The following is a 57,671-nucleotide window of genomic DNA, read 5'->3' as shown; positions in this document are numbered from 1 at the left end:
ACCCCGTTCAGGGTGCCGTGCTCATTCAGGACCGCGGCGATCAAGGTGGTCACGGCGCCTTCATCGGCCACATCAACCTGGCGATAGGCGGCGCGGGCACCCTGATTCTGTAATTCCTGGATCAAGGCCTGAATGCAGTTGTCGGGCGCGCGGCGGCCGGTCAGGATCAGCACGGCGTCTTGGGTTTGCGCGGCGATTTCCCGTGCGAACAAGGCGCCCAGACCGCCGGCGCCGCCGGTGATCAGGTAAATCCCACCTTCTTTCCAGGGTTGCGGCGGCGCGGATTGCGGTTCAAGGCGTACCCAATCCAAAACGCGGCGTCGCCCTTGCGCCAAACAGACATGCAGGTCGTCGGCAGCGGCGGCGGCACCCACGGCGGCGGCCACATCGGCACAACCGGAAGGCAGGATCAGCAGGCGGGGACGCAGGGCGGGATTTTCCAAGGCGGCGGTTTTGAGGAGCGCGGCCAAGGCCGATAACGCGGCATCCTGAACGGCGTCGGTCAACACCAATTGCACGCACACCGCTTCGGCGGCGTGGGCCCGCAAGCGCCGGCGCAGGCGTGCCAGAACCAAGTCGGCGGCTTGTGCAAAGGTTGCGGCGAGGTCACCCGGCACCCGCGGTAGCAGCTCGGCTTCCATGCCCGCCGCGCGACAGGCACGGGCCACGGCGTCTGACGGGGTCAACACCAGCAGGGCACCGTCATAGGCAATCGTTTGTGGGTTGGCGGTTTGTTCGCGCCACCTGGGCCGCATCAGCATGGTGGATGGTGATTGGCACACCGAGGGTGTTTCCTCGGTCCTCAACGAGGGTGTTGCCTCGGTCATCAACGAGGGTGTTGCCTCGGTCGGCATGGTCGGCGCGCTTTCCACCGGCACCGTTTGCGCCGGTTGCGACGGGTAACTGGTTTTCAGGAAGGGATAGGTCGGCAAATGGATGCGGTTGGGCGTGCGGTCGTAGCGCCCTTCCCAGGCGATTTGCGCACCGCCAAGCCAGGAAAGCACGGGATCGCCGGCGGGCGTTTCGGTTTGTCCGTCGCTTCCCGTCCAGGTCGCGTCGTCGGCTTCGCCGGCGGCAAAACGGCGCAAGCGGGTGACGGCCTCGGCCGAATCCGCGGCGCGAACGAGCAGGCGGTAGCGCATGGCCTCGCGGCCGGTTTGCAAGGTGTGGCATACATCGGCGAGGGCCGTGTCGGGCGACGCGGTGAGGAAGGCGGCCAACCGTTCAGCCATGAGGGGCAAGCGGTCCTTGCGCCGCGCGGACAGGGGCAACCAATAAGTCGCGGCGGTGGCACGCACCTCGACGCGCTGAAAATCACGGACGACGAGATGGGCGTTGGTACCGCTGTGGCCAAAGGAATTGAGGGCGGCGAAACGCGGTTGATCCGGCGAAGCGGGCCAAGCCACGGCTTGCTTCGGCATGGTAAAGGGTGTGCCCTCGATTTCCACGAGCGGGTTGGTTTGTTTGAGATGGGGCATGCCGGGAAGGGTGTTGGCGCGCATCGAGAGCAGGATTTTAATCAAACCCATCACCCCGGCGGCGGCGCAGGTGTGGCCGACGGCGGCCTTGGCACTCCCCACGGCAATCCGAATGCCAGCATCGGCAGTCCGAATGCCGGCATCGGCATTCCGATTGCCGGTTCCGGTATTGGCAACTTTTTCGTCGGCCTGCCCCATCAGATCGCGATAGGCGCGCACCAAGGCGTTGGCCTCGACGGGATCACCCAAGGTGGTGCCGGTGCCGTGGGTTTCCACGTAACCGATCTTGGTGGCATCGATGTGGAAACGTTCGTAGACATCGCGGATCAGGGCTTCTTGGGCGGCGCCGCTGGGCGCGGTGATGCCGTTGCTGGCCCCGTCTTGGTTGAGCCCGGAGGCGGCGATGACCCCGTGGATCGGGTCGCCGTCGGCCAAGGCGTCGCTCAGGCGTTTGAGGACCACCACGCCGACCGCCTCGGCGAGCACGGTGCCGTCCGCGGCGGCGTCAAAGGCGCGACAAGCACCGGTCGGCGAAAGAATCCCCAGGGCGGAAAGCGCGTTGAGACCGGCCGGATCCATGGCCGCGAAGACCCCGCCGGCCAAGGCCGTTTCGGTTTCTCCGCGGCGCAAACTCTCGCAGGCCAAGTGGATCGCGGTCGCGGAAGAGGCGCAACCGGTGTTGACGACCAGGGCCGGACCGCGCAGGTTGAGCAGGTAGGACAGGCGCGAGGCGATGATGGCCTCGGAAGCGCCGGTAAAGGATTCACCGCGGAAGCCGGTCGGTTCGGCGCCGACAAACACCCCGACGGCTCTGCCGTCCAAAGCCTTCGGATCCATCGCCGCGTCTTCCAAGGCGCGCCAGGCTTCTTGCAGGATCAGACGTTGGTGTGGGTGCATGGCGGCGGCTTCGCGCGGGGTGATGTTAAAGAACAGCGGATCGAAACAATCGCGTTCCTCGAGGACGCCGCCGTAGGCGTAACCCGCGCCGTCGGGATCGCGGTAGCGTTCCGGCAACAGGCCGGTGTGGACCGTACCCGCGGCCAGATTTTCCCAAAACTGGGCCGGGTCCGTTGCGCCGGGACACTGCCCGGCCAGACCGATGACGGCAATCATGGCGTTTGGCTCGGTTTTGTCATTGGCGGCGGGGGCGTCGGGCGTTCCGGGCAACGAAACCGCCGGCGCGGGCGACACCGAGACGGGGTTGACCGGCACCGCTTCGGTGCATTTCAGTTGGTCGCCGAACCGTTCTTCCAAGTAACGCACCAAGCGGTTGATGCTGGTGAAATCAAAAATGACGGCGGTATTGAGGGAAAGACCGAAACGTTCGTTGAGTTGCTGGACGAAGTTCAGACCCAGAATCGAATCCAAACCATAGTCGGCAAAAGGCACATCGGCTTGGATCGCCTCGGGTCTGCTGTTGAGCGCCTTGGCCAAAGCGTGTCGGGCAAAGTCAGCCGCGGTTTCGCGGCCCCGCGCCGTGGTTTCGATCCCCTCGCTTGTTTCGCTTGTTTCGCTTGTTTCGCCCACCGTCTGCTCAGGCACGGACGTCTCCGGCGCCTCGGCTTGACGGGGGAGGCGCATCAGCCCATCGCTTGCCGCCACAAACACCTGTTGGCCCACCTCACCCGCCGCGGCCAAGGGCACGCGCACCGCGGCAAAACCTTCTTCCAGCAGGACGCGGCACCACATGGCGCTGTCAAGGAGCGGCGAACCGGCAATCCGCAAGGCCTCGTCCTCGTAGAGCCACCAGCCGTCGAGAAGACCGAAGGCAATGGTCAGCACCGTCATCTTGCGGGTTGCCTCGTTGAGCAGCAGCAATCCGTTGTGTTTGAGGGCCGCCTGGGTGTGCCGCAAGGTGGCGCGAACGTCGGCGGTGGCGTGGACCACGTTGGTGGCGATGACCACATCGTAGCCGCCGACCCCCTCGCGCGGCGCCTGTTCGATATCCCACAAGCGGTAGCGCATGAAGGGATAATCGGTGTCGTAACGGGCCGCCGCGTGGTCGAGGAACATGCGCGAACGGTCGGTAAAACAGTATTCGGCGATGTTGTGTTTGAACGGCGACAGCTTGGGTAACACGGTGGTGGTGGTGCCGCCGCTGCCCGCCCCCACCTCGATGATACGAACGCGGACCTCGGGATCGGCGGCAATGCGTTGCTTCAGGTACGCCGTCAGCAAATCGCCGACACAGTGATTGGCGTGATCGCTAACGGTGTTGCCGCGGTAGAGGTTCTCTACCTTGGTCAACGAACCTTGCGGGAAAATGATGTCGGTCGCCTGCTTGCGCCCGGTGAGCACCGCATCCAAGGCGCGCAGGCAATCGTCTACCAGCACCACCGAGGCGCGGAAATCGGCATCCGCGAGGAACACCGGTTTCGCCTGTTCCCAATCAGCCCAGTGTTTGCGCGCTTCGGCGGGGGCAGGCGCGCGGATCACGCGGATGCGACCGTCCGATTGTTCCAGGTAACCGACGCCGCGCAGCAGGTTTAGGCTTTCGTCAAACCAGCGGCTGTATTTGGCAATGATGCCGGCGCCCTGCCGCAACGCCGCGATCTCGGCCCAGTCCCCAACGGCCGGCAAAGCGCCGAGCTGTTGCAACTGAACATACAACAATAAATAAAGGTGCCGGTTCAGCGCGGCCCAGTGTTCGCTTTTGGCGTCCCATTGGGGTTCACGTGGTTTTTGATCGGGGGCGACCAAAGCATCCAACAGGTTGAGCGCGGTCGGGGCAAACAGCATCCGCTCACCGACGGCACGGTGGAAGATCCCATCCAAGCGAGGCGCGACCCGCATGGCCGCCATTTGCAGCAGGCCGCGGCGTTGTTGTAATCCGGTGAAGCGTGCAAAAAGTTCAAAACCCTCGGTTTCGCGAAGCGCGCCAAAATGGGGACTCGCCAGTGCTTCGGTCCAATAACCCCAGTTGATGCAACCCACGGGAAAAGGCGCCGCGTCGGCAATCCCGCGAACCCAGGCGTCGGCGGCCACCACGCCGCTCGCGTAACCGGCACTGTCCCGCGCGGACAGGAACGAAAAGGCTTGGATGGAAGAACAGAAACACAGGAAATCCAGCGCCTCGTCTTGCAGCGCTCGGTAGAGATGGAGCCCACCCAGGGTTTTAACCGACACGCTTTGCAGGAAGGCCGCCTCGTCGACCTCGGCCACGCCGTGGTGATCCTCGAAAAAGGCGACCCCGGCAAACACCGCGCCGTGGATTTGGAGATGCTGTTGTTTGATTTCGACCACGGCCGCCGCCACCGCCGCGCCGTCGCTTAGATCGGCCTGGACGTAACCCGGCCGGCGCGGGGCGGGATAGGCGTCTAACTTGGCCGTAAGTGAGGCGTCCGCCGGATCGGTGCGGCCGAGCCAAATCACGGCGGCGTCGTAGTCCGCGATCAGTCGGCGGGTTAGGGCACGGCCGACCATACCGGCACCGCCCGCGATCAGGTACAGCCCACCGCGGCGCAAAGCGGGTTTCACCGGTTCATCGTCCAAGGGGAAAAACCGTTGTCGGCAGCGGCCGAGCGCCGAGAGGCGGATGCATTCGCCGCGATCCGAGGCCGGCTCGGCCAAGACGGCGGGCGCCAAAGCCGACCATTCAGCTTGGTTTTCGCCGGCCAGAAGCAGGTTGCGCACGGAAAAACGATGGTCGCCTTGCGCGAGCGAACAGGCCAAACCGCCCACCCCGGCGGTCAAGCCGGCGGCGCGCGCGGTTCCGTTTTGGGTAACAGACAGGACATAGGCATTCACGGATGCGTCGACAGGACAGCGCTGTTGCAGGTGTTTGAGCAGGCGCAGCAGTTGCACCTCGAAACGCAAGGTGGCCTGTTCCCGCGTCGCGGGGTCCACCAAACAGGCCTGGGAATCGCCCTCGGCAACGAAAATCAGGGTGTCGGGTTGCGGAAGCTGATCCAAAAGCCACGACCACGCCGCCGGATTCTGGACATCCAGGGTAAAGGAATCGGTGTCGCCGCCGTTGCGGTCGCCGGGGTTCACGTGCACGACGCGCGCCGCGCCAAGCTTGTGACACTGATCGCGCAAGGCCGTTTCGAGCGCACCACCCCCCTCACCCGCCACCAAGAGAACGGTGCCGAGGTGTTCAGCACCTTCCTGGCGCTTCCCGCTGGACAAGCGCGAATCGTATGTTGCGGTTGCCTTAAGCGGCACGCGGTCCGTGGTCAAAGGCGCCGCGGTCCAACGCGGGATGTAGGCACATTCGCGCAGGTAGGCGGCCGGCGTTGCCACGGCAACCGAACCCGCGGCCGGCTGGGCCGGCCGCGGTCGCGCGGTGCGTTCGCCCGCAAAAGGATAGGTCGGTAAGGAGATGCGCCGCGGTTGCCGGTCACCTTGCAAGCGGGTCCAATCCACGGCCACGCCTTTCACCCACAAATCGAGGCAACGTTCCAATAATCCTTTGGCAACCCAACGCGCCAAGGTCTGCTGCAGATCTTCGTCCATCGATGTTTGGGCCGGACGGACGACCTGACCGCGCAAAAGGTCGTCACCCGTGGCTGAGCCGTCGCAAAAAGCGGCGAGTTTGGCCAAAAGTTCGTCGTGATCGGCGGCCACCAACCCAAGCCGTTCGGCCATGGCCACGCGTCCGACTTGCAGGGTAAAAGCCAGATCAAGCAAAGGCGGCCGGTGTTGCGAAACACAATCACGCAAACGCGCGGCGGCGACACGCAGGCGGTCTTCATCCACGGCGGACAACACCACCATCACCGGTTGCATCAGCGGCGGCGTGGGTCGCGCGGGCGCCGCGTGTTCTGCCACCAAAAGATGCGCGTTGGCGCCACCGGCGCCGAAGGAGGAAATGCCGGCCAGACGCGGCAACTCGCCCAAACCCTCAACCCGCGGGCGTTCCCAGGGCGCAAGCTTTTGCTGAACGACAAAAGGTGAGGCGGCAAAGTCGATGCCGGGATTGGCAGGCGCGGCGTTGCGCGAGGGAACCAATTGACGGTGTTTGAGTTGGAGCAGGACCTTGGCCAAACCGGCGATGCCGGCCGCGCTTTCACCATGGCCGATGTTGGTTTTCACCGAACCGACCGCGCAAAATCCGGTCGCGTCGGTGTGTTGGCGAAAGGCGCGGCTGAGGGCGTCGATTTCGATGGGATCACCCAAGCTGGTGCCGGTGCCGTGGGCCTCCACGTAGCTGACGGCACGGGCGTCGATACCGGCGCGTTCCAAGGCACGGGTCACCAACGCTTGTTGCGCGTCGGGGCTGGGCACGGTGAAACCGCGGGTTTTGCCGGCGGTATTGATCATCGAACCCTTTAGCACGCCGTAGATGTGGTCGCCGTCCGCTTCAGCCCGCGCCAGCGGTTTCAGCAACACGGCTCCCACGGCCTCACCCGCCACAAAACCATCGGCGCCTTTGCCGAAGGTGCGGTTCTCCGGGCCGGCGGCCAACATGCCGGCCCCGGCGAGGTTGGTGTAGTGCTCGGGCTCCAAAATTAGGTTGACGCCGCCGGCGAGGGCGAGCTCGCAGGTGCCGTTGTTGATGCTTTCCATGGCCAGATGGATCGCGGTCAGGGAAGCGGAGCAGGCGCTGTCCACGGCCAAACTCGGCCCGCGGAAATTCAGGGTGTAGGAGACGCGGTTGGGCAAGGTCCAATAACTCGGCAAGCCGTAATCGCCGTTCATCACCCCGACAAACACGCCGACCTGGCGGCTTCGGCACAGATTGTCCGGCGTGTAACCGGCGTCCTCCAGCGTCGCGTAGGCGGTTTCCAAAAAGAGCCGCGCCTGGGGGTCCAGCGCCTCGGCGTCGCGCGGGGCGATGCGGAAAAAGCCGGCGTCGAAGCGGGTGGGCTCGTCGAGGAACCCGCCCCAACGGGTATAAGCGCGGCCGGGTTTGCCTTTTTGCGGATCGTGGTAGGCGCGCCAGTCCCAGCGTTCGGCGGGCACCTCGCCAATGCCGCTTTTGCCTGCTTTGAGGTTTTCCCAAAAGGCGTTGATGTCGGCGGCACCCGGAAAGCGGCCGGCCAAACCAATGACGGCGATGTCGCCGCCACCCGCCGGCGGTGTCACCGGCAGCGCGGGACGGGCCACGCTGAAGCGGCGCGGCAACGGCACTGCTTGACCCGCGACCTCGGGTTCAGCAAGCCGCGGCCGGTGAGAAGTATCATCCTCACCCAGCCAAGCCGCGAGCGCCGCGCCTTGGGTTTGCTCAAAATGATCGGCCAAGGCCTGGATCGTGTTGATGTCAAACAGCAAGGTGCTCGACACGCCGCCAAATACCTTGTTCAGCGCGTTGGTCACCTGGACCACCATAATCGAGTCCATGCCGTAGTGTTCCAAGGGTTGGTCGGCGGCCAGTTTGTGGGGGGCGATGTCGAGCGCTTTGCCGATCAGTGTTTTAAAAGCGGCAACGGCGGTTTTACCGGAAGGCCGCGAGGAAGCGACCACGGGTTTCGCCAAGACCGTGGGTGTCGGTGCGACCGATTTCACTTTTGGCCGCGCCGTGGGCGCGAGGGGTGCCGCTGTTGGCCGGGCCGCGGCGGAAACGGCCGTTTCCACCAGACCGTCACTTGCGGCGACGATGACTTGGTGCCCGCCACCGTGGTTGGCCTGTGCCGGAAAGGCGACCTGCGCAAAACCCTCGGCGCGCAAAGCCGCCCGCCAACGGGCCGGATCCAAGCCCGGTCCACCTGGCAACCGCGCCGGTGCGTCGTCAAACCGCCACCAACCGTCGAGCAAACCAAAAGTCAGGTGCGCGGCCAAGCCGTGGTCGTTAATTTCGTTGAGCAGCAACAAACCGTTGTGGCGTAAATAAGCTTTGGCGTGGCGCAGGGTGCGGCGAATGTCGCGGGTGGCGTGCAACACGTTGGCGGCGATCACCAGGTCGTAATTTGCCACGGCGGGATCGTCGGTCGCGGGCGCCTGCTCAATATCGAGCAGACGGACCTCAAGGAAGGGCGTCTCGGCGGCGAAATGGGTTTCCCCGTGTTGCAGGAATACCCGCGAAACATCGGTGTAGCTGTAGGTTTCCACCATGTGTTGCAAGGGTTTCAAGGCGGCCAACACGCCGGCGCTGGTGCCGCCGGTACCGGCACCGATCTCCAACAGCCGCAACCGCCGCGTGGGATCGGCCTGGTGGCGGGCTTTGACGGCGGCCACCACCAATTCGGCGACGGCCTCGTTGGTGACGTCGGCAATGGGATTGTTTTTGTAGATGCCGGCCACCCGTTCGGTCGACCCACCGGGGAACAGCACATCGGTGGCTTTGGTTTCGCCGCGCAGGACGGCACCAAGGACGGGCATCACCTGGTCGAGCAAGCTGATTTGCTCGCGGAAAACCGGGTCGTCGCTATAAACCCTTCGTTCCTGTTGCCAGGCTTCCCGCGCGGCCGATACCGGCAACAGCTCGGCGCTTGCGACGGGACGGTCACCGTGCCAATCCACCAAACCGTGAGCGTCGAGCAAGGTGAAGGTCGCATCGCGCCAAGCGGCCAAGGCACCTTGCGGCTGCCACGACGGCGCGTCATCAAACCAGCCCAAAGCGGCGATTTCCGAGGCCAGCCACGAAGCCAGCGCGCGGTCCAGGTCGGCGCGCGCCTCGGCCACCCCGGCCAATCGCGCGTCCGGCTGAAGCGACGGCGGTTGCGCCAAAACCCCGGCTAGGGACGGTGCCGGCGCGACGCGGCGCTCGGCCTCAATCGGGGGCAACATCTGGAGCGCGGCATCGCCCGGCCGGTTATTGACGCACAATAGTTGCGGGACCGGCGCGGCGAGCACCTGTTCCAGCGCGGCCATCCCCTGTTCGGCATCCAAGGAGCCGGCGCCCGCCTTGGCCATGCGTTCGCGGTAGGCTTGACCGGAGACGGCGCCCACCTCGCCCCAGTAACCCCAGTTCACGACGCGCACCAAACCCTCGCGGGCATCACCCAATTGCAGGGCGAAGGCGTCCTTAAAGGTGCAACCGGCCGCGTAATTGCTCTGGCCCGCTGCTTTGCTGAAGGATTGGGTCGAGGAGAAAAACAGCACGAAGTCGAGGGGTTCCCGCGCGAATACCTGACCCAAACGCACGGCCACGTCGACCTTGGCGCGCAAGCAGGCGCGGAAGCGCGTCTCGTCCATGTTGCGCAGCGCGCCGTCGTCCAACACAATGGCCGCGTGGACCAGGCCGTGGATGCGGGGGAACTGTTCTTTGACGGTGCGGTAGGCGGCGCGCAAAGCGTCGTGGTCGCTCGCGTCGGCTTGCAGGTAAAGCGGGCGCTTGCCCAGCGCGGCGCAAGCTTCCAGCGCCTGTTCCACGGCGGCGTCCGCGGCGCGGCGGCCGAGCCACACCAGTTGGGCGTCGTATTTTTCGATCAGGTAACGGGACCAAACCTGCCCAATCCCGCCGGCGCCCCCGATCACCACATAAACACCGCCGATCGCGTAACGGCTTTCTCGCTGAGACGCCGCGTAAGGTAGCAAAACTTGCCGGTGGACCATGCCGGTCCGCACCGCGACCACCTCGCCCTTGGCATCGGCCGCGACGCCCAGCAGCAGTTGCAGCGGCAAGGGTTCGTCGGCGGGCACATCGATCTGGCGCACCAACCAGTTGGGAACCTCTTTGCTCAAAGCCCCCATCAAACCGTGCACCGAGGCGTGGGCGGCGGCACCGACCCCAAAGCCGTCGACGCTCTGGGTTTGGGTCGTGATCGTGGTCCAGCCCAGCGCGCGGTCAGCGTAACCCAAATGCAACAAGGCCTTGATGGTTTTGAAACACAAAAGGACGCCGCGCTCCTGTTCGTCAATTAAGAAATCAAGTCCTGTATGCACCGGCGCGAGCCAAAACAGATGATCGATAGGACCGACCTCGGCCAATTGCGCGGCGAGGGATTCAATCGTTTGACGCGGTTCGGCCTGCAATGTCACCGCGGCGGGGAAACGCGTCATCAGGGCGGTGACCTGGTCCGAGGCACCGCCAAAGATCAGGATCCGCGCCTCGGCTTGCGGCCACGGGGCAAGCGGGGCGGTTTCGTCGCGACGCCACCGGGGTAACAACAGCATTGGTTTTTGGTCGTCGGCATCGGAACGCGAAGGCTGCTGTTCGGCGGCGCGGACGGTGACCCGCTCGGCAATCAGGCAAACGTGGCCGGCTTCGTCACAGAGGGTGATGTCAAAGGTGGTACCGCCGCCCTGGCTTTCCCGTTGTTCCAGCAACGCCCAGACGCCATCGCGGCAGGCGCCGTACAAGGTCAAGGCATCCACGGCAAAAGGCAAGCCCGCCGTTCCGGCGTTGAACCCGACCGCCGCTTGCAAGGCGGCGTCGAGGACACCGGGATGCAGTTGGTAGGCGGCGGCGTCGGGGATTTCCGCGGCCTGAATACGCGCCACGATCCGACCCGAGCCGGGATAATAACGAACCAAACCACGGTGCGCGGGGCCGTAGTCCAAACCGCTGTTTTCGAAGGTTTGGTAACAGGATTCGCCTTCAACCGGAACCGCATCACAGTCGCCGCGCCAGGCGCCCGGATCGACTTGGGGCGATGCCGCGGCGGGAACCAGGGTCACGCGGGCTTGGCTGAAACAGGCCCCGTCTGGATCCTTCACCTCAACGCGCAGGGTGGTTTCGTCTTCCGGCAGGATATGCACGCTCAGGTCCAGGTCTTCGCCTTGCCAAACCACGGGACGCAACCAGGTCAGGTTCTCAAAGCGCTGGTTCATCGGCGTCTCAAACAGATCCGCGACGGCCTCGGCAACCGCGGCGCGTTTCATTTCCAGCAAAGCCGCGCCGGAGAGGACCGGGTTGCCGGCGACGCGGTGGTCGGCAAAAAACCATTCGGCGCCGTTGAAGCGGGCCGAAAAACGTTGTTCGGCGAGGTTGGAACGGTTGTGGTGCAGCAAGGGATGCAGCCGGCCCGCAACCAAACCGCGATGGGGTTCCGGCGTCCAGCAGCGTTCCCGTGCAAAAGGATAACCTGGCAAGCCGATGCGGCGGGAAGCGTCGGTGTTCAGGCTCGCCCAGTCCACCGCGTGACCCTGGAGCCACAAGGCGGCGACTTGGTCGTGGCGTCCCTTGGCCAGCCAGGCCTGCATCGTTTGATGGAGATCGGGGTCGACCGCCGCGGCGTCGCGGAAATCATGGACCGCAACCCGTGCCTGTTGCCAGGGGATAGTCTCGGCATGGTCGCGGTAGGCACGCAAGGCGTCGAGCAAGGCCGGAACAGTGGTCACCACGGTAGCGATGCGTTCTTCCATCGCCTCGCGGCCGACCTGTAAGGTGAAGGCGATGTCGGCCAAACGCGGTGCGTTTTGGTCTGTCTGTTGCGGTGCTTGCAGGAAGGTCAGCAGGTTGTCGACCACCTCGGCCAGACGTTCGCGGTCGCGCGCGGACAGCACGATAATTTGCGGCGACGGGTTTGTGACGCGATCCACCGGCACCCGCGGCGCGCTTTCGACGATCACATGGGCGTTGGCGCCGCCGGCGCCAAAGGAGGAAATACCGGCGCGCAGCGGGGTATCTTCCGCGGCCCGCCATTCCGTCAACCTTTGCTGCACCGCGAAGGGGGTTGACGCGAAGTCGATGTTGGGGTTCAGTTCGGCGGCGTGGAGCGAGGGAACTAAACGGCGGTATTGCATCTGCAACAGCACCTTGGTCAAGGCGGCCACGCCGGCGGCGGCTTCCAAATGGCCGATGTTTGATTTCACCGAACCCAGCGCGCAAGAGCCCGGTGCGACACCGGCCCCAAAGGCTTTGTGCAAACCGGCGATTTCGACGGGGTCACCCAACGCGGTGCCGGTACCGTGGGCTTCCACGTAGGAAATGCTTTGCGGCGCCACACGGGCTTGGTCGAGGGCGTCGCGGATTAAAGCGGCCTGGGCGTTGGGGTTGGGCACGGTGTAGCCGTTGGTTTTGCCGCCGTGGTTGACGACGGCGGCTTTGACCACGCCGTAGATGCGATCACCGTCGGCAAGAGCCCGGGCCAGGGGTTTCAACAGCACGGCACCCACGCCTTCGCCGGGGACAAATCCGTCGCCGCCGGCGCCAAAGCTGTGACAGCGCCCGTCGCGCGAGGCCATGGTGAATTGCGCCTGTTGGATGTACTTTTTGGGATGGAGCGAAAGGTTGACGCCACCGGCGACGGCCAGTTCGGCATCGCCCCGTTTCAAGCTCGCCACGGCCAGGTGCAGCGCCGTTAAGGAAGAGGAACACAGGGTGTCTACCGCCAAACTCGGCCCTTTAAAATCAAAGACATAGGAAACACGGTTGGCGATGGAGCCGTAGGCGGTGCCGGGCGGCATGGGCACGCCGTCGTTGGGATCGACCCCGCCCAGCAAATGGTATTCACCGTACATCACGCCCACAAAAACACCGACGCGGCCGTCGTGTTGCTGTTGCAGCGAAGCACGGGTCAGGCCGGCGTCTTCGAACAGGTGCCACACGGTTTCGAGGAACAGCCGTTCCTGGGGATCGGTCGCGGCGGCCTCACGCGGGGCCATGCGGAAAAAAAGCGGGTCGAAACGGTCGACGTCGTCGAGGAAACCGCCCCACTTGTTGTAGGTTTTGCCCGGCGTTTGCGGTTCCTCGTGGAAATAAGCGCGGACATCCCAACGGGATAGGGGCACCTCGCGGATACTGTCGACACCGTTTTGGAGGTTTTGCCAAAAGGTGGCGAGGTCCGGGGCGTCGGGATAACGCCCGGCCAAACCGATGACGGCGATGTCGTCGTCGTGGTGGCCCGGTCGGCCGGCGCGCGGCATGGGCCGCGGCGACACGGGTCGGTTGTGCGCAACCGGCACCTCGGCATCGGCGCGGTTGGCGGCGAACCAATCGGCCAGCGCCTGCAAGCGATCACATTCGAAAAACAGGGTTTTGGGCAAAACCCCGAAGGTCTGTTCCAAACGCTGGTTGAGCCGTTTGATCATCAGGGAATTGATGCCGTAATCCTCGAAGGGCCGGTTGGCTTTGAGCTGGGCCCGTGGGATGCCGGACACCTCGGCAAAGATTTCGGTAAGCTGATCCAGGCATACATTCGAGCGTTTCGCGCCTTGCGGCGGGGCCTTCGCGGCAACCGGCGTTTGCGCGGGCGCGGTCGGCACCCGCGCGGGCGACGCGACCCAATGGCGTTCACCCGCAAAAGGATAGGTCGGCAACGGCACGCGCACGGCAACGGTTGGTTCGATGGCGCTCCAATCCACGTCGCCACCCTGAACCCAAGCACGGGCCAAGTCGACGAGTTCCGCGCCGGCGGCGACAAACGCGCCCTGTTCCGCAACGCCCTGCCACAGGCCCACGGCAACGGGTTCGCCCGCCAGCCAAAGACGGAGTCGCTCGCGCGCTTCGCCGGTATCGGCGGCGCACCAAGCCAAGCGGTGTTCCATGGCGACGCGGCCGACACGCAAGGTAAAGGCGACATGGCACAAAGGCGCCGGTTCCTCATTCAAATACACCAGCAGGCGTTCAGCCGCCCGACGCAGCTGTGCGGTGCTCGCGGCGGAAAGCACCAGCAGGGTCGAACCGGATTGTTCGGGCAAGGCAACCGGGGCGGCTTCTTCGACCACCACATGGCCGGAGGCGCCGGTGGCACCGAAGGCGTTGATCATGGCGCGGCGCGGTCCCGCCGTTTGCGGCCAGGGTTTCCGTTGCGTCACAATCGCAAGACCCGAGCCGTCGATCAAGGGGTTGCGGGGTTCGCTGTTGCGGGTCGGCGCCAGTTCGCCGTGTTTCAGTTGTAACAACACTTTGACGAGCTGGGACACGGCCGAGGCCGATTCGAGGTGGCCGATGTTGGCCTTGAGGGAACCGACCTGAAGTTCGCCACCCGAACCAAAAACATTTTGCAGCGCGGCCGTCTCGGCGGCGTCGGCCAAACCGGCACCCGGCGCGGCGGCTTCTATATAATGGATGTCCTCGGTTTTCAGATCGGCCTGGTCCAGGCAGTGGCGCATCAAGGCGGCCTGGGCCTCGGCCTTGGGCGCACCGTAGCGCGGCGATTTGCCCAGATGGCCGATGACGGCGGCGGGCAGCAAGGCGTGGATGCTGTCACCATGGGCCGCGGCGTCGTCGCGACGTTTGAGCAAAACGGCCCCGACCCCTTCGCCGGCGACCCAGCCGTCTGCCTCGTCGCCAAAGGGTCGGCACTGTTGGTTGGGCGAGAGCAGGTCCAGCCGGCGCAGCAGCGCCTCGTGGTAGGGATGGCTGAACAGGTTGACCCCGCCGACCAGGGCGGCGTCACAGGAACCGTTGCGCAAACTCGCGCAAGCGGCCTGTAACGCGGTTAACGCCGAGGAACAGGCGGTGTCGAAGGCGACGCTGGGGCCGTTGAAATCGAAAACGTGGGACACACGGTTGGCGATGGAGGCGTGGGAGGAAACGGCGCCGTTGAGCGTGTCGGGCCAGGCCGCGCTGCCCAACGCTTGGTAATCGTGCCACATGGCGCCGACAAAAACCCCGACGCGCGGGCAATGGCGCCGCAGTTGCTCCGGCGTGTAACCCGCATGTTCCAAACAGGTCCAGGCGGTTTCCAGGAACAGCCGTTCCTGTGGGTCCAGGGTGGCCGCTTCCATCGGTGAAACGGCGAACAGCAGGGCGTCGAAGCGGTCGATGTCGGGCAAAAAACCACCGTAGGCCGCGCCCTCCGGCTGAACCGGACGGTCGGCGGGCCAGGCGGTGAAGCTGTCGCGGCCGGCGGCGAGGTTTTGCCAGAAGGCGGCCGGGTCCTCGGCGCCCGGAAAACGCCCGCTGTAACCGACCACGGCGGGCATCGCCAAGGGAAGGCGGGCCGGGTCGGTTTTGCCTGGCCGGGGGGCGACGGCCGGGGTTCGTTCCGGTTCGCGACCCATTTCGAGCGGCCGGTGATCGGCGGGCAAGGCGGCGACAAAACGCCCGCCGGTAAAGCCGTGGACCAGGTCGCAACCCTCCGGCAGTTGGAAGGCATCGCGAATTTTGTCAAAGCGAATGCCGCCGATGGGACACAAACCAATCTCAAACTCGGCCTTGCGCCGCATCATCACCTGACCCAAACCACCGGCATTCAGCAACGCGGTGTAGCGATCTTCGCCCGGCAACCCGGCCTCCAAGCGCGCGAGGTCGGCGACCACAAACACGCAGAAACCGGCGATTTGGAAATGCTTGCGGTTAAACGGGGTGTAACAGGATTTCAAGGCGGGCAACGGGCCGCAACGGCGAACCAGTTGATGCGCGTCGCGGTCATAAAGGTACAAACCTTCTTCCAAACCAAGGACCCCGCCGGCTTTGACGAACACGAACAGCAACAAGCCGTCGCCTTCGCCCAGGGTTTGGAACAGTGCGGCGTCGGGACCGCGTCTGGCCAACTGCAGTAATCCCGCGAGTTGGGCGAGGGTCACCGCGCCGTCGTGGTAAGCGCGTTGGCATGCGCGAATTTGGTAATGCTCCAGGGGAAAAGGCGCGTCAACCAAGGGCAACGCCTGGCCGTCGAAATGGCGCAAGTAGGGTTTTTCACCGGGCTTTTCAAAGGCGGCGACGTCCTCGGGGAAACTGTCGGCAATCAGGTCGCTGCTCAGAAAATCGGCGAAGGATTGCCCAGGCGGAAACGCCTTGGCTTGGACCGGACGTGTGCCGAAGGCCTCGGCGACGCCGCCGAAGAAACAGCGGAGCAAACGATGGCTCGCCTCACCGGCGAAACAACCGGACGCGATGTCGGCGCCGAACACGGGCGTAACACCCAACCCGCAATAAGTTTGGTTGTCCAGCAGGAGTTGGCCGAGGTAACCGCTTTCGGCCACCACCAAGGGATGACTGGAACGTCCGTAGTAAGGTTCAATCGCGTGCATCTCCGCGACCACCAGCAAGGTAAAGGCGGCTTGCGCGAACAGCTTGCGGTCGGCCTCGGCAAAGCAGGCCGCGGCCGGCACGGCCCCGTCGGGTACGGGCATCAAAAGATGTTGTTCCGGTTGGTAGTACCAAAGGCCGGCCGCCACACCCGTGACCCGACCCGGCGCGATGTAAAGGTAGGTTTGCAAGGCGTTTTTGCCGCCGGCCGACGGGTACAGGTAACGGGGGCGACCGTACCATTCCCAGGCCCGCAACAATCCCAGCAAGCGGCTGATCGCTTCAAACGACACCGGCCGGCGCGCAAAGGCGACGGCGGGCAGGCTTTCGGCGGCGGCATCGTCCCGAAAAGAAATCGCCGGCAAAACAAGCGGCTGATTCGGTTCGGTTCGGGTCCGCGCGGCCTTGACCTCCGGTGCAAGTTGCGGGAATACGGCCGCAACGGAAGCAGCGGGTTGCTGGGCCAACACGTAATCGGCCAGCGCGGTGATGGTCGGCTCATCCAAAAAGACCTCGACCGGGATGTTCACGGAAAAGTGATCACGCACCTTGGTGACTACACGCACCATCGTCAAGGAGGTGGCGCCGAGGTCAAACAGATCGTCGTTATCCTGCAGGGTCGGGTTGTGTAACAAACGGCGGAAGTTGTCGCGCAGCAGGGTCAGCACCGCGCCGCGAACATCACCGTTCACGGCAGCGTGCGTCACTTCCCCGACCTCGGGCGGCCACGGCAACGCGGCGCGGTCCAACTTGCCGTGGGCGGTGGTGGGCAAGGCGGCGAGCGGTACGAACACGTTGGGCACCATGTACTCGGGTAACCTGGCTTGCAGGAAGGTTCGCAGCTTTTTGGTGTCGGGCGGATTGGCGCCGGTCAGGTAGGCCGCCAATTTGGGATCGCCCTGTTCTTGGTCCCGCACCAGCACCACCGCCTCGGCCACGTCGGCGTGGTCGCACAAAACGTTTTCGATTTCGCCCAGTTCAATGCGCAAACCACGCAGCTTGACCTGAAAGTCGAGGCGCCCGAGGAATTCCAGATTGCCGTCGGGCAAACGGCGAGCGCGGTCGCCGGTGCGGTAGAGCCGCCCGCCCGGTATTTTCGAGAAGGGATCGGGCACAAATTGTTGGGCGGTTAAGGCCGGACGGCCGGCATAACCACGCGCAAGCCCGACACCGCCGATACACAACTCCCCTTCCCCACCCGGCGCCGCGGCCTCGCCGCGCGCATCCAGCAGGTGGATGTGGATGTTGCTGATCTCGCGGCCGATGGGCACGATGCCGTCGGCGCGGGGCACGGCCTGCCAAGCGGTCACATCCACCGCGGCTTCGGTCGGCCCGTAGAGGTTGTGTAACGCGGTTTCGGGCAGGAGGCGCAAGTGGCGATCCACCGCGTTTTGGGACAAGGCCTCGCCGGAGGTGAACAGGTGCCGCAAGCTCGTGCAGTGCGGTGCGTCGGGTTCGCGCTGGAAAAAGGCCAGCATCGAGGGCACGAAGTGACAGGTGGTGATGCCTTGTTCGCGGATGGTGGCGACCAAAAAAGCGGCGTCCTTGTGACCGTCGGGTTTGGCCACGACCAAGGTTGCCCCCGCCAACAGCGGCCAGAAAAACTCCCACACGGAAACATCGAAGGTAAAAGGGGTTTTTTGCAGGACGCGGTCATCGGGCTGCAACCCGTAGCGCGCCTGCATCCACAGCAAGCGGTTGGCCACGGCGCGGTGCTCGAGCATGCACCCCTTGGGGCGCCCGGTCGAACCCGAGGTATATATAATGTAGGCAAGGCTCCCGGGCGTGGCCGCGGCGACGGGATTCTCGTCGCGCGGGGACCAGGTCGCCGCGTCGAGGGCAAGCACGCGGCCTGGGAAATCGGCAAAGTGGGGTTTGAGTCGGTTTTGGGTTAACACGTGATCGACACCGGCGTCGTCCAACAAGAAGCGGCGGCGTTCGGCGGGATAAGCGGGATCAATCGGTAGGTAGGCGCCGCCCGCTTTGAGCACCGCCAACAGGCCGACCACCAGCTCCACGGAACGTTCGGCGCAAACGGCAACGGCTCGGCCTGGTTGGAAACCGCCCTCGGCCAAAGTGTGGGCGACCTGGTTGGCGCGGCGGTTGAGTTCGGCGTAGCTGAGGCTGGTTTCGCCAAAAACGACCGCGGTTTGGTGCGGCTGTTGGGCGACACGGGTCTCGATCAGGTGGTGAATGCATTGGTTGGGATCGTAGGCGGCGGGTTCGGGCGTGTTTGCGAGCGTCGGTTCGAGCGTCGGTTCGAGCGTCTGTTCCAAAGCCGCCGGCACCGGCCCAATCAACGCGGCGAGGTCGAGGTCGTCCCATGCCTCGGGCGATTTGGCCAGGGCACGCACCAAACGAACATAGGCGCCGAACATCGTCGCCACGGCGCTATCGGCCGAGCAGGGCAAGCTGGTGGACCAGTGGACGTGGAGGCCGTCGTCGCTTTCGCGGCTAATTTGGTCCAACACCACCAGCGGCGTGCAGCCTTCCTGCTCCCCAAACACAAAACCTTGCGGCTTGGGGAAAGCATAGGCCGCCGCATCGAACAGATTGGTGAACACGGCGGGAAAGGACAAAGGTGCGCCGCCGCGCGTTTTCATTTTGCGCAGGGCTTTCAGCCCGCTGACCGGGCGTTGCGCCAAATCGCTTTGGACTTGGGCGTGCAGGTCGCGCACCTTGTCGGTAAAAGGCCGTTGGTCCGCGCGAATCACCACCCAAGCCAGCGATGAACCGTCGCCGGCGATGCGATGGATGTCGGGATGTTGGGGCAGGCGGTCCCAACAAGGCACCACCAGGGAAAAGGTGGTTTGATGGGTCCAGGCCGCCAAGACCTCGCCGTAAGCCGCGAGCAACACCATCGCGGGCGGCACCTGCAAAAGGGCGGCGGCCTGTTTGAGCCGTGGCCACCCTCCCAGCACGGCGCCGAGGCGGCCGGAGTTTTTACCCGAGGCGGCGGGTAACGCGGGGCCGCTTGGTAGGTCGGCGAATTTGGCCTGCCAGTAAGCCTCGGCACCGCGCGCCGTTTCGGCCGCCCGCGCTTTGCGCCACAGGACCCAATCGCGAAACGTCAGTTCACAACGGGCCGGCGTTTCGTTGGGATGTTGGTAGAGGTGCAGCAGTTGGTGCAGGATCAGTTCGTAACTGGGCCAGTCGAGCAGGATCATATCGAGGCACAGGTGCAGGCGGGCGAAGTGGTCGCCATGGCTGACGTGCATCGCCACGTAGGGCGGCTCGCGAAAGGCAGGGTCGGCCAACACCGCCGTTTTCACCTGCTGCAAACGGACGGCGGATTCGGCCTCGCTCAGCCCGCGCAGGTTGGTGCTTTGAATGCGCGGCGGCGGCGGGCTGCGTTGGGTTTGCAGGGTGCCGTCATCCGTCATCCGCGTGGCCAAAATATCGTGGACCGCGGCCAGCTTGCGCCAAGCCGTTTCCAGACGGGTCACATCGAAATGGGCCGCGTCTATTTCTTGATAAACGCGGTACTCGCCGCCGTCGACCTGATCGCGGCCAAAGCGGTAAGCGGCCTGGAGATCGGTCATGGGGTAGGCCTCGAAACGGGCGGCCGGGTTGGCGCGCAGCACGGCGCCTGCCGGGGCGCCCGGCGCGGTCAGCCCACCTGGCCGCGGCTCCCAGGGATCGGGATCCAGTGCAAGTTGGCGCAACACGCGCAGGTAGTCCTCGAACACGGCTTCAACGGCCTCGAAGCGACCCGCGGCCACGTCCCAATTGAGTTCCAACCCGCCGTCGCGTTCCAGCAGGTGGTGGTCTAAATAGACTTGCGGCGTCTGGGTAATCGCAAAATCCATGCGGCGCAAAAAGCTTTCGGTGACGGCCTGCTGCATGGCGCGGTGGCCGAGCAAGGAGGTGAACACCACCGGCAAGGCGGCGTTGGTGGGCAACTTGCCGGCCTGTTTCAATTCGCGCAGGACCCGCACGCCCGAAACACCGCCGTGATCCATGGCGGCGCGGAACTGTTCGCTGTTGTGTCGCACCAGGGTCTCAAAGGTTCGGCCCGCGCGCGGTTCCACCACAAACAGATTGGTCGACACAAAGGGTCCGAGCACGTGCGCCAAATCGGGATGGCGCGGCGCTCGGTTGAGCGCGGTGGAAATCAGGGTAAAGGACTCGGTTTCGGACCAGGCGCGCAGCACCTCGGCAAACACGCTGAGCACCAAGACGGTGGGCGAGACCTGCAGGGCGCGGGCTGTGTTTTGGAAGCCGCGCCATTCGGCGGGGCTCAATTGGTCGCTGAGGCGGGTACGGCGAACATCGGGACGGCCGTGAACCACGCGGCGCGGCAGTGCCGGACCGGGCGGGTAGTGGTCGCGCGACAACCAATAAGCGAGATCCTTGCGGGCGCGGGGCGAGGATTCGAAGGCTTTTTGCGCCAGCACGTAATCGCGGAAGGTGACGGCGCTGCTCGGCAGGGGTCGCGCGGGATCGGTGTAGCCGTCCGACCACTGTTGCAACAGCAACGCCAGACCGCCGGCGTCGAGCACCAATTCATCGATGCTCAAAAAGACGACGGACGGCGACCCACGCAAGATGCGCATCTCGTACAGCGGCAGGTTCTCACCGTCGTAAACCCTGTGGGACAACGCCTCACGCCAGGCGTGCCGGGTCGCTTGTTGCGCGTGGGGGGGCTGACCCGTGAGGTCTTCGACCTGGGGTTGGTAGGGTGGGACCTGTTGGCGAACCTGCTGGCGACCGTCCGGTAACACCACGGTACGCAGCATGTCGTGGTGGTCCACCAAGCGCTGCCAGGCCGCGATCAGGCGAGGCACATCCAAAGCGTCGAAGGTCATTTCGAGGTAGATGTGGCAACCGACGCGGTCCCCGTCGAGTTGGAGTTGGCGCCCGGTGTAAAAGGATTCCTGAATGTCGGTCAGCGGGAAAGGCAACCAACGCCCGGCGGGGTCCGGCACCAGTTGCGGTTGCAGGGGTTCGCCGGCAGTCTCATGGCTGACGGTCGGCAGGACGCGGGCCAAGCCGGCCACGGTGGCGTGGTCCTGCAGGTCGGCGAGCGGGACTTCGACCTTGAGTTCCTGTTCCAAGGCGTGTTTCAGCGACAGGGCGATGACGGAATCAAAACCAACCTCGTTAAAATCCTTGTCGTCCGGCAAATCGGCGGGCGCAAGATCGAGCAGGCCGCACAGTTGCGCGCGGATCACCCGCTTCACGGGTTCCAAATCGGCGACCGGCTTGGGCGGCGGCGGGCTCGGCGGCGGATCCACGGCCAAGGTCCCAACCCCAATCGGCCGTCGCGTCAGCGGAAAGGGTTTGCGCAGGAAGGGGTAACCTGGCAGCGCACAGCGGCGGCAGCCGCGGTGTGCGAAGAAACGCGACCAAGCCACGGCGGCACCCTCGACCCAGGCGGCGGCGAGGGTGTCGGCATCGGCGCCGGCGGGTGCCGGTCGGTGGCTGTTTTTGGCGGCGCGTCCCTGGTACAAGGTGGTCGCGGCGGCCCGACCCGCGGCCAAATCGGCCAGCGCGGCCAAGGCCTGCTGTTGGTCCTGCACCACCAAGGCGGCGCGGTATTCGAGGGCTTGGCGGCCCACGGCGGTGGTGTAGGCAACGTCGGCGAGGTCCACCTGTTGATCGCGCAAATGGTCGTGGTACCGCGCGGCAAGCACCCGCAAACGGTCCTCACTTTTGGCCGACAACAGCAGCGGCCAGGGCCCGCGCGCGGCCGCGGCGTGCGCGCTCGCGGTCGCCGGAAACTGTTCCAGAACCACGTGGGCGTTGGTGCCGCTAAACCCAAACGAACTCACCGCGGCCAACCGCGTGCCGCGCGCATTGGTCGGCCAGGCTTGCAGGCGGTCGTTCACGTAAAACGGGCTGTCGGCAAAATCGATGTGCTGGTTTTCGCGGGTGAAGTTAATCGACGGCGGCAACTGTTGGTGCCGCATGCTCAACAGCACCTTAATCACCCCCAAGACCCCGGCGGCGGCGGTCGTGTGGCCGATGTTGCCCTTGAGGGAACCCATCCCGCAGAAACGACGCCGCTGGGTCTGGGCCCGGAAACTTTCGGTTAAGGCGTGGACCTCGATGGGGTCGCCCAGCTTGGTCGCCGTGCCGTGGGCTTCAATGTATTGCAGATCGTCGACGCGAATGCCCGCCCGGCGATAAACCGCGCTTTCCAAGGCACTTTGCGACTTGTAGCTGGGGACGGTAATGCCCGAGGTCTGACCGTCCTGGTTGGTGCCGCTGCCGCGAATCACACCGTGGATCACGTCGCCGTCGGCGACTGCATCGGCCAAACGCTTGAGGATCAGCACCCCGACGCCGTCGCCAACGACAATCCCGTCGGCTTCGTTGTCAAAGGGCCGGCAGGAGCCGGTGGGCGACAGCATGCCGGCATTGCCCATGGTCACGAAGGTTCCGGGATGGTTGTAGATGGTGGCGCCGCCGCTGATTGCCATGTCGGTCTCGCCGCTCTGCAAGGATTTACAGGCCAAATCCAAGGCGGTGAGCGACGAGGAACACGCGGTGTTAATGGTGAAGGCCGGACCTTTTAGGTCGAGGTAATAGGCGATGCGCGAGGACAAAATGCAGGACTCGGCACCGAGCAAGGAAAACAGGGAGCCGTCGTGGTATGGGTCGTTGCCGCCCATGCTGCCGACGAAGGTGCCGACGGCCCGACCTTTGACGCTGTCGGCGGGATAACCGGCATCTTCCAGGGCTTGGTAACAGGCTTCGAGGAACACACGGTGATGCGGTTCCATGGCCGCGGCTTCCTTGGGTGAGATGTGGAAAAACAGCGAATCGAAACAATCGCGGTCCTGCATGCGGCCGAAACGCGCCTGGGTCGGATCGAAACCCCGTTCCGCGAAGTAGGCCGACCATTCGGGATCGGTGACATCGCTGATACAGTCGCGGCCGTCGCGGATCAGCGCCCACAAGGACTCGGGTCCGTCGGCGCCGGCGCAGCGGCACGCCATGCCGATCACCGCGATGGCGTCGCCGCGCGTGGGTTTGTCGGCGCGGCGGGCATCGGATTCCGGCGCGGGGTGCGATTCGGGTGCCGGCGCGCGGAGCACCTCGGTTTCGGTGCGTTTCGGTGCAGTTTCGACGGGCGGTAGCGGCGCAACAGCATCCAACGACACAGCGGGTTGCGCACCTTCGCCAAGCGCGCGGTGAATCTGTGCCGCCAAGGCGGACAAGGTCCCGCATTCAAACACCACGCTGGTCGGCAGCTTCAAATCGTAGCGGCGGTTGATGTGCTCCAGCAGCTCAACCGAGTTCAGCGAACTGATGTTGAGTTGGTTTAGGGTGGTCACCGCTTCGACTTCAGCGGGGGCATAACCCAACACCTCGCTAAAAATCCCCGTCAGTACGCGCACAACCGGCGCATTATCGGGCGCCGGCCGGCGCGGCCCCGGCACGGTCGTTGCGGCGGGCAGGTTCATCGCCACCATTTCGGCCAAGGCGGCAAGGGTACCGCATTCGAACACCACGCTGGTCGGCAGCTTGAGTTCCCAAGCGCGGTTGATGTGCTCCAAGAGTTCAACCGAGTTCAGCGAGCTGATGTTGAGTTCGTTGAGGGTTGCGGCGGCGCGTATGTCCGCCTCGGCATAACCCAGCACATCCGCAAAAAGTGGCACCAAACGCTTTTGAATGGCCGCGGTTAATTCGCCATCACCCGCCCCGACCACCGCGCAAGCGGTTGCGCCGCCGCCCCGCAAATGCGCGCGCATCTCGGTCAAGGCCGTGCTGTAGGACATGGGTCCGTCAAGCAAGCGGCGGTTGTGTTCGCGACGTGCTTCTAGCGCCATCGACGCCGCCTTGCGCAACTTAAACAAACTGTAGGTAATCCAACCTTTCTCCAGGGAAATCGACTGGTTGGCGTAGTTGCGGAAGGTGGCCGCGACCACGTCCGGCAGGTGGGCGATGTTGTCTTCGAACTCGGGATCGTGCAAGAAGTTGCTGATCTCCGGCGAGACGTCGATGTGCTCGTCGATGATCAGCGCGTGGTCCGACAACAGGTCGACCCAGGTCTCGCGCGTCGGAATGGTAATTTCCACGTTGGGATCGACAATCGGCCCGCGCAAATTGGCGATGTAATCCATCAGCAACACGCGGCCGTTGTCCTGAAGCGAACGGCTGATGTTCTGGAACAAGCCGACCTTGTCACGGATGTGGAAGCTGACCTCCACCCCGATGATCAGGTCGTACACATCGGGGAAGGCGTCCTTGCTGCTGTCGGCGTGGAAAATGCGCGTGCGGTCACCCAAACCGAGCTGTTGGATGCGGGCGTTGCCCTTCTCCGCCTGGGCCTTGGTGATGGTAAAACCATGGGTCTGCAGGTTGGGATAGTCCCGCGCGAACTGGATGACGTCGGTCCCGTGGCCGCAACCAAAATCCAGGAGCTTGCGGATCGCGGCGTAGTTTTCCTTGTAAAACAAAACCTGGCGCAACTCGATCTGGCGTTGTTTCATCATCGCCAGTTCGGCGGCGTACCGCTTGGGGTACAAGAAGACCCGCGTCATCGAGAAACCGGGGATGCGTTCCGGGAAGGGGCAGAAGGTCAGGTACTCTTCCTCAAAATCCGCGTCGCCGATGCCGGCGTAGAAGGTGTAAAACTCGGTCGCGCGGTTTTTGAGACGCGCGGGGTCGGCGTCGGGTACCGGCGCGTCGGGGTCGTGGGTCTGCATGGTTTCGTTCCTCATGGTGGTGCTGGGCAGAGCAGGCGATGAAGCGGCGGGTCGGTCGGTGGCTTTGGCAACCGGTCGATAAGCTTGGAGGTCGAAGGGATAGCTGGGCAAGCCGTGCAAACGGCGCGGTGGTTCGTCGGGCGCGAACCAGCGATCCCAAGGTACGGCGTGACCGGCGCACCAATAGGCGGCAACTTCGCCCAACGACCCAGAATCGATAAATGTCTGTATCCATTCCGTTTGTGGCTCGGGTTTGATGGTACAACGGTCGGTAAAACAAGTCACGGTATCGGCACCGCGACGCCAGGCCCGCAGTTCGCCAACCAAGTGTTGTTGATTCCCACAAACCACGGCAAGCCGCACCGACATCGGCTCGCGGCCGACCTGCAAGGTGTAACTCAGCCGGACCAGATCAAGGTCCTGATGCCGTTCCAAAAAAGCGATCCAGCGATCAACATAGCTTGCAAGCGCCTGCTCACTTTTGGCGGACAACACAAACACCATCGGCAGCACCCGACGGGGCGACGGCGCTTGCCGGTATTCCTCCAGGACGAGGTGGGCGTTGACCCCGCCGGCGCCGATGCCGGTGATCCCGGCGCGACGCGGGACGGTTTTCCCGTCAACCTGGATCGGCCGCCAAGGACCGGCCTCGCGGGTCAAGCGGAAGGGACAGCGCGCGAAGGGGATTTTTGGATTCAAGTCACCCCGCACCAGGGTCGGGGCCAGGGTTTCTTCGCCGAGGGCAAACAGCACCTTGGTTAATTGCGACATGCCCGAGGCCGATTCGGCATGGCCGATGTTGGGTTTCAGCGAACCCAGATGGCGTTGGCCGGTCACGCCCGCGGCGTCGCCAAAAACTTTGACCAGCGCCGACACTTCCAAGGCGTCGCCCATCTCGGAACCGTTGGCGGCGGCTTCGATCAGGCTAATCGAACGCGGGTCGAGGTCGGCTTGGGCGAGGGCGGCCCGAATCACGGCGGCCTGCTGGTGGGGGTTGGGCACGGTGTACCCGTTGGTTTTGCCGTTGTGGTTGACGGCCGAGCCGCGGATGACGGCGTAAATCGGGTCACCGTCCCGTTCCGCGGCGGACAGAGGTTTCAGTACCACGGCCCCTACCCCTTCACCCGGAACAAAGCCGCTACCGCCGGCGCCGAAGGCCGGGCAGTCGGCATCCCGTGAGAGCATTTGTTGGCTACATAATTTAATGTAGTTGCTCGGGTGCAGGTACAGGTTAACGCCGCCGGCGACGGCCAGCGCGCCACCGTCGCGCAGGTAACGGCAGGCCTCGTGGACGGCAACCAAGGCGGCGGAACACATGGTGTCGACCACGGTACTCGGTCCCTGCAGGTTGAGTTGGTAGGAAACGCGGTTGACCAGGCCGGCGAAGGAGGTTTCCGGCAGGTGGCGCGGGCTTTCGGCGCCCAACAAGTTGTAGCCCCGCTTGGTGATGCCCGCGAATACGCCGCAGCGGGTGCGCAGGTCGTCGCTGAGTCGCGAGGGTGCGATTCCCGCGTCTTCCAAGGCGCGCCAGACGGTGAGCAGGAACAAACGCTCCTGGGGATCGGTGTTTTCAGCGTCGCGCGGCGTCATGTTAAAGAATTTTGGATCGAAGTGGTAGGGCGCGTCGAGGAAACCGCCCCAACGGCTGTAGCTTTTGCGTGCCACGTTGGCCTTGCCGGGATCGGGTTCGTACAGATCGGTCCAATCCCAGCGGGTCCCCTCGCGGATCGTGCTTCGGCCGGCTTTGAGGTTCTCCCAAAAGGCGGCGACGTCCTCGGCACCGGGGTAGGCACCGCTGAGACCAATCACGGCAATGGGTTCGTGGCGCGGAGCCGCGGCGTCGGGTTGCGAGGACTCCGCGCTTTGCGCGTGGAAGCCCGAGGCGGCCACGGTGACCGGCTCGCTTGCCGGGGTCGCCTTGGGCGTTTGCGTTTGCATGGCCGACCCCGCCGGTATCAGACCGGCAACCACGTCGCCGTGTTCGCGCACCAAGTGTTCGGCCAGTTCGTCGATGGTCTGCACCTCGTAAAACAAGGTGCTCTCCATCGTGACAAAGGTCGTCTGGAGTTCCGCGGTCAATCGACCGAACAGAATCGAGTCGATGCCGTAGGTTTCAAAGGGTTCGGCGGGGTCGATTGCCCCCGGCGCCATGCGCAGGGTTGCGGCAATCAACTGCTTGAGAAAATTGAGGCAAGCGGCCTTGGGTGAGGTGACGGTATTTGCGGTCGTGGTTGCCGGTTGGTGTCGGGTCGAGGTCGGGGTGGTTGTGTCGCCGCCGGCGGCCGGTTGGCAAAGGACACCGTCCGAGGTCGCGAAAATCAACTGTTGCCCCAACACGGCCGCGGCGGCGGCGGGCAAGCGCGGGGCAAGGAAGCCTTCCTCGCGCAAGACACGGCACCAGCCCGCGCTGTCCAGCAGCGGTGAATCGGGAATGCGAAGCGCGGTATCTTGGCTGAGCCACCAGCCGTCCAACAAACCAAAGGTGAGGTGGTTGTACAGGGTGGGCGCGATCAGCTCGTTAAGGATCAGACAACCGCCGGCGCGCAAGGCGGCCTTGGTATTGCGCAGGCTGCCGCGGATGTCGGGCGTCGCATGTAACACGTTGGTGGCAATGACGATATCGTAGGCGCCGGAAAGCACAGCCTGCCCGGCGAGCGGTGCGCTTACATCGAAGCGAACCGGACGTACGAAGGGATAATCCGGCTGGAAATGGGTTTCGGCGTGCAGCAAAAAGGCTTGCGACAGATCGGTGTAGGCGTATTCGTCGATGGCCGCGGCGAAGGGCGCCAGCCGCGGCAAAACGGCGGATGTGGTGCCGCCCGTGCCGGCACCGATCTCCAGCAAACGGAAACGGGCCTTGGGTTGTTCCGCCAAACGTCCACTGATCATGGCCGCCACCTGCCGCGCCAGCTCTTGGTTAAAGCAATCGGAGACCGGGTTTCCGGCGTAGATGGGCGCGACCAGATCGAGCGAGCCGTTGGGGAACAAGACATGTTGTGCTTGCCTCAGGCCGCACAAAACAGCGGGCAAGGCATCGAGGCAGGGTTCAATCAGTTTGAGGTAAGGCACTAAATGCGGCTCTTGGCACCACCGCTGCTTGGCCTCGGCCCAATCCCGCGCCAAGGTTTCGGCTTGGATGGCGACGCCGTCGCGGCGGTCACGGCGCGCCGCCCACCAACGCCGGTATTTGGCGATCACCTGGTCCGGGTCAATCTCGGCCAGGATGTTTGCCAAGCGGCGCCGCAACAGATCGTCCATCACGGCGGTATGGCACCTTTGCAAGCGGGCGACGGTGGCGGCGTCGATGTCGGCCGCGGCCGGTACGGGCAACGGCGCCCCCGGCTGAAGCAGCGTTTTGGTCAGCCCGGTGTCCATGGCTTCCAAGGGTTTTTCACCCGTCGCTTGCAGCACCAACGCTTGCGGTGCGGCGCCCTGAACGAGCCTGGCCAAAGCCTGCATCGCATTTTCGGCATTCAGCGCCGCCATACCGCTTTGGGTCAGCCGTGTTTTTGCGGCCGCGGAAACGCGTTCCCCCGCCCCGACCGACCAGTAACCCCAGTTGATGGTTCGCACCCTGTAGGATCGCGTTTGGTCCAGGTAGACGGCCAGCGCGTCCTTGAACGCGCAGCCCGCGTTGTAGCCGGCCATGCCGCCGGCTTGTTCGAAGGCCATGGTGGAGGAGAAAAACAGCATCAGGTCGAGTGGCTCCTCGGCAAAGACCTCGGCCAAGGCGAGGGCCACATCGACCTTGGCGGACAGCACGGCGCGGAAGTGGTCGCGACTCATGGCGGCCACGCTTTGGTCAAAGGCGCCCAACGCGCAGTGGACCACGCCGTGAATGGGTCCCATGCGCTGTTTGATGGTGGTGACGGCGGCGGTTAAGGCGGCGCCATCGCTACAGTCGGTTTGCAGGTAAACCGGGGCCGGTCCGTGTCGGCCGATGTCGGCGATTTGGCGGCGAATCGTTTCGTCCTCCGCGCGGCGGCCAAGCCAAACGATGCGCGCGCCGTGGTGTTCGACCAGGGTGCGGCTCCAGATCGCGCCCAGGGCCCCAGCGCCGCCGACCACCAGATACAAGCCACCCTGGCGGTAGGGCGCGTGTTCGGCCGCGGCCACCTCGGTCGGTACCAAGCTTTGTTGGAACCAATCGCCGCCGCGGTGCGCCCAGAGGCGCCCCGTGCCGAAGGGTACCCGCGCTAAGTCGGCGAGGGGTTGGTTGGTTACCTCGGCCAGGTCAATCCGGCGCACAGGCCAACGCGCGTGTTCCTTGGCCAAACTGCCGAAAAAGGCGTGGACACCGGCGTGAAGCGGTTGAAGCGGTTCGTGGGGCAAAACGGCTTGGGTTTGCCGGGTAATCACCGTCCAGCGCAGGGCCGTTTGGTCGCGATCCAGGTCGCACAGCGCTTTGATAAACTGGAACAAGGCCGGCAAACCCGCCTCGTGGGTTTCGCGCCAGGTCGCTTCATCGTGCGACGTGGGTGGCGCAACCCAAACCCAGTCGCGCACATCGCCGAGGGCCGCGATGCGTTGGGCCATCATGGGTGCTGCGTCCGCCGGCGAGAAACACAGTGTTCTCGCCTCGGGGAACATCGCCGTTCCCGCGACCTCGCCAAAGCCGATCAGGACCGGCGCAAAGGGCGGATCCATCGGTGGTTGGGGCGGCGTTACCCGCGACCAGAACGGGGTGAGCACCCGCTGTTCGGGTTGCGGTAGGGCCGGTGGCGGTAGGGCCGGTGGCGGTAGGGCCGGTGGCGGTAGGACCTGAATGGGTTTTGCTTGGGTCGGTGCGGTACGTGCATCGGTGGTAAAGGCTTCGCTTTCGAGCCAGTAGGTTTCGCGCGCAAAAGGATAGGTCGGTAGCCGCACCAAAGGTGTGTTGGGCGCAAACAGCGCCGGGTCCTCCCAGTCGTAACCCTGGCAATAGCGGTCGGCCAACTCGGTCAACAAGGCGGCGGTACGGGTGCCGTCGTCCCGAAAGGTTTTGCTTTCTTCAATCAGCGACGCGTTGCGCCGGACCACGTCGGGTTGCGGTCGGAAATCGCGGGGAACGACGCCTTCGGCCGCGTGCCGCGCGTGCCCGGTACCGGACAGCGCCGCCACGGCCGCCGCCGCGTCGGCCACGACCAGCGCGCGGCGATGGTTGAAGTGGTGGCGCCCGTTGAGCAAGGTGTGGCTGACCGCGGTTAAATCCAGATCACCCTTCGTCAAAACACGACACAGGTCGTCGGCCCGTTGTTGCAGCGCGGTTTCGGTTTTGGCGGAAAGGACGAGGATCACCCACGGTGGCGCCTCCGTATTACGCCCCGCTCGGAACAGCGCCTCTTCAACCACCATGTGGGCGTTGGTGCCGCTAATGCCGAAGCTGCTGAGGGCGCCGGTGCGGCGCCGGCCCGCGCCCGGATGCGGCCAATGCTGCCGCGACCGGTTGACGTAAAACGGGCTTTGGGTCCAATCGATGTAATCACTGGGTTGCTCGCAAAACAAACTGGCGGGAATGGTTTGATGCCGCAAGGCCTGCACCAGGGCGACCAAACTCACCAAACCGGAGGCCGCCAGGGTATGGCCCAGGTTGGTTTTGGTCGAGGTCAAGGCACAACGCGCCGGTTCGGACGCCTGGCTTTGAAACACTGATTCCAGCGCGTTGATCTCCACCGGATCGCCGAGGCGCGTGCCGGTACCGTGGCTCACCACGTACTGAATCTCGCCGGAATCAATGCCGTGCCGTTGGTAGACCTGACGCAGCAACGCGCTTTGGGCTTCGCCGTTGGGCGCGGTCATGCCGTTGGTGCGGCCGTCGTGGTTCACCCCGCTACCGCGAATCACGCCGAGGATCGGGTTGCCGTCCCGGCGCGCATCGCTCAGCCGTTTGAGGACCACCGCGACCACGGCTTCGCCCGGTACCATGCCGCTTGCGTCGCGGTCGAAGGCGCGGCAACGCCCGTCGCCGGCCAACATGCCGGCTTCCCTCATGGCCAGGTGAAGCGCATCCGTGGTCAGCAAACTCGCGGCGGCGGCCACGGCGGTGTCGCATTCACGCGCGCGCAGGTTGAGGCAGGCTTGGTGTGCCGCGACCAGGCCGGAGGAGCAGGCGGTGTTCACCGCCATGGTGGGACCGGCGAGGTTGAGGAAGTACGCCGCGCGGGCGGCGAGGATGCCGGTGTGGTTGGCGGTCAACGCCCGTTCATCGGCGACGCGCGGGTAATCGCCGTCTTCGACCCCGACGAACAAACCCACCGCACCACCGTCCAGTTGCTTTTGACCGTAACCCGCATCTTCCAAGGCGCACCATACCGCTTGAAGTAGGAGCCGCTGACGCGGATCCATGGTGGCCGCCTCGCGCGGGGAGATTCCAAAAAAGCGCGGGTCGAATTCGGCCACGCCGGGAAGCACGCCACACCAGGGACCCTGCTCGGCATCGCCGGCGACCTGACGCGGCGCCCAAGCCTCACCCGCGGCGCTGATCACGCATCGGCCCTCGGCGAGGATCGACCAGAGTTCGTCGCAGTCACGGGCCGCGGGAAAACGACCGCTCATGCCGACAATCGCGATGGGTTCCCGATCCCTGTCGGGGTCGGTTTTTGGTTCCTCGGACCGGTTTGCCTCCCGGGTTGGTTCCCCGATTTGGCTGTCGCGAATCGTTTCGCTTTCATCGCTGTCGGATAAGGTTTGCGCCACCGCGTCGCCGTGTTCGGCCAACATCCAGGCAGCCAGTTTTGTCAGGGTCGGGTAACGGAAAAACAGGGCCGGGTTTGCCCCAACCGGGTAACGGCTGTTGATCGCTTCCGCCAGTTCGCCCATCAGCACGGATTCATAACCGTACTCGGCCAGGGCGGTTCGCTCGTCCACGGCTTCCGGTCTCATTTTCAGCGGCGCCGCGGCCAATCGCCGCAAATCCCCGTGCAACCGTTCCGCCAGGTTGCGCCCCGTGACACGCGGCGTCGCGGCGATCTCGGCCGGCCGCGCGGCCTCCGTGCGCGAAGAAACGGCGAGGCTTTGGGTAACACGATCGCGATTGCCGCTAAGCACCAAAACCGAGGATCGCTTGTGTCCCAACAGCTTTTCGAAAAGCTGAAGGCCGGCGTCCCGTTCCAACAAGCTTTGTCCGTGCCGGACGAGGATCTGTTCCGTTTGGGCCGCGTCGCCAATGAACATACCGCCCGCACGCCAAAACGGCCATTGAATCGCGATTCTTCCAGGTCGGCGCGACGTCGCCGCCAAGGCACTTTGGAACCGGTTGGCGACGGCGTAGGTACCGGAACCGAAATCGCCAAGCACCGCGGCGGCGGAGGAAAAACAACACAAAAAGTCGAGTTCGTGGTCGGCCAGAACCTTTTCCAGCAGCAGCGTGCCCTTGATTTTGGGGTCGAGGACCCGGCGCCGTTCGGTTTCGGACGCCTGGGACAGTGGCCGCGCATCCATCACCCCGGCGATGTGCAACACGCCGTCAAGGGCGCCGAACACCGCGTGGCATTCCCGCACCACCCGGCGCAGGGCCGCTTCATCGCACACATCGGCTTGCAGGTAATCGGCACGGCCGCCGGCGGTCTCGATCTCGGCCAACAAGGCGCGGCGTGGTTCGTCCAGCGGGGCGCGGCCGGTGAGCATCAACTTGGCGTCAAAACGTTCGGCGAGATGCAGGGCGAAAACGCGACCCAGCGCGCCCGCGCCGCCGGTGATCCAATAAGTTCCCCCCTGCTTGAGCGGTGCCGACGCCGGCGGGATCGGGCACGGACGGACCCGCGTTTGGTAGCGGCGCCCGTTCTCGAAGCGGCAATCCTGAAGTGGGTCGGCGGTGAGGGTTGCCACCACGCGATCCCAACTTGGAGACGCGCTTGTTTGATCGGTGGCGAGCACGGCGCACCGCGCGCCCGGCCACATCGCCGCCGGCGAACGCGAAAACCCGATCCACGCATCCAGATAGGTTTTTTCGAGGGCGTTGTCGTAGCCGCCAACCACCAGCAAACGCCGCGGCGGTTCAGCGCGTTCGGCCAAGGCGTGTAGCAAAGCGGCGAAGGAAGCAAGTTCGGTGCGACAGGCCGGATCGTGCCACGGGCGCGCATCAAGCAGCACCTCGGCATCGAAGCCGCCAAGCGTGGCAAGTCGCGATGTCCAGCCCGACCGATCCTCGGCACTCGCGGCGAGCACCCGCACTTGGGTTTGCGGCAGCCGTTGTTGCAACGCCGTTTTGGCTTCCTCCACCGCGGCCGGCGCGGCGAGACACAGCAACGACTTGGGTTGCCGAGGTGTCCCCGCCGGCTGGGGCGTTTCAACCCAAACCTCTTCAAAGGTCATAACCTCATCCGTTTTCTCGGACGCTTGGCTGGGTTCACTCGGTAACCAGTAACGATCTTTGCGGAAGGGGTAGGTCGGCAACGAAAGCCGTTGGGGCGCGCGACCGGTGAACAAAGGCGTCCAATGGATCGCGGCGCCGTCGACCCAGGCCTGGGCCAACCGATCCAAACGACGTGCGCTCAGATCCGCGTCAAGATCGAGCGGCTGGGCAATCGCTTCCTCGGCACGGCCGCGGTAAAGCGAACCCGCCGGCTGTTCCTGAACCATTTTGGCCAAAGCGCCGTGCAGTTCCGCGACCGAGGCAACCACGGCGGCCGCACGTTCCGTCATCGCCGCGCGCCCGACCATTAAGGTGTAGGCCAGGTTTTCCAGGTCGACCCCCTTGTCTTGGTCGGTCAACCATTTGTGCAGATCGGCGGCGATCTGCTGCAATTGCCCGCGTGACTTGGCGGAGAGCACCACCAGTTGCGGCCGTGGGTCCGCCTTGGCCGGCCGGGGCGGGGCGCTGTAGGCTTCGACGACCAAATGGCCGTTGGCGCCGCCCGCGCCAAACGAACTTAGGCCGGCGCGGCGCGGACCGTCGCTTTGCCAGGGCGTGTTGTGTTGCGGCACGTAAAACGGCGTTCCGCTGAAATCGATGTTGGGGTTGGGTTCGGCGCTGTGCAGACTCGGAACAATGGTGCCGTGTTTCATTTGCAGCAGAATTTTGGTGAGGCTCGCCATGGCCGCGTTGGCTTCGAGGTGGCCGATGTTGGCTTTAATCGAACCAACCGCGCAAAAACCCCGTTGCGCCGTGGCAAAGGCACGCGTCAGCCCCTCGATCTCGATAGGGTCGCCCAGGGCGGTACCCGTGCCGTGCGCTTCGATGTAACTGATTTGGTTCGGCGTCACGCCCGCATCCGCGAGCGCGGCGCGCACGACCTCGGCCTGAGCCCGCGGGCGCGGTACCGTATAGCCGTTGGTGCGACCGCCGTGGTTAATCGCCGAACCTTTGATGATTCCGTAAATGTGATCGCCGTCCGCCACCGCCTTGTCCAGCGGTTTCAGCAGCGCCAAGCCAACCCCCTCTCCCGGCACATAACCGTCGCCGCCCGCGCCGAAACTGCGGCACGTGCCGTCCGCGGCCAGAAAACGGTTGCCGCACAGGAAGAGGTACTTGCTCGCATCCAGGCTGAGGTTGACCCCGCCCGCCAGCGCCGCGTCGCATTCGCCGTTGCGCAAACTCTGACAGGCCAAATGCAGCGCCGTGATCGAGGCCGAGCAGGCTGTATCAACCGCCATGCTGGGTCCGGTGAAATCGAAGAAATAGGAAATGCGGTTGGCCGTGCTGTAGAGCATGCCGCTCGGACCCAGCGGGCGGCCTTGTTGGGTGGCTTCGACGCCGAGCGCGGTATAGGGCTGCCACATGCCGCCGACAAACACGCCGACCTTGGGTGCCACGCGGTGCAGTTCGGCCCCGTGGTAACCCGCATCTTCCAGCGTGTGCCAGGCCGTTTGCAGCAACAGGCGTTCCTGGGGATCGATCAGTTCGGCCTCGCGGGGTGAGATGTTAAAAAACAGCGGGTCGAAGGCGGCCACGTCGTTGATGAACCCGCCCCTGGTGCTGTAAACAACGCCGTCCAGGTGGGAGAGATCGCCGCGTTCGGGCGGCATCGCGCGGATGCTGTCGCGACCCGCGCGCAGGTTGCGCCACAGATCGTCGAGCCGGTCGGCGTCGGGGTAACGGCCCGCCAAACCCACCACCGCGATGTCCCGCGTCGCTTTGCGTGGCTTGCCGCGGTCGTCCATGGTGTCCCCGCGTGATGCACCCGTGATCGGGTGTTCCGGCTGCTTGCCGGTGGTCGGTGTTTGCCACAGATCAGCGTGGTGTTCGTGGAAAAATTGGGCCAGTTCGGCGAGGTTGCGGCAATCGAAAAACACCGCACGGGACACGACGCCGCCGAAGTGCTGTTCAAAGGCGAGGTTTAAATCGTGAATCATCAGTGAGTTGAGGCCGTATTGCTTGAAGGGACGGGCCGGTTGGATTTCCTCCGGCGCCACGCCCAGCACCGGCGCAATCACGCACGCCAGCCGGCGTTGCAAACGGGTCACATCCAGGTCGGTTTCGGTGACCGGCGTTTCTTTCGGCGTCCCGGTCGCGGCTGCTTGTTGCACCTGATCGAACCAGCAGCGGCGTTTTTCGAAGGGATAGGTCGGCAGCGACAGGCGGCGACCCAGCCGAGCCGGCTGCAGCCAATGGCGCTTGCCGGCAACCCATTCGGCGGCCAAACCCGCCAAGTCGTCGCCGCACACAACCCGATCGGTAGCCGGCGGTGTTTCGGTCACCTCGCCGTGGAACACGCCTTCACGCGTCGCGCCGTCCGCCCAGGCCGCCAGGCCGGCGCGCAGCGTCGCGTGATCGTCGGCCACCACCGCCAAGCGCGCTTCCATCAGGTCGCGGCCGAGCATCAGGGTGGTTGCCATGTCGGCCAAGGGCGGGGTTTCCCCCGCATCGAGAAAGGCAAGCCATGCCGTTACCAAATCAGCCAACCGACCGGGCCGCGCGGAAAACACCAGCAACCAAGGTCCGGCTTCCGTGTCTTCGGTAACCCGCTGCAACGGCGGTGCTTCTTCCAACACCAGGTGGGCATTCACCCCGCCCATGCCGAAAGCGCTGACCCCGGCGCGTCGCGGCAGATCACCGATGCGCGCCCATTCGCGATCCTCGGTGATCAGTTCAAGACGGCTCCGGGTCAGATCGCATTGAGGGTTGAGGCGTTGATGGTGCAGCAAAGCCGGCAAGCGGCGCTGTTGCAAGCAGAGCAGGACCTTGATCAAACCCGCCATCCCGGCCGAGCTTTCCAAATGGCCGATGTTAGCTTTGACCGAACCCAGCCCCAGCGCGGGTCCCGGCGGGTCCTCGTCGAAAACCTGCTGCAAACCCGCGATTTCAATCGGATCACCCACCGGCGTGCCGGAACCGTGGGTCTCTACATAATTAATGGAGGCCGGATCCACCGCGGCGTCGGCCAGCGCGGCGCGGATCACGCGCGCCTGGGCCGCGGCGTCGGGATGGGTTAAGGTTTTGCCGCGACCGCCGTGGGCCGCCGCGCTGCCGCGGATCACACCCAGGATGCGGTCCCCGTCGTGCAGCGCCCGGTCCATGGTTTTGAGGAACACCACGCCGACGCCCTCGCCGCGCACATAACCGTCGGCGGCGGCGTCGAAAGAACGGCAGGCGCCGGAACTGCTCAGCATCCCGGACTGACGATGGGCCTCGGTCATGGTCGGCGCCAGCAAGGCGTTGACCCCACCAACCAGCGCCGCCTCACATAAACCGGCACGCAGATCTTGAACGGCTTGGTTCACCGCGGCCAAAGAACTGGAGCTGGCGGTGTCGATGACCTCGCTTTTACCGCGAAAATCAAATAGATAGGACACGCGGTTGGCCAGCAGTGAGTGCACGGTCCCGGTCGAAACCGGCGCGGCCACCGGCACCCCGTGGACCCGCATCAGCTCGGCATAATCGTTTTTGGATACCCCGGCATAGACGCCGATGTTGCCGCCGGCCAAGGAACGAGGCGCATAACCCGCGTCTTCCAGCGCGTGGTAAGCGCAGCTAAGGAACAGGCGGTGCTGGGGATCAAGGTAAGCCGCTTCTTTCGGCGACAAACCAAAAAACAAGGGATCGAAACAGTCAATGTCCTCAAGCCAACCGGCGATTTCGGCGGGCATGTCGAGGCACCGATTTTTGCGCGCTTCTGAAATTTCGGAAACCGCAAAAAAACCATCGCGGAGCAGCGCCCAAAACGCCGCCGGATCAACAGCCCCGGGAAAACGGCAAGCGGCACCAATCACAGCCACGGCGTTGGAATAAGATGGGTTATCTATGACATACTCATAGAGCCTTTGTCGCATTCAGTCACCATATATGACCAGCTTAAACTACTAATGGATTGTCAGGACAGGTGCAGCAAAAGCATCGATTTTCAGGGGTGGGCTTTTTTATTCTAACGTCTGAATTCGGGCCGCGACAAGCTTAAAAAGACCCAGGGTGACAATCCCGAAACGAGGGCGGTTACAGGATAACCACTTTTCAAGGTGAACCCCCCGCCGTTAAACCCAAGTTTTAAAGTAATTACTACCACGGGGCGCAAATACCGCCCCGCGGCACAAACATGGCGGCCCCCACCATGACTTCATCGATCCCTCACCCAAAAACCACATTCACTTTCGCCTGGCTATTTACGAGGTGATCTGCTAGGTTCTGCTTCGTGCCCCCTCTTTTTCATGCTCCCAATCAACATCATCGGCGCCTTTTCCATTGCCTATTTGGAAGAACCGAACCCTTGTTTTAACGAGGAGTCGCCGAAACGCGTTGTCGCCACACGTCCTCGCACCCCAATCGTTGTTTTTCAAGAGGGACCCCCATGAGCAAAAACTCCGCCCATCGCGGCACCATTCGCCTACGCAGCGCCGGTCTCGGCCGCGAACGCTGGGATGTTCGCCCCCTGCACCGACGCCCCCTCCTCGCCGAGGCGGTCGAACAAGAATTGGGCGGCCGTGAGGGCATTCGCCGCGTCAGCGCCAACCCCGTCACCGGTCGGATTCTGGTCCATTTCGATGCGGGCCGCTACAGCGCCGGTCAGCTCAAACCGCACATCGAACAAGCGTTGCAACAAGCCCTGCTTAACGCGCTGGATGTGCCGCAAAAGGACGGTGAAGCAGCCGTCCCCGAATGGGACCCCTCCTTCACCGCCCGCACCGCCGCGCGCCTGCTCGACAAGGACTTGGTCGCCGTGGTTGGGCAAGGCGACGCCCTGGGTGGCAAGCTAAACAAACCCGTCGCGCTCAGCAGCCTCGACGCCCTGCTCAAAATTCTCAGCCCGGTGACGCTCGGCATTTTGGTGGCCACCCCGCTTTCCAACGGCTTCCCGCTCCTCGCCAAAATCGGCCTCACCACCAAAACATCCCAGTTTGTGTTCCTCGGCGCGAGCTTCCTCGCCTTAAAAACCGCTGAATCTTACGTGGATTACCGCACCAGCATCGCCTGGGACCAGTACAGCCAGGAAGCGGAAAAAGAACTGCGCGCCAAGGTGTTTGACAAAATCCAAGCCATGGATTCCGCCTACCTCGAGGACCAAACACCGCAAAAATTGATGAGCATCGTCGACGGCGACATCGACAAAATCAAGGAGTTCCTCAACTTCACACCGCGCACCGTTTTGCGCAAATGGCTCACCATCGGCGTCGGCACCGGGGTCTTGGCCGTGGTTTCGCCGGTCTCGTTGTTGTTGACCCTGCTGCCCGCGCCCTACCTCTACTACCTCGACCGCGAGCACCACAAAAACGCGGGACGCGATTTCGGCGCGGTCAGCATCGCCAAAGGCAAGGTCAACCACCGGCTCAGCGCCAACATCAACGGCGCCGCCACCGTCAAAAGTTTTGTGGCGGAACACCGGGAGGCGGCGGGCCTGGACGCCGAGACGGATCGCTTGCGGGAAAGCCAAGCGGTGGCGGGAAAAACCAACGCCAAGTTCCTGTCCAAACACGTGTACGCCTTTACCATCGGCATTTGCGCCCCCCTGGTCTACGCCAGCCACGGCATGATGAGCGGCCGCTTCTCCTTGGCCGAGGTGATGGTCCAAATGACCTTGGCCCCGATCATGTTGGAAGCCTCCACCGGCATGAACCAGGTCCAGCACCAATACCAAAGTGCACAACAGGCGGCCCGCAACATCGCCGAACTCATGGCCGTGGAACCCCGCATCGTCAGCGGCGGCAAATTGCTGGACCGCGCAACCGTGACCGGCGCCATTCGCTTCGAAAAGGTCGACTTCAGTTACGGCGATACCGAGATCTTCCGTGAACTGGACTTCGCCGTCGCCGCCAACCAAACCATCGGTTTGGTGGGACCGACCGGTTCCGGCAAAAGCACGCTGATCAAATTGTTGCAGCGGTTTTACGACGTCAACAGCGGCCACATTCTGCTGGACGGCCACGACCTGCGCGACCTCAACCTGGCCGACTTACGCGGCAGCGTGGGCGTCGTCAGCCAGGACACCTTCCTGTTCAACACCTCGATTTACGACAACGTTTTGTACGGCCGACCGGAGGCAAGCCGCGAGGAAGTGATGGCCGCCTGCGAAGCCGCCGAAATGATGGATTTCGTCAACGAGCAGCCGGAAGGGTTTGATACCGTCATCGGCGACCGCGGCCAAAAGTTATCGGGCGGCCAGCGCCAGCGCATCTCGATTGCGCGCACCGTGCTCAAGGACCCGGCCGTGTTGATTCTCGACGAGGCCACCTCCTCGGTCGACAACGAAACCGAGGCCGCCATCCAGCGTTCGATGGCGCGGCTGGCCGAACAGCGCACCACGATCATCATCGCGCACCGCCTCTCCTCGGTACGCAACGCCGACTGCATCTACTTCCTCAAAGACGGCGCCTTCCACGAGCAAGGCACCCACGCGGAACTGCTGGCCGCCGCGGGCGCCTACGCCCAACTCTGGCACCTCCAAGTCGCCGACGGCACGGTTGCGGTACCCGAAACAGCGCAATAACCACAACCTGCTGGGAAGGCACCGTTCCGAAAAGGCGCGCGTCCACGGGAGAATCCTTCATCTCTTGAAAAGAAAGCGTTTGGATGCGTTAAGATAGAGCCACTTTTAAGTGAAGGCATGCCCGAATGGACCGAATTCGCATCGAAAACCTGCGCTCCCTCAAAGACACCGGTTGGGTTGATATCAAACCCATCACCCTGTTGTTGGGTCGAAATAGCTCGGGAAAAAGCAGCTTCCTGCGCCTGTTCCCGCTTTTACGCCAAAGCCTGGAAACCCCAACCACCGGCCCCATTCTGTGGAACGGGCGCCTGGTCGATTTCGGCAGTTTCGCGGAAGCCGTTTACAAGTCAAAAGAAAAAAACACCGAAATCACTTTAAGTTTCGAGGGCCAAATTGGACCCGGCCACGAAACAGATGACGACCCCTCAACGAATTGGAACCTACGATGCGAAATCTGGCTCTCAAACCGCTCGGCCAACCACTTCACGTATCTCAAAAAGGTCAAAGTAAACTACATGGGTCACGAGCTTATTTTTTCCTTTTCACAAAACCCGCGTGCTTTCAAAACAATCATAAATAACGAAGACTTTTCCTACCTCTTTACCGACCACAGTGAACTCCCGCATGCCTTGGACGACCTATCGAGAACTTCGTTCAGGCTTTCAAATCTAGAATTACTTTTGGATAGAACCAAACTAGCCCAGGTCTTCCAAGATTTTTCAAAGGAACACTTGACGCATGATATGTTTACCATCATAGAATCGATCTATTCACAAGTAACCCTTCTTCTCCCAGATAAAAAATTACTCCAATCCATAAAATCCCCAGCGAACAGGAAATCATGGAAAGATATACCGAATGATTGGACCCTCTCTTCAAAACCTTTCACCCAATTTCGCAACTACCTTATTTTGTACAGATTAAATCCTTTTCTTCGTCGTGTAGACCATTTTTTAAACCAGTTTTCAGGCATTCGCTATCTTGCCCCGATCAGAGCCACCGCACAGCGCTACTATCGCATCCAAGATTTGGCCGTTAATGATATTGATTTTCGCGGCGAAAACCTTGCCATGTTTCTACGCAGTCTTTCTCCAAAGAAAAGAGAAGCCCTGTCTAACTGGACCGATTTCCACTTCGACTTTAAAGTGTCTTCTAAAATCACCGAGGGCCATTTTTTCCTTGAGTTGCACGATGGCGATAAAAACACCAACCTCGCCGACATGGGTTTTGGTTATTCGCAACTCTTACCCATCGTGACGCAATTATGGGTGCTCATCTCCGACAAGGGTCTGCAGGATAAAACCGTCTACTTTGCCATCGAGCAACCGGAGCTGCACCTTCACCCTGCGCTCCAGGCCAAACTCGCCGATTGTTTCGCCGCCGCGATTGAAACAGCGAAAGAGAACCGCATCGACTTGCGGCTGATCATCGAAACCCATAGTCAAGAGATCGTCAACCGTTTTGGTAACCGCATCGCGGAAAAAGAAAACCAACCAGAAGATATCAACGTGGTTATTTTTGAAAAGAATGCGCCAAGCGAACCAACCCACGTCAAGATTTCCGGCTACGATGAAAACGGTTACCTCACCAACTGGCCCTATGGGTTCTTTCAGCCGGACATGGTGTAACCGCAATGCTGCTCTGTTTGGATCCTTCGCTCGTTGTTGCGGCCGGCCAAGAGAATGTTCCAAACGAAATTCGCGATGCACTTGAGAATATCGCTCTGGCCATTTACGAAGGCTCCCATTTGGTGGTAGGCGACCGATCGGTCTTGGGGACACTTGCAAAACTCCCCCAGCTCAGCGAACGCGCGAGGTCTTGCTTTCAGTATCAGCACGGCCAGATGACGCAGCTTGGTAATTTGATCAACCATTTCTCCTATCGTATTGAGATTACCGCCCACGGCCCTGCCGAAATCCGAAACCAGGGTCGTGTCGGCACGCTGCCCGCTTCCTGGTTCGCCCATTCATCGGTGATCCAACACACGATTTTCTTATGTGAACATCTCGATGACGAAGCACTGTTCAAAAAAATTGGGGAAGTATACAAACACAAAAAGGGTTTGGCCCGCCTCGCTTTGCACACGGAACCGCAAATGGGCGGCGGTTCTACAACCGGGACGGCTTACCAACACATACAAGACCAACAAAAACGTTTGTGTTTCTGTTTGGTTGATAGTGATCGAAAACATCCCAAGGGTGCTTTGGGAGATACGGCGAAGGCGGTAAAAAACGCCGACGATTTGTCTCAACCCCTGTGTGGCTATGCCGTTCTTGATGTTCGCGAGGGAGAGAACCTCATTCCCAACGCGGTGTTCACCCAAGCCCGCGGCGCGGATCCTCACCAGGGCCCAGCGCTTCAATTTCTGGATGAGTTGCAACAGTCGGGTGCATCGGATTGCCGCGCTTACCTCGACATGAAAGACGGGCTTAATTACGGAAAAGTGGCCCACGAGCCTCCTCAATCCGAGTTCCGACACTATTGGCAACAGCAGTGTCAATCCTTGCCAGGTTCAAAAATCAAAAACCATTGCACAATCAATCCGGGTTGCAAAGACCCCAAACATTGTGAATGTTTGCTCTTTGCCGGGCTGGGCCCCCAGATATTGAGAGATTCCGTTGCAGGGATGAACAAACTAAAGCCGGCCAGGCTGTACAACATGCTGGACCAGAATCTACAGGCAGAATGGCTTCGCATTGGCGCCTTGATGGCGGCCTGGTTCTGCGCGAGCTACCCAAAAAGGGCGACCTGACCTTCCTTTCAACACAGAATGGTTTGCTTCAGCGACAGACACCGGCCCCAGAAAAACAAAGCGAAAAGGTTCATGCAAACAATCGGTAGGGCTGCCACCAACTGAAATTCGCTTCGACGACGGCACAGTTGCGGTACCCGAAACAGCGCAATAACCACAACCTGCTGGGGAGGCACGGTTCCGAATAGGCGCGCGTCCAGGGTGGAATCGACGCGGTCGACCTTCATCTCTCAGATCAAAAAGGAGGCACCAGGGGCCTCCAATTTATTGCCTTTGATTCAGCAAGAAAACAATCCTATTACTTTTTCACCGCGGTGCTTTTCTCTTTCACCCTAACCCAGCGCAGCTTATCGCCATAAACAAGCCATTGTTCATCATCAAGAGGAAAAAACACATAGGTGCCGCTTGGATTTTTATGGCTGACACGCCAGGTCTCTTGAATATTAGAGCGAGGATCGATTCGATGAATGATCGAGAATTGTTCATGTGGCTCTGATCGCGGGTGGATACTGTATTCAAGCAGAAGAAAACCATATAGTGGGTGACCAACAACAGAAGTGACACTTCGGACAAAAAAGTGCTCTGGTTCAGCGCCCATCTGTTTAAGTAATTTAAGTTTATCTATCGGAAGTCCACCTTTATGATTCGGAAGCTTTTTATTTAAAACATCTTCACTATGAAGAACACCATCTTTGGTATTGAAAATTTTATAGGAAATCGTATCATCGTTTGCCGTGGTGGTTGCAGCCATGAAGAACCGGCCTAAAACAACGCCTTTTGCATTTACGCCAAATTGTGCACCAGGAAAACCCGGAGTTCGAACGGTTCCGCTTTCGCTTTGAATAAGAAAGGAGCCCTTGTCCCGTAAAACTTTCGCGCTCGGACCCGAAAACCACAATTCACCAGAGCCAGGTATGGCTTCCGTGGCGGAGAGGCCACCATCGAAGGTGAAACGATCCCATCGGAAGCCCTGCCGGTGGGTTACATGTATTCTGTCGTCTCGAATCCAAAGGCAGCGGGTTTTGTTGGATAACTCACCTGGTCCCTCACCTTTCCTGCCAAAAACCCGCATCTCGCCCGTTCCAAGATGAATAAACCAAAGGTTCAACTGTTCCTCGTCCATAAAAACAATACGGTTTTTATGGCTCGCAACATGCGAGATCATCCCCAATCTTGTATCATCACTAATGACCTCAAGGTCTTTTACGGTTTCACCTATAACAAAAATTCGATCTGGAACATCAGCCCCTAGCAAGACCAAAAATAATAATTGAAGCATATCCTTCCTTAGAAAAGGCAACCCGCTCGAATTCATCCAGAGGGTTGCCGTTGATTAGATTCTGACGTCAAGAACTATCAAACCTAAGAAGCGCAATAACTCACGGTGGTTTTCGCTTATTCCCCTCGCGCTTATCACACGCCTCAGTGTTTAACGGCACCAGACGACGTTCCCAATGAAAATTTTATTTCCATTGTCGTCGACCGTCGAAATTTGGCAAACAGTACATTGCAAATCACCTCCAGCGCTTAAGGTGATGCATTCGTAATTATCTCCCCCGTTGACCTGAAAGAGAGAAGAAACAGCAACCATAGTCAACAGAAAAATTCTTTTCATAAAGCACCTCTCCTGAAAAATCAAAAAACCCTATGTAAAGCAACGACTGATGCACCGCAGGACTTGAGATGCTTAAGAATTAACCAAATAGATCATCGAAATCATCCTTATTCTTTCGGAATTTCCTCTCTGAATTCGAATCTTTCTCGGAAACATTCTTCCAGCCGTTCGTACACATTCAAAATCACCGTTTTGCATGCAGAAACATATCACACTTCTGACCGATAGCAAGCTGAAAATCTCCCATTATCTACTCGGGATCTTGATCACCTTTTCCCCTGATATTACTAGGATCCTCACGAAGATATCACACCAGAACACAAACCAATATAACTCCATAAAAACCAATAGCTTACAAAAAAACAGAAGATAAGTTCCCTTCCTCGAACCATAAGTCCTAAAATGGCGCGATTAGGTAGCCGGCAAACAAAACCTTAGCCGAGAAGGGTTCGCCGGCAATCCGTATCACATCGCACAACTTATATATCATAATATAATCTGTTTCGTTTTTGTTTTTGTCGATAAAAATGACTTGATGGAACGTCAATATCATTTCACTCCGCCGGCCGAGTGCTTAGTTGTGGTTGCGCCACAAATTCCACTTGGTCCACCCTACTTAACAGCCAGATTTCAAAAGGTTCGACGACGGAACGGTTGCGGTAACTTGGTAAAACCGAAGATTTATCCCCAGGATGTCACATGGGTGACCAAATTCTCCCAATGCGCGCTTTTTTGGTGCACCTGCTGTGTAGGCGCAACCCAAGCGAAGCGTGACAGGGTGAAACCGTTGACCCTGCACGGCTTGAGGCACAGCCGCATCGGGCGTAATTTTGCACAAGCACGTAAAGGCCGCCGGCAACGAACAACGGCTAGACACAGGGTGGAAGCGGCGCTTATGATTAGCCACGATAAAGCCACACCAAACAACAGGTTACCTTCGCTGCATCGGCGCCCCACGCCCTTCTTGATCGCCGCGATTGGGTAACCGCACCAATCGTCCTTTTCACTGAGCTACCGCGAAATATCCATGTTGGAGGTCCCCATGAAAACGATGATGTTCCCCGGCCAAGGCGCCCAAGCGCGCGGCATGGGTGCCGATCTGTTCGACGCCTTTCCCGAGTTAACCGCCCAAGCCGACGCGATTTTGGGTTATTCCATCAAAGCGCTCTGCACCGAGGATGCCGAACGCACCCTCAAGGAAACCCAGTTCACCCAACCCGCGCTTTTTGTCGTCGGCGCCCTCGACTATTTGAAACGCACCGCGCAAGGACCCAAACCCGACTATGTGTTGGGCCACAGCCTCGGCGAATTTAACGCCTTGTTCGCGGCCGGCGCCTTTGATTTTGAAACCGGTGTCCGCCTCGTCCAGAAACGCGGTCAGTTGATGAGCCAAACCACGAACGGCAAGATGGCGGCGGTGATCAACGCCTCCCAGGAAACGATTGAACAAATCTTGCGGGACAACGGCCTCGACCAAATCGATCTCGCCAACTTCAACAGCCCGTCCCAAATCGTGATCTCCGGCGCGACCGAACAAATTGAACGGGCACAACCGCTCTTCCAACAAGGCGACATGAAATACGTGCTGCTCAACACCAGCGCCGCCTTCCACTCGCGCCTGATGCAACCGATCCGCGACGCCTTCGCCGAATTCCTGCAACAATTCACCTTCCAGCCGTTGCACATCCCGGTGATTGCCAATGTCTCGGCGTTGCCCTACCGGGACGAGGACCTGATCGACAACCTCTCGCAACAACTGACAGGTTCGGTTCGCTGGTACGAAAGCATGCGTTATTTAATGCAACAAGGCGAACCCGAATTTGAGGAAGTGGGCCACGGCAACGTGCTCACCAAGATTCTGGCCAAAATTCGCGCGGCCGAACCACCCCCCGCCGCCACGGCCCCACCCGTCCAAGCCACCGCGACGCGGATCGAAACGCCGCCGCCCGAACCGATTGCGGTCCAAACAACGTCCGAGGCAACCCCACCGCAAAGCGCCCAGGAAAAGGTCAACAACTGGAACCGGCGCCACGGTTTGGGGACCCGCGTCATTTCCGACATCATCAAAGACCAACCACTGGAAACCCGCACCGAAGCCGTCGTCCTGTTCGGACACCGCGCCGCGGTCTACCTCAAGGGCTACAACGGTTACTTTGATTTGGACGAAATCCAAGCCTGTCCCTAAATCAACCAGGCCGGGTCGAAAAAGCCGGGAGTATGAATCGATGCAACCGTTAAAAACGGCACTGTTTACGCTGGGTACCATGGGCGATATCCACATGTACCTGCCCCTCGCCAAGCAAATCCAAGCGGCCGGCCACGCCGTCCAATTTTGTACCTACGCATGCTACCGCGAAAAAGTGACCCGGGTCGGGATTCCCTTCACCCCGATCCCGCCCGACATCGAAGCGGACTTTTTCACCCAAATCTACGACGACGTGAAGGACAAGAACCTCAACGACAAAGCCGAGTCATCCATCGACCGGCTCTTCCTCCGCGACATCGAACAACGGTTTGAAGCCTGTCTGGCCATCATCAAGCAATGCGATCTGGTGATCTGCCACCAGGTCGACTGGGCCGCCCAAATCGCGGCGGAGCTGGCGAAGGTGCCCTGGGTCCAGGGCATCCCCGGCCCTTTCGGCATGCCCAACGAAGGTTTTGTCCCGCGTGGTTTACGCACGGCCAACTTGGGCGCCCCACTCAACAAAATGACCTGGCGCTTCCTGATTTGGATGATGGGCAAAACCCTATTCCGCGGCATCAACCGGTTCGGCCGCAAGGTTGGCTCGAAACGCAAGGATTTGGGTTTTTTCTCGATGTCACCGCACCTCAACCTGCTGGCCACCTCACCCCACCTGGCGATCTTGCCCAAAAACATGCCGCCGGCAACGGTGGCAACCGGGCCATGGTCCCTGAGCGAACCAGACTACGAATTGAGCGATGAACTGCGCCGTTTCTTGGCGTCGGGTCCGGCGCCGGCGGTGATCGGTTTCGGCTCCATGGGCGGGAACAGCGCGGACGGCAAAACCACCGCCGAAATGGTTATCGAAGCGCTGCGGGAAACCAACCAACGCATGGTTATCCAGCGCGGCTGGGGCCGGCTGGTCGCGGGCGATGATCCCAACATCATGTGCGCGGACTACATCCCCCACGAGCACCTGTTCCCTCACGCGGCCTTCGTGATGCACCACGGCGGCGCGGGCACCACCGCGGCGGCGGCCAAGGCGGGTGTCCCGCAAATCGTGATCGCCCATAGCCTCGACCAATTCTATTGGGGCGACATGGTGGCACGCCGCAACCTCGGCCCACCGCTCCTCGCCAGACAGAAACTCAGCCAATCCCAGCTCACCGAACGCATCCGCCACCTGCTCGGAAACGCCGCCGCGATGCGCGCCGGCGCGGCAACCCTGGCCGACCACCTACGCCGAGAAGACGGACCGGCGGCGGCCGTCACCGCCATCGAAACCTTTTACACCCACCACACCCAACACAACGCGGCGGCGCCCCGCCCGACAATGGCCGACCCGGACCTCACCCCAACTTAGGCCGTGTTTCGCACCGGGTGCCCTGATCCAGCGGTTTACGTTGGAAGGACCGGTTTACCGATCACCACCCATTTCAAAAACAGGGTTTAAAACGACAGCGCCGTCCATGCGCGGCATGGCAAAGCGACCGAATTCGTGTTTACGTGCCCCCACGGTTCAATCCTTCCCGCTTATTCCGGGCCGGCGGGTTTTGGATCTTGGGTGGGGCGGCCTTCTTCCATGGCGACGTGTTGCACCAGACGCACCAGCATGCCGTTTAAGCGGCTGATCTCCAGGGATTGCAGCAGGTTGAGGAACATCAAAAACCCGATGGCCAAGAAAAACAACGCGTTGGCCGCGGTTTCGAAACCCAAACGCTTGCTCACTGCGATGACCTCGCTGGGGAGAACGGCCATCCCCAGCAGGAACAAACAGACCCCGAACCACATTAACAGCGAGTTTTGGTTGAGTAAGTTGCGTTTGACCGTGCGGCGTAGCAGCCAAAAGAACACGGCCAGGAAGGTGATTGTGAGCGCGGGAATGATGGTTGGGATCGTCATCATACATACCTCTGGAACCAACTGGATAAAACGATTTTGGGCAGGACCTGCACCATGTACGCCAAGGACTTAAGCCCGCGAATCGAACTTTCGCCCTCACCCCTGGCCCGCATTTGCACCGGAACCTCCGCCACCCGCAGGCCGGCGCGCAGCAGCATCGCGGCCGATTCCGGTTCGGGGAAATCGTGGGGATAGTATTCGGCGAACAGGCGAATCACGCGGCGGTTCACCAACCGCATCCCCGAGGTCGGGTCGTGGATGCGCTTGCCGCCGGTCCATTGGAGCACGGCCGAAATCATACGAATACCGATCAGCCGCGCGAATGAACTTTGGTAGCCCTCGCGCAGGATGAAGCGGCTCCCGATGATGCAATCCCCTAAATGGTGGTGCGCGTAAAGGTCGTTGATTTGCAGAGGATCGTGCTGGCCGTCGCCGTCGATTTGGATGGCGTAATCGTAACCCTTCAGCAGCGCGTAGCGGTAACCGGTTTGCATCGCCCCGCCGATGCCGAGGTTGACGGGCAAGTTGAGGTGGGGCACCTGGAGCTGCTCGAGCACATAGGCCGAATCGTCGCTCGAACCATCGTTAATGATGACGTAATCCCAGCCGCGCAATTGCGACAGGCGCGTGACCAGGTTAATTAGGTTCGGCGCCTCGTTGTAGGCGGGGACAATCACCAATTTCTTGGCGCCACTTTTGGCAACGGGGACGGCTTCCGGTTGGGTAAAAACCGTTTCGGCAGCGCGTTTTTTGTGGGTCCCGAACCGAAACAACCAACGCGGCGCCTGCAGCTTGGCCCAAACCGGGGCGCAACCGCGCAGCGCGCAAACGCCCGCGACGAGGAGCAAGGGTTCCATGGGGAAAAAGTAACGGTCGATGGGGTTGAGCAAGAACGACAACAACAGGTGTTGGCCCACGGGGATCGCGCACAAAATGGCAAAAAACAGATCCTGGCGAAGGATTCGATTCACGCAGACCAGCGCGCTGATCAGCAACAACAGTGGATAGGCCCACGACAGCGAAAACGGTTGCAGCCCATCAAAAAACGAACGGCGCGGCAAGGCTTGGTAGGGTTTCATCCAAGTATGCCATTTCGAAGACGCGGTGACCCTGTATTGATGCTCCCAATAACCCTGGTGGTACACGGCGCGCGCCATGTCGCGCGTTTCCCGCATCGGGAGCAAGGCGCTGTCCCACACGGCGCCGAGGTACGCGGCGGGTTGCGCCGCGACGTTGCGCCGTGCCAGCGAACCGTACAAAGCGTCGTAGGGCACCAGGCCGGCGCGCGCAACGCCCGGTTGAAAATGCTGGGCGCGCATTTCGTACAGGGTGGCTTGGCCGCGGTAGTTTTCGTTAAAAGGCGCGGGCAAGGTTTGCGGATCCAATAAATCGTGGTACGCAACCGCTTGCAAAAATTGCCAGCCGGAACCTTGCGCGATGCCGTAGAAACCGTGGTGGGCACCGTTAAAACCGATCCACGCACCCACGGGCAGCACGACCGCCGCGGCGGCGACGGCAAAAACCATGGCCCGACGCCACAGAATCGCACTCCACAGCGCCAAACCCGCGGCTACCGCGAGGAACAGCAGACCGTTGGCGCGGGTCAGGATCAGACAGGCGGTAACCAAGGCCAACAGCAGGAAGTAAACGGTGCCGCGATCCCGATGCCAGCGCACCAACAGGCAGGCCCAGGCGGTGGTGAAAAACAGGAACAGCACCTCGGACAGCGGGATGTTGGCGAAGGCGACTTGGCTGGGACCCAGTGTCAGGGCCAAGGCCGGCAGCCAAGCCCAGCGACCCAAACCGAGGCGCAGGCCCAGGTCGAGCGAAAGGCCGACCGTGAGTGTGCTCAACAGGTTTTGGACCACCAACAAACCCGGCATCACGCCCACCGTGTGGTGAACCAGCGCGATGAGCAGTGGATAACCGGGTGTGTCGTAAAGAGAACCCAACCAAACCTCGGGGACGTGGGTTCCCACGGGCAGGTAGCGGTAAACGGCGTCGGGAAAAAGCAGCACGCCGTAGTCGAAGAGGTAACCCAAACGCAGGGCAAACGCCGTCGCCATCAAACAAAGCGCGGCCGGCCAAGGGAATTCGACCCGTTGGGTTTCGTGCTGCTCGGGCCACCGCCACAGCACTTTTAGCCAAGGTACCAAGTTCTCTTTTAACGGGGTTAACCCAAAGGTGGACGGTTTCAAGGAGGCTCCTTACCCAACGAACCCGCATGGTTCAACCCCATGCCTCTTAACCTAAAAAGCGCGATAACTCGCGGCGATTTTCGCTAAATCTCTGGGCTGCAACGGCCTGTAAAAATGCTCACCGCACCCACCGGGTGCGCCTCCGCTTTTTCCAAGCCATTTCGCTCCAGATCATTAGCCAAAATCCCTCGCTCTTATCACGCCTCTTAGGTTTAAGGGTAGCGTGAGGTTGAACCATGCGGGTTCGGTTGATTTGCCGCGGGGCGACGGTGGCGATGTGGCGCCGCTCTTGGGTTTGCGTTCGGTCCAAGCCAACTTTTCACAAGATGCCCAGGTATTGTAAGGTTCCGAAGGAACCATTGGCTCAAAACAAGACCCAAGAGCGACATCGGTAAGCTTGAGCAATTTGGAGACCAACTGGTGAAAACCCTTGTCGTGCAACGGTTCATCTACAAACATGGGGACTGTTGGTCCCGATTCGTACCTGTCACCGGAATCCGACACAACCCATACCGTCGGCGTGGGTAAGCGTCACCCGTGACAGCGTCGCCTGCCGGTTAAAGGGTGCGAACCGGCGGCAAAAACCAACGCCCCAACCCTTTTTGCACAAACCCACTATTTCTAAAGTTTTATAAATTCCCCAGAGGGCACCAGTCGGCCAAAAAAAGCCACTCAAGTTGTTTGCTTTGAGAAGCTTAAGCCACGGGCTTCTCGGTTCTGTTTTTTTCGACTTGAAACCCCTTCTTTTGCTCCCTAGAGTCGAGCAAACAACCGCCATGATTCGCGGGAATCATATCGCTCAGCTCGGGGGGAACCCATGGAAACCGAACTCACGCGGATCGACCGCGACGCGCTTAACCAAGCCTTGCTCGACCCGCAACTGGCGGTGATGAATTTCCTGAATGAAGTCAAACTGCGCTACCCGGAGGCGATCAGTTTCTCCGCGGGTCGCCCGGCCGAGGATTTTTTTGACGTACCGGCAACCTTGGCGGCGGTCAACCGGTTTGTCTCTGACGAAGCCGCCGCGCGCAACTGCACGCCCGACGCGGTGTACCGGGACCTCGGTCAATACGGCCGCACCAACGGCATGATCGGGCATCATCTGGCCAAGCACCTGGCCAAGGACGAACAAATCCACGTCGATCCCGAACACATCGTGGTCACCAACGGCTGCCAGGAAGCGATGGCGCTGGTGCTGATCACCTTATTGCGCGGCCCGGACGACGTGTTGCTCACCGCCGATCCCACCTACATCGGCATTACCGGCTTGGCGGCCCTGCTCGGGATCACGGTTGCACCGGTGCGCTGCGGCGAGGACGGGCTCGACCTGGACGATTTGGCGGCGACCACCCGTCGCCTGCGCGCCCAAGGCAAACAGCCTCGCGCGGTGTACGTGATTCCCGATTACAACAACCCACTCGGCAGCGAAATGACGCACCGTCGCCGTCGCGACTTGCTCGCCTGCAGCGAGACCCTCGACCTGCTGATCCTGGAAGACAACCCCTACGGCATGTTTTGCTACGACGGCGAACCCTTGCCCACGCTCAAATCCATGGACCGCCAACACCGCGTCATCTACCTGGGCACCTTTTCCAAAACCCTGTTCCCCTCCCTGCGCATCGGCTACCTGGTCAGCGACGCCATGGTCTCCTCGCGGGCGGGAACCGCGTTGTGTCTCACCCAAAACCTCTCGATGGTGAAAAGTCTGACAAGTGTCAACACCAGCCCCCTCAACCAAGCGATGGTCGCGGGGGTTCTGCTCGAATGCGACCACGCGCTGCGCGACCGCGTTGCACCGGCCCGCGATTTTTACCGCACCAACCGCGATTGCATGCTGGCGGCGTTGGCACAACACATCCCCGCGCACGACTCGCTGCGCGAACAGGTTCAATGGAACCAGCCGCGCGGCGGGTTCTTCATGCGGATGACACTGCCCTTCCCCTGCGACGAATCCTGGCTGCAGGCCTGCGCGGCCGAGGCGGGCGTGATCGTGGTGCCGATGGCGTACTTCGCCCTGGCCCCCGGCCACGAGAACCAAATCCGCCTGTCCTTCTGCTCCAACACGCCGGACGAAATCGAACGCGGCATCGCCGCCCTGGTCGCCTTCATCCGGGCAACCCTCGATTAAACGGCTACGGCGAATGGTTCGTGCCGGCCTATGACAAAGTCACCTTTTTCACCGGATGAACGCTGAAACCCAATAAGGCCCGTATCCTTTCCCGGATCAGCCAACCGCGATGGGATGCGGATTATTTCTGGTGCGTGACCATGGAATCAGGACGCGCCGGAATTATGTTCACGGCTCAAATCTTTGAGAATCCGCGTGTAAACCTGGATCAATTGCTCCTCGCGATAGGCAAAAGTTTGGATGATATCGAGCAGGTTGGCCCATTTACGACACAGGCCATGATGCCCGTTGTTCATTAATTGATCGTACAAAGCCGCGCCGGCCAAATCGGCCTGGGCAACATAACGCGCCTGGCGGCTGTAGGCGCTGGAAAACAAAAGCAAGTCCTCATAATCCATATACCGGGTAAGCTGTGTCGTTTGAGCGGTTTGCCAGACGCTGTCGTTCACCGCCGCGGGTGAGATAAAGCCGCGGTGGAAGATGCGTAGGGAAGGGATCTTATCGGATTGGTTGAAGCCGCCCTCTTTTAAGGCGGTGGACAAACCGCGGTGGTAATCCCGCGAGGCGGTCACCAGTTTGAGGTTGTTCTCAACCTCCATTTTCAACCGTTTGCCCGCCTCCCGTGCATCCTTTTGGTTTTGCACGTTGGTGTGCCAGTCGTTCACCCACAAGCCGGCAAAGACCCCGAAAATGACCAACAGGGTTTGAATCATCAAGGAAAACCAATCAAAACGTTTGGTTTCCGGTTCTTGGGACCGTCCTTCTGCTTCCGCCATGGCGCACCTCATTATTAATGAATGATTGTGACAAGATAGGCGCATTAAAGCACAGCCATGGGGTCAAAACCCAGTGCAAGACTTCCGGTGAGCCACGGTTGGCGTGCTCATGTTAGGATGGGTGCTTTGAACCGAGGTCGTCGGTTCCCCCACGGTTCGTTTTCGTCCTTTTTATGGTTTATAAGTCCCCCATTCCAATTTAAAGAAACACGCGCGAGAGGTTCCCGTGATTGATACCCCCTTATTCCAACGCGTCGCCGACGAAATCGCCGACGCCGGTCGTTTTCTCTACAGCCGCGGTTGGGTCCCGGCCACCAGCGGCAATTTTTCCGGTCGCCTGGACGACCAACACTACGCCCTTACCGCCTCGGGCCGCCACAAAGGCGAGCTGCAACGCAAGGATATTTTGGTGGTCGACCGCAACGGTGACCCGGTCGACTCCCAGCTCAGACCCTCGGCCGAAACCCTGTTGCACACCACGCTTTACCAGCACTTTCCCGAATGCGGCGCGGTGCTGCACACCCACTCGGTCAACGCCACGGTGCTGTCCAAGTTGGCGGGCGACGCGGACGAAATCATCCTTGAAGACTACGAGGTTCTGAAAGCGTTCCAGGGCAACACCACCCACGACACGGTCGAACGCATCCCGCTGTTCCCCAACACCCAGGACATGGTCCAGCTCGGCAAAGACCTGGCCCAACGCCTGGAACAGCAGCCCAACATCCACGGCTTCCTGATTCAGGGCCACGGGCTTTACACCTGGGGCCGTGACATGAACGAAACGCGCCGCCACATTGAAGCCTTTGAGTTTTTGTTTGAATGCGACATGGAAATGAGGAGATGTTCACGATGAGCGTGCAAAGTAGCCTGACGATTTACGCGGAACAAGACCCGCAAACCATTTTGGAACACACGGTGGACGGCGACCGCATCGCCGAACTGCTCGCCGGGGTCGGCATCAAATTCGAGCGCTGGGAAGCGAACAAAACCCTGGCGGACGACGCGGACCAAGACGCGGTGCTGGCGGCCTACGCGGACGACGTGGCGCGCATCAAAGAAGAAAACGGGTTCCAGTCCGTCGACGTGGTGCGGCTCAAAGCCGGTCACCCCGACCGCAAGGCGTTTCGCCAAAAGTTTTTGGCCGAGCACATTCACGCGGAAGACGAGGTCCGTTTTTTTGTCGAGGGTAGCGGCTGGTTTTACCTGCACCTCGACGACAAAATCTACGTCACCCAGTGCGTTCAAAACGATTTCATCCATGTCCCCGCGGGCACGAAACACTGGTTCGACATGGGTAACCAACCCGAGTTCGCCGCGATCCGTTTTTTCACCAATCCCGAGGGTTGGGTCGCCCAATGGACGGACAATCCCATCGCCTTGAACTTCCCGATGTACGTCCACGCGGAACCGGTAAAAGCCGTGGTCACCGACATCGAGGGCACCACCTCCTCAATCAGCTTCGTCAAAGACGTGCTGTTCCCCTACGCCAAAGAACACCTTGCCGCGTTCGTGGCCGCTCAAGGCGACGCACCCCAGGTGGCGGCTATTTTGGACCAGGCACGGGAAGAATCGGGTCAACCCGACGCGGACAACGCGACGATTGCGCAAACGATGCTGCGCTGGATCGACGAGGACCGCAAGGTCACCCCGCTCAAGGCGATCCAAGGCCTGATTTGGGAGAAGGGCTACCGCGACGGCGATTTCCAAGCGCACCTCTACGACGACGCCCACGCGGCGCTTAAACAATGGGCCGACAGTGGTTTGGCGCTGTATATCTTCTCGTCCGGCTCCATCAAGGCCCAGCACTTGATGTTCGAACACACCACCTTCGGCGATTTGCGCCCCTGGTTCAAAGGGTACTTCGACACCACGACCGGCCCCAAAAAAGAAGCCGAATCCTACCGCAAAATCGCGGCCGAAATCGGCGTCGACCCCCACGAAATTCTGTTCCTCAGCGATGTGGTCGCGGAACTGGACGGCGCACGGGCGGCGGGCATGCAAACCCGGTGGTTGGTGCGCGACGGGCAACAACCCGCCCACCCCTTCCACACCCAGACCGATACCTTCGCCACCATTCAGCCAGGTGCGGCGGTTTCCTAATGGATCAGACTTTTTTTAAAAACGCCATTGTGCGAAAGCCGGCGCCGAACTTCGCCGCCGGCCTGACCACCCAAGACAACCGTGGCGCGAACTACACGCTGATGTCACAACAACACGCGGCTTACGTGGCCAAGTTGCAAGAACTCGGTCTGGCGGTAACCATTCTGCCGGCCAACGCCGAATTCCCCGACGGCCATTTCGTCGAGGACCCGGTGGTTTTCGCGGGCGGGACGGCGGTTCTCACCCGGCCGGGCGCCCCTTCCCGGCTGCACGAGGGCCTGTCCCTGACGGAAACGCTGGCCGGCTTTGCCGACTTGGCCCGCATCGAGGCACCCGGTTTCCTCGACGGCGGCGACGTCATGCGGGTGCGCGACCATTTCTATATCGGCCTGTCCGACCGCACCAATGAGGCCGGCGCGGAACAGCTCGGCGCGCTGGTTTCCGAGCAGGGTTTCACCTGGAGCACGGTCGCGGTCCCGGCGGGCCTGCACCTCAAGTCCTCGGTGAATTACCTGGGTGACAATGTGTTGCTGGGTACCGAATCCTTCTTGGCGCTGCCGGAATTCGCGGATTTCGAGAAGTGGGTTCTGCCCCCGGAAGAAACGCCCGCGGCCAACACCTTGTGGATCAACGAGAACCTATTGATGCCCGCGGGTTACCCCAAAACCGAAGCCCGCCTGCGCGCCTGGCGCAAGCCGGTCCACGTGCTCGACATGAGCGAGGTCGAAAAAATGGACGGCGGCCTCTCCTGCCTCAGCCTCCGCTTTTAACAGCACACCCGCGCCGTGGGGATGATCCCGATCCAATCGGATGTTGGCGGGATCATCGGTCCGGCGTTTTGGTTAGTGGGGCGATCATTGGTCCGGCGTTTTGGTTAGTGGGGCGATCATTGGTCCGGCGTTTTGGTTAGTGGGGCGATCATTGGTCCGGCGTTTTGGTTGATGGGGCGATCATTGGTCCGGCGTTTTGGTTGATGGGGCGATCATTGGTCCGGCGTTTTGGTTAGTGGGGCGATCATTGGTCCGGCGTTTTGGTTAGTGGGGCGATCATTGGTCCGGCGTTTTGGTTGATGGTTGTGAGGCCGACGCCTTCAGCGTCTGCACAACGGGAACCCCCGGGGACCCAGAGCAAACGGTTGTTTTACAACCATTTGATCTGGGCTGAAATCACCGGCGCCCTCGGCGCCTTTGCGCCTTCAGCGCAGCCGGTGGACGATCGCCTCCGGCTCACGGTTCAAATATTTTGTGGTCCACGGATTTCGGTGTGCGATCCCCGTTGGGGTTCGCCGGATCAGCCCTCGCTCGTACATCTCCTCACACTGGTGTGCGATCCCCGTTGGGGTTCGCCGGATCAGCCCTCGCTCGTACATCTCCTCACACCGGTGGGCGATCCCCGTTGGGGTTCGCCGGATCAGCCCACGCTCGTACATCTCCTCACACCGGTGGGCGATCCCCGTTGGGGTTCGCCGGATCAGCCCTCGCTCGTACATCTCCTCACACCGGTGGGCGATCCCCGTTGGGGTTCGCCGGATCAGCCCCCGCTCGTACATCTCCTCACACCGGTGTGCGATCCCCGTTGGGGTTCGCCGGATCAGCCCACGCTCGTACATCTCCTCACACCGGTGGGCGATCCCCGTTGGGGTTCGCCGGATCAGCCCACGCTCGTACATCTCCTCACACCGGTGGGCAATCCCCGTTGGGGTTCGCCGGATCAGCCCCCGCCATCCTCACTCGATGATGTGATTCACCGAATCGAGCGCCTCGTCGTTAAGCTCCAGGCCGAAGTTTTTGATGTGCTTGAGATTAATCGTGATAAAGCTGCCCGCCGGGCTCTGGACCCGCGAACTCATCCCCGGATCCTCGGTCACCCGACCAATCAAACCAGCCGCCTGACGACCCACCGTGGGGATATCTACCGAAATCACCAAACACACGCCTTTCTGATCCGTAAATGCCTCGGAATAAGCGAACACCGGTAATTTACCCGCCTCGGCAATCGCGAACAAGCGCCCGACCTGCTCTTTCTTTGAGAACACAACGGGGTCGGAAATCAACCACAGTGCATCCAAGTTTGCCGCATTTTTTTCCAGTAGGGAGATCGCCCGACGTGGCCGGGTCACGGAAAGCGGCACCAACTCAATCCCGACATCACGCGCCGCGGCCTCGGCCTTTTTGACCAGTTCGTGGTTAAACGCGCGGTTGTACAACACCCCCACCCGGCGTACCTTGGGGAAGAAGTATCGGAAATAATAGAACTGCACCGGCGGTGGGATCTCGTTGGCGATGCCGTGCACGCCGCGCTCAAGT

General features: G+C 61.7%; 16 protein-coding genes (2 of these 16 running past the window's edge). 9 read left to right on the top strand and 7 right to left on the bottom strand.

What is annotated here, in order from left to right:
* Positions 1-37,067, bottom strand: the 5' portion of a protein-coding gene (locus tag J3U88_RS04930) for a non-ribosomal peptide synthetase (protein ID WP_207857246.1). 8,236 nt of this gene lie to the left of the window's left edge; the window shows 37,067 of its 45,303 coding nt (coding positions 1-37,067); the start codon lies at positions 37,065-37,067; the stop codon falls past the left edge of the window.
* Positions 37,068-37,579: 512 nt separating this feature from the next.
* On the opposite strand from J3U88_RS04930, the gene J3U88_RS04925 reads away from it, so the two are divergent.
* The 3 genes from J3U88_RS04925 (at position 37,580) to J3U88_RS04915 (ending at position 42,464) form a co-directional block, all read left to right on the top strand.
* Positions 37,580-39,712 (top strand): ABC transporter ATP-binding protein/permease, encoded by a 2,133-nt coding sequence (locus J3U88_RS04925; RefSeq protein WP_207857238.1) that lies wholly within the window; start codon positions 37,580-37,582, stop codon positions 39,710-39,712.
* Between the two features lie 125 nt (positions 39,713-39,837).
* A complete protein-coding gene (locus J3U88_RS04920) occupies positions 39,838-41,340 on the top strand; it encodes an AAA family ATPase (protein ID WP_207857237.1) in 1,503 nt (500 codons plus the stop codon).
* Positions 41,341-41,345: 5 nt separating this feature from the next.
* Positions 41,346-42,464: a hypothetical protein gene (locus tag J3U88_RS04915; RefSeq protein WP_207857236.1), complete on the top strand. Its 1,119-nt coding sequence runs from the start codon at positions 41,346-41,348 to the stop codon at positions 42,462-42,464.
* A gap of 298 nt (positions 42,465-42,762) precedes the next feature.
* Here J3U88_RS04915 and J3U88_RS04910 read toward each other — a convergent pair whose 3' ends face one another.
* Positions 42,763-43,743 carry a hypothetical protein gene (locus tag J3U88_RS04910; protein WP_207857235.1) on the bottom strand — a complete coding sequence of 327 codons (981 nt, stop codon included), beginning with the start codon at positions 43,741-43,743 and terminating at the stop codon, positions 42,763-42,765.
* Positions 43,744-45,121: 1,378 nt separating this feature from the next.
* Between J3U88_RS04910 and fabD the strand changes: the two genes are divergently transcribed.
* Together fabD and J3U88_RS04900 are read left to right on the top strand one after the other, a co-directional pair.
* The gene (gene fabD, locus J3U88_RS04905) at positions 45,122-46,264 is read left to right on the top strand and encodes an ACP S-malonyltransferase (RefSeq protein ID WP_207857234.1); all 1,143 of its coding nucleotides are present in this window, start codon (positions 45,122-45,124) and stop codon (positions 46,262-46,264) included.
* Between the two features lie 40 nt (positions 46,265-46,304).
* The gene (locus J3U88_RS04900) at positions 46,305-47,624 is read left to right on the top strand and encodes a glycosyltransferase (RefSeq protein ID WP_207857233.1); all 1,320 of its coding nucleotides are present in this window, start codon (positions 46,305-46,307) and stop codon (positions 47,622-47,624) included.
* A 170-nt stretch (positions 47,625-47,794) separates the two neighbouring features.
* Here the strand turns inward: J3U88_RS04900 and J3U88_RS04895 are convergent, their stop codons facing one another.
* Together J3U88_RS04895 and J3U88_RS04890 are read right to left on the bottom strand one after the other, a co-directional pair.
* Entirely contained in the window at positions 47,795-48,166 is a 372-nt protein-coding gene (locus J3U88_RS04895; RefSeq protein ID WP_207857232.1) for a DUF2304 domain-containing protein, read from the bottom strand.
* On the bottom strand, positions 48,163-50,361 hold the full coding sequence (locus tag J3U88_RS04890; RefSeq protein WP_207857231.1) for a glycosyltransferase: 2,199 nt from the start codon (positions 50,359-50,361) through the stop codon (positions 48,163-48,165). The genes J3U88_RS04895 and J3U88_RS04890 overlap by 4 nt, the downstream gene beginning before the upstream one ends.
* 817 nt (positions 50,362-51,178) lie before the next feature.
* Between J3U88_RS04890 and J3U88_RS04885 the strand changes: the two genes are divergently transcribed.
* On the top strand, positions 51,179-52,489 hold the full coding sequence (locus tag J3U88_RS04885; RefSeq protein WP_207857230.1) for an aminotransferase-like domain-containing protein: 1,311 nt from the start codon (positions 51,179-51,181) through the stop codon (positions 52,487-52,489).
* Positions 52,490-52,635: 146 nt separating this feature from the next.
* Here the strand turns inward: J3U88_RS04885 and J3U88_RS04880 are convergent, their stop codons facing one another.
* On the bottom strand, positions 52,636-53,265 hold the full coding sequence (locus J3U88_RS04880; RefSeq protein ID WP_207857229.1) for a hypothetical protein: 630 nt from the start codon (positions 53,263-53,265) through the stop codon (positions 52,636-52,638).
* Positions 53,266-53,491: 226 nt separating this feature from the next.
* On the opposite strand from J3U88_RS04880, the gene J3U88_RS04875 reads away from it, so the two are divergent.
* Genes J3U88_RS04875 through J3U88_RS04865 form a run of 3 tightly spaced genes read left to right on the top strand, consistent with a single transcriptional unit; the run spans position 53,492 to position 56,135 of the window.
* Positions 53,492-54,118, top strand: coding sequence for a methylthioribulose 1-phosphate dehydratase (locus J3U88_RS04875; RefSeq protein ID WP_207857227.1), 627 nt, complete (start codon positions 53,492-53,494; stop codon positions 54,116-54,118).
* The gene (gene mtnC, locus J3U88_RS04870) at positions 54,115-55,365 is read left to right on the top strand and encodes an acireductone synthase (RefSeq protein WP_207857226.1); all 1,251 of its coding nucleotides are present in this window, start codon (positions 54,115-54,117) and stop codon (positions 55,363-55,365) included. Before J3U88_RS04875 ends, mtnC begins: the two co-directional genes overlap by 4 nt.
* Positions 55,365-56,135, top strand: coding sequence for an arginine deiminase-related protein (locus J3U88_RS04865; protein ID WP_207857225.1), 771 nt, complete (start codon positions 55,365-55,367; stop codon positions 56,133-56,135). The genes mtnC and J3U88_RS04865 overlap by 1 nt, the downstream gene beginning before the upstream one ends.
* 425 nt (positions 56,136-56,560) lie before the next feature.
* On the opposite strand, the gene J3U88_RS04860 is transcribed toward J3U88_RS04865, so the two are convergent.
* Together J3U88_RS04860 and J3U88_RS04855 are read right to left on the bottom strand one after the other, a co-directional pair.
* A complete protein-coding gene (locus J3U88_RS04860) occupies positions 56,561-57,034 on the bottom strand; it encodes a hypothetical protein (protein ID WP_207857224.1) in 474 nt (157 codons plus the stop codon).
* Positions 57,035-57,091: 57 nt separating this feature from the next.
* Positions 57,092-57,671, bottom strand: partial view of an ABC transporter substrate binding protein gene (locus J3U88_RS04855; protein ID WP_207857223.1) — the 3' portion only. 398 nt of this gene lie beyond the right edge of the window; only the last 580 of its 978 coding nucleotides appear in the window; the start codon falls outside the window, past its right edge — the gene reads right to left on this strand; its stop codon occupies positions 57,092-57,094.

It is taken from the genome of Acanthopleuribacter pedis (assembly GCF_017377855.1).
GTDB lineage: Bacteria > Acidobacteriota > Holophagae > Acanthopleuribacterales > Acanthopleuribacteraceae > Acanthopleuribacter > Acanthopleuribacter pedis.
The sequence above is the reverse complement of the archived record's forward strand: the minus strand, read 5'-3'. Positions and strand labels throughout refer to the sequence as shown.

Excerpts from the sequence above, each read along its gene's own strand:
- J3U88_RS04860 (WP_207857224.1), bottom strand. The coding sequence starts at position 57,034 with ATGTACGAGCGTGGGCTGATCCGGCGAACCCCAACGGGGATCGCCCAC.
- J3U88_RS04880 (WP_207857229.1), bottom strand. The coding sequence starts at position 53,265 with ATGGCGGAAGCAGAAGGACGGTCCCAAGAACCGGAAACCAAACGTTTT.
- J3U88_RS04915 (WP_207857236.1), top strand. The coding sequence starts at position 41,346 with ATGCTGCTCTGTTTGGATCCTTCGCTCGTTGTTGCGGCCGGCCAAGAG.
- fabD (WP_207857234.1), top strand. The coding sequence starts at position 45,122 with ATGAAAACGATGATGTTCCCCGGCCAAGGCGCCCAAGCGCGCGGCATG.
- J3U88_RS04910 (WP_207857235.1), bottom strand. The coding sequence starts at position 43,743 with ATGCTTCAATTATTATTTTTGGTCTTGCTAGGGGCTGATGTTCCAGAT.
- J3U88_RS04900 (WP_207857233.1), top strand. The coding sequence starts at position 46,305 with ATGCAACCGTTAAAAACGGCACTGTTTACGCTGGGTACCATGGGCGAT.
- mtnC (WP_207857226.1), top strand. The coding sequence starts at position 54,115 with ATGAGCGTGCAAAGTAGCCTGACGATTTACGCGGAACAAGACCCGCAA.
- J3U88_RS04925 (WP_207857238.1), top strand. The coding sequence starts at position 37,580 with ATGAGCAAAAACTCCGCCCATCGCGGCACCATTCGCCTACGCAGCGCC.
- J3U88_RS04895 (WP_207857232.1), bottom strand. The coding sequence starts at position 48,166 with ATGATGACGATCCCAACCATCATTCCCGCGCTCACAATCACCTTCCTG.
- J3U88_RS04920 (WP_207857237.1), top strand. The coding sequence starts at position 39,838 with ATGGACCGAATTCGCATCGAAAACCTGCGCTCCCTCAAAGACACCGGT.
- J3U88_RS04865 (WP_207857225.1), top strand. The coding sequence starts at position 55,365 with ATGGATCAGACTTTTTTTAAAAACGCCATTGTGCGAAAGCCGGCGCCG.
- J3U88_RS04885 (WP_207857230.1), top strand. The coding sequence starts at position 51,179 with ATGGAAACCGAACTCACGCGGATCGACCGCGACGCGCTTAACCAAGCC.